Genomic DNA, 56,658 nt, shown 5'->3' with positions numbered 1-56,658 from the left:
ACCCGCCGGCTGTCGCGCGACACCCGGATGCCGCAGCGGGAGCCGTCCACCCCGCGTTTCCGGCGGGGCGTGCTGACCTCGGCGGCGGCGGACACCGCGACCAGGATGCTCGCCGTACGGCATCGGACGACCACCTCGACGGTGCTGCTCGCGGCGGCGGCGCTGGTGGTCGGCGAATACTCCGGCAACGACCTGGTCGGCATGCACACGATGGTCAACAACCGGATGCTGGACGGCTACCCGGAGGCGATCGCCAAGCTGAACCAGCTGGCCCTGGTGCCGGTCGACCTGACCGGGGACCGCCGGATGGCGTACCTGCTGCCCCGGGTGTGGCGGGCGGCGCTCGACGGATACCGGCACGCCTACTACGACCCGCAGACGCTCAGCGACGCGTTCGGCGCGGCCGGCCTGCCGTACGCGACCGGGGTGAGCCCGCACTGCTATCTGAACGACATCCGGCTGTCGGCGGACAGCGACCTGTTCGGCCGCGACGTCGACGAGGCGGCGGTACGCGGCGCGACGGCCGGCACCACGTTCCGGCTCGCCGAGCGGATCGAGCGGTTCACCTGGCGTACCCGGATCGAGATCGTCGACCGGCCGGACGGGCTGGGGCTGGCGCTCACCGCCGACACCACCTACTTCTCGACCGACGACATCGAGCGGTTCCTGCGGGCGCTGGAGGCCCGCCTCATCGACGGGGCGTTCGCGGAGCCGTCCGCTGAAGCGGAGCCGCCCGTCGGCGGCCCGCGACTCGCGGAATAGTTGACGCAGCAACTATGTTTGGCCGGGTAGTCCGAGGGAATCCCAACCGGCCCCTCGCCGCGAGGAGGAGCAGACCATGCAGTTCGGCGTCTTCACCGTCGGTGACGTCACCGTCGACCCGACCAACGGTCGGGAGCCGACCGAGCGTGAGCGAATCAAGGCCATGGTCGCCATCGCGCTCAAGGCCGAAGAGGTCGGCCTGGACGTCTTCGCCACCGGCGAGCACCACAACCCGCCGTTCGTGCCGTCGTCGCCGACCACCATGCTCGGCTACATCGCGGCCCGGACCGAGCGGCTGCTGCTGTCCACCGCGACGACGCTGATCACCACCAACGATCCGGTGAAGATCGCCGAGGACTACGCGATGCTGCAGCACCTGGCCGACGGCCGGGTCGACCTGATGATGGGGCGCGGCAACACCGGCCCCGTCTACCCGTGGTTCGGCCAGGACATCCGCAACGGTATCCCGCTGACCATCGAGAACTACGACCTGCTGCGCCGGCTGTGGCGTGAGGACGTCGTCAACTGGCAGGGCAAGTTCCGTACCCCGCTGCAGAGTTTCACCTCGACGCCCCGCCCGCTCGACGGCGTACCGCCGTTTGTCTGGCACGGCTCGATCCGCAGCCCGGAGGTCGCCGAGCAGGCCGCCTACTACGGCGACGGCTTCTTCGCCAACCACATCTTCTGGCCGAAGGAGCACACCCAGCGGATGGTCGGCCTCTACCGGGAACGGTTCGCCCACTACGGGCACGGCTCCGCCGACCAGGCAATCGTCGGCCTCGGCGGGCAGGTGTTCATGCGGCGCAACTCGCAGGACGCGGTGCGCGAGTTCCGGCCGTACTTCGACAACGCCCCGGTGTACGGGCACGGTCCGTCGTTGGAGGACTTCAGCTCGCAGACGCCGCTCACCGTCGGCAGCCCGCAGCAGGTCATCGACCGTACGCTGACCTTCCGCGAGTACGTCGGCGACTACCAGCGGCAGCTGTTCCTGGTCGACCACGCCGGTCTGCCGTTGAAGACGGTGCTGGAGCAGTTGGACATGCTCGGTGAGGAGGTCGTGCCGGTGCTGCGGCGCGAGTTCGCGGTGGGCCGGCCGGCGCACGTGCCGGACGCCCCCACCCACGCGTCGCTGGTCGAGGCGGCCGCTGACGGCAGCACAGCAGACAGTACGGCTGACGCCGACGCCGCCGCGCCGGCAGCGGTGTGACGGCGATGACCACGGGCACCGGCGGCCGCCGTCGACTGGCGGTCGTCACCGCCGGAGTACGCCAGCCGTCGACCAGCCGGCTGCTCGCCGACCAGCTCGCCGCCGCGGTCCGCGACGAGCTGGCCGGCCTCGGCGGGCAGCTGGAGACGACAGTGATCGAGGTACGCGACCACGCCCACGAGGTGGTCGACAACACGCTGACCGGCTTCCCGGCCCCGGCGTTGAAGCAGGCGTTGGACGCGGTGGCGGCCGCCGATGGACTGGTCGCGGTCAGCCCGGTGTTCAACGCCGCGTACAGCGGGCTGTTCAAGGCCTTCTTCGACGTACTGCCGGAGGGTGCGCTGCTCGACAAGCCGGTCCTGGTCGGTGCCACCGGCGGCACCGCCCGGCATTCGCTCACCTTGGAGCATGCCCTGCGGCCGATGTTCGCCTACCTGCGTGCGGTGGTGCTGCCGACCGCCGTCTTCGCCGGCCCCGAGGACTGGGCCGGGGAAAAGGTCGGCGACCAGGCCACAGACAGCGGCGTCCAGGCCGGCGCGCTACGCGGGCGGATCTCCCGGGCCGGTCGGGAGCTGGCCGCCGAGATGCACCGCCGGGAGCCGGTACGGGTGGCCGACCCGTTCGCGTTGACCACCGACTTCGAGCAGCTGCGGATGAACTCGAAGCGCGGGTGAAATCTCGGACGCAATTGATCCCGGTGGTGTGATCGGGGTGGCGGACCTCGTGGACTGTCGATAGAGTCCGGCTCCTGTCCCGTCCACAGGAGAATCATGATGCTGAACGCAGCCGGCTGGCGCCGGCTCGGAGCCGGCACCCTGCTCGCCGGTGCCCTCGTCGTCGCGGCGGCCGCTCCGGCCGCCGCCCAGAACCCGGGGCCGGACCTGTTCGTCTCGTTCGACCAGGAGCCGGTCGCCGAGGTGGACAACTCCGGCGTCACCCTCGGCATGTACGTCTACAACTACGGCGATGCGCCGGCGAGCGACGTGACCATCGTCGTCGACGCCACCGGCGTCGACGACGCGGTGCAGTTGGCCGAGGGCTACCATCCCGGCTGCGAGATCACCGACCGGGTCGTCACCTGCGCGTACGGTGCCCTCGCCGCCGGACTGACCGACCACGTCTACCCGGTGCGGCTGGCCAGCCGGGCCGGTGCCACGCCGGGTGACGCCGGCACCATGACCGTCACCATCAGCTCGGCCGAGCAGGACGCCAACCCGGCCAACAACACCGAGACCTTCCCGGTGACCGTACTGGCCTCCGGCCCTGACCTGGTCGCCCTGGTCGACGACATCAACACCGAGCAGGACCGGGTCGGGCCGGGCGACACCGCCCCGCTGTACGCCGCCGTACTCAACGAGGGTGACAGCACCGCCGCCAGCTACACGATCGGGCTGGACCTGCCGACCGGAGTCGGCTTCGTCGACCAGTACACCGACTGTGACTACATCTCCTACTGGCCCAACGACCCGAAGACGGAGGGGTACGCGTACGGCCCGAGCCGGGTCACCTGTGCGCTGACCATCCCGCTGGCACCGGGGGAGACCCTGTTCCTCGTCGACGAGCAGGGCGAGTCGTTGTTCGACCTGTACTTCGGCAACAACCTGGCCGGTCCGGGTGAGACGAGCGGGTCGTTCGAGGCGCGGCTGGTCGCCGGCGACCCGGCGCAGGCGCAGGCACGGGCGTCGACGGCCGGCGGGAAGTCGATCAACGAGGCGCTGGCGAAGGCCCAGGCGTCGGCCGGCCGCTCGGCGGCGTCGCTGATCGAGGAGATCGACACCGAGGACAACGTCGACTACTTCGCCGTACACACCAAGCCGAACACGTTCGACATCGCGGTGACGGCCGAGCCGGTGACCGGTGAGCCGGGCGAGACCGTCGACCTGACCTTCACCGTGGTCAACAACGGGCCGTCCGACGGAAGCGGACCGGGCGTGACCGTCACCGCTCCGTCGGGTACCGTCCTGCTGCCGTCCGACTGGTGCTACACCGAGGGCGAGCCGGGCACCCGGCTGCCCGAGTCAGCGGCGCTGCGGTGCAACTTCGAGAGCATCTTCCCAGCCACCGCGTCCGGCGGCGGGCGGATCACCCACACCCTCCAACTGAAGATCAAATCAACGCCGGGTACGGACGGAACGATCGTCGCCGACAGTGGCGGGCCGTCGACCGAGTCCGACCCGTCGAACAACACCGTCGCCATCGTCTTCACCGGTGCGGGCGACGACCCGGACGATGAACCGGGTGGCGGCGGGGCCGGCAGCGGTGACCACCTGCCGATCACCGGCGTGCCGGTCGGCACGGTCGTCGGCGTCGGTGTGGTCGCGATGGCGCTCGGCGTCGCGCTGCTGCTGACCGTACGGCGGCGGACGGGCAGGAGGCCGGATCGTCCGCCAGCGGGAGCCGGCTCTCGCACCTGAGCACGATGCGTTACCGCCGTCGGACGCTCAACATGTAAATATGTCTAGCCTTTTCAGGACACTCCGGGTCGCCGCCACCAGCGTGACGTTGGTGGCGGCGATCGCCGTCGTGCCGGCTTCCGCCGCAGCACGACCCAGCCCGTCCGCCGGTCCGTCCGCCGGTCCGTCCGCCGGTCCGTCCACCGGTGGATCCACGTCGGGCGGCTCGTCCGGCGACGCTATCGACCGCGCCGAGCTGCAGGCCGTACTCGACAACGTGCCGGAATCCGGCGTGCCCGGCGTCCTGGCCGCCGTCCGCGACGGCCGGCACGAGTGGCAGGCCGCCGCCGGCCACGCGTACGCCACCAAACCTCGCCCGATGCAGCCGTGGATGCGGCATCGGATCGGCAGCATCACCAAGACGTTCGTCGCCACCACGGTGCTGCAACTCGTTGACGAAGGCCGGCTCGGGCTCGACGACCCGATCGGGCAGTGGCTGCCCGAGGCGGTCCCCGGTGAGGTGGGCGAGCAGGTCACGGTACGGATGCTGCTCAACCACACCAGCGGCATCGGCAACTACACCAACGCCATGATCACCTCGTACGCCGCGATCGACCAGATGCAGGTCACCACGTACCCGCCGGCGGACCTGGTCGCAACGGGCCTGGCGATGCCGCGCACCAACCCGCCCGGCGCGATGTTCAGCTACTCCAACACCAACTACATCCTCGCCGGCCTGCTGATCGAGGCGGTCACCGGCAACGGCCCCGTCACCGAGGTGCAGCGGCGCATCCTGCGACCGCTGCGGCTGACCGGCACCTCCTTCCCCGGCGTCGACCCGAAGATCCGCGGCCCGCACGGCGGTGCCTACTTCGCGCCGTACGGTGTGCGTGACCTCGGCGAGTTCAACATGAGCTGGGCGTGGACCGCCGGCGAGATGATCTCCACCACCGCCGACCTGAACACGTTCTACCGGGCGCTGCTCGACGGTGAACTGCTCGACGCGGACACCCTCGACGAGATGCTCACCACGGTGCCGTTCGACCCGTCCGCCCCGCAGTTCGGCGGCTACGGGCTCGGCATCTACTCGGCGCCGATGCCGTGCGGCGAGTTCTGGGGACACGACGGCGCGGTGCTCGGCCACCTGACGATCTCGCTGCACAGCCGGGACGGGGTACGCCAGCTCTCCACCGGCATCAACCTCAGTCACTACAATATCGGGTTCCCGGACGCGCATCCGGTCGACATCGCCTGGCAGACGCTGCTGCTGACCGCGCTCTGCCCGGCCGACGCGTCGGCCAGTCGGTCCGCCGGTGCGGCCCAACTGCCGCCCAGCGTGACCCGGCTGCCCGGCAACGCGGGGCCGGTATCGGTCGGATAGCCGTACGGCGACCGTTCGGCCGTGGTCCCGGTTGCGCCGTCCGGCGCGCCGGGACCATCCGGCGGCCCTGCACCTATTCAGTGGAGGTCGTGCTCGGCCGGGTCGGTGTTGAGCACCCAGGCGAGCGGCATGGTGGCCCGGGGCAGATAGTGGTCACCCTCGTGCCGGTACATCGTGACGGTCTGCGCCGAATCTTGGCCGATCGTCCAGTACTGCGGGATGCCGGCACCCGCGTACTCGGTCGGTTTCGCGACGGTGTCGGTGGCCTCGGATCCCGGCGAGATGATCTCCACTACCAGCAGGACATCGGTGACAGGTAGCCACACCCCATCGGCCTGCGCCTTGCCCCAGACGACAAGGTCAGGAATGCGCCCACCGGTGCTCCCGGCTGCCCCAGGGATACGCAGGCCGACCGTCTGGGCGATACGGTCGGCGGGAATCCCGGCGGCGAGCAGCCATCCGGTGAGCCGGGTGGCGATGATCGCGTGCATGTACCCGGCCGGTGGCATGACCGACAGCACTCCCTCGGGGCTGATTTCGTACCGATGGTGCTCGTCCTCGGCCATCATCGCGGTGAGGTCGTCGAGCGTGATCACCGTAGGCATGTGCCGGCCGACGGCTTCCGCGCTCATACGCTGACTCTAGCTCAGCGACGCGGCAGGAGGGTCAGTACCTGGGTGCAGTCGAGCAACGAGTCCTCGGCGGCACCCGCGTTCAGCTGGTGGTAGCTGACGACCGGGTCGAGCCGGTCAAAGGCGCAGTGGCCCCTACCCGGATCACCCACCAGCACCTGCACGCCCCGGTCGGCGAGCCGGCCGAGGAACGGCAGCACCCGGGTGGCGAGTTCGGCGTTGTACAACGCGTCGCCGGCCAGCACCAGGTCCACCTCGGTCACGGTGCCGTCGAGCAGGTCATCGACGGTGGTGGTGAGCCGGGCATCGTTGACCACGGCGTTGAGCGCTATCGCTGTCGCGGCGTACGGATCGATGTCGTTGGCGGTGACCGTCGCGGCGCCGGCCATCGCCGCCGCGATGGCGACCAGCCCGGAGCCGGAGGCGAGATCGAGCACCCGCCGCCCGGCGACCACATCGGGGTTGTCGAGCAGGTAGCGGGCCAGTGCCTGACCGCCGGCCCACGCCGAGGCCCAGTACGGCGGCGGTAGTCGCCGGCCGGCGGCGGCTTCCAGCCGCGCCCAGAGCAGCGTCGGATCGTCGGCGAGGAACAGCTTGATCTCCGCCGCGAGTGGCACCCTGGTCAGCCGGAGCTGGTCCGCTCCGCCGGTGTCGGTGCCTGCGGCGTCGTCGAAGAGCTGCCGTTGCAGGGGATCCGGTGCCAGCCCGCCCTGGGACGACGCCGTCGACGGTCGCGTCCCAAGGGACGGGGACAACCTCAGATCACCCGGATGTTGGCCGCCTGCAGGCCCTTCTGCCCCTGCTCGACGTCGAACTCCACCCGCTGGTTCTCTTCCAGGGTACGGAAACCGCTGGACGCGATCGCGGTGAAGTGGGCGAAGACGTCAGCTTCTCCGCTGTCCTGGGTGATGAAGCCGAAACCCTTGTCAGCGTTGAACCACTTCACGGTGCCGATTGCCATGTCTGCTCCTAGCCGGTGACGGGTCCGCGACGTGCGGACCTCTGCTGCCGCACTCATCAATCTCCGTCCGGAGAGACCGGCAGAATCTGCCAATGCCCGGCTGCTGCCGACTGCGATCAGGCAGGCGGCATGAAGAAATCAACTGCAACGCGGCAAACCTAGCATGTCGAGGGGTACGAGTGCCCCGGCCTCGCCGGTGCCGGCAGCGTACCGCCGGCACCGGCGCCCCCCGGGCCACTGTCAGCCGGCGGCGGGGACCAGTCCGACGTGCGCGGCGACCCCGGCCGCGCTGGCCGGGAACCGCTCCAGCAGGTCGGCCACCGCCGGATCCCCGCCGGCATTGCCGGACCCTCCGTCGGCCGGACCCAGCCCTACCGCCTGCCCGTCGGCCGTGACACCGACCGGATCGGCGGCGCAGTCCAGCAGATCCGCCACCGCCACAGCGGTCAGCGGATACTCGGCCAGCAGCTCCGGCGCCGGCCCGGACATCGCGTACCGGGCAGCCTCCGCCGCTGGTCCCGCGTCGTCGCCCGGCGTGGCGGTATGGGCGACCGCGGCCCATGGCGGGGTCCAGGAGTCCAACGCGGGCAGCGACGCCGGGAAGGTGCGGCCGGCCTCCCGGACCAGGATCGGCACCAACTCGCCGGCCTGCTCCCGCAGCGTGGTGATCAGCGTCGGCAGCCAGGGCAGCAGCACCGGGTCGGGCAGCTGGCCGAACGCCGCCGACAGCACCTCCACCACGAACGGTGCCAACGTCGGCACCGGCTCCAACGCCTGCACGAACCCGCTCAGGTAGTGCGGGAACGCCCCGACGGTGAGCGGGCTGGCCAGCAGATCCGCGCACCGGTCGCGCAGCTCGGCCAGCGGCAGCTGACCGAGCTGGGACTGCGCCGCCCAGTGCAACGCGATCTTCGCCGGTGCCTCCGGATGCGACTGGCGTACCGCCAGCTCCAGCTGGGTCCGGTCGCAGCCCAACGCCATGGCGACGCTCTCCATGGTCATCAGGAAGCCCAGCATCGCCGCCACCTGCCGCAGCCCGGTCTCGTCGTCGACGAACGCGGTCGGCAGCAGGGTGCAGTAGTGGGCGTACCCGGTGCTGACGAAGTCCTGGCACCAGGCCGGCAGCTCCGGTTCACCGCTGGTGCGGTAGTACGCCAGCAACTGCCGGATCCGCTGCAGCACCTCCGGTGCCCCGTCGGCGGTGCGCTCGGCGGCGAGCAACTGCACGGCTCGGGCACCGAGCTCGTCGGTGAGCCGCCGATTCTGCAGGAACAGCAGCGAGTCCTCGACCGCCGCGAGGGCGTGCGCCGCCGTGGCCTGCGGATCCCAGGCCGCCCGGCGTAGCCGCTGTTCGAGCACCTGCTCGATGGTCACACCCTCGTAGCCGAGCTCGATGATCGACCGCTGGTGGCGACCGATCGCGACGTCCCAGCTCTCCTGGACGGACTGCTCGCCGAGCCGCCGCTCGCCCATGATCGGCCGGACCACCTCGGGTGGCAGCAGCCGCCGCAGCATCCACAACAGGTCGGAGCAGGGCCGCAGCTCCGGCTGCCCGTGCAGGTCCAGCAGTGCCCGCTGCACGGTACGCCGCTTCGGGTCCAGCCCGAGGGGCGCCAGCCGGTCGTAGACGTCGCGGGCCAGCGGTGGCAGCGCGTCGTAGCCGACCCGACCGATCCGGTCACCGCCGAACATGATCTCGCACAGCCGGCGTACGTCGCGCCGGCCCGGCACCACGTCCTTCTCGATGCAGGTGACCGCGGCGTCGGCGAAGTCGTACGGGGTGGGCCGGCGTCGGTTGCGCATCCCGGCCAGCAGCACCGCCGTCTCGAAGATGGCGATCGCGTCGGCGGTGCTGGCCAGGTAGCCGTTGCGCCGGGCCAGCCGGACGATGTCGACCGACCAGCCGCGCAACTCGGCCTCGTCGAGCTCACCGGGCCGGCTCGGGGCGGCCAGGAAGCCGCTGAGCCGGTCGTCACTGACCGTTCCCGCCGTACCACCGCCACCGGTCGCCGGTCGCGCCGCCGCTTTCGGCTTGCGGGCCGAACTCTTGCGGCCGCCCTGCTGCCCGGCCAGCCGGTACGGGGTGACCTTGCTGCCGGTCAGCGCCTTCTGCCAGGTGCTGGCGGCGATCGACACCGTGCCACCGGCCAACCCGAACTGTGCCTCGATCGCCGAGTGGCTGGACGGGATCAGCCCGTACCGCCACTTGGTGCCGGTCCGTGCGGTGATCTCGAACGGTGCGGTCGACCGTACGCCGAACTGCTCGACCCGGCTGGCCGCGTGGAACGCGCCGCAGACGTACAGGCAGTCGGCCGGGTCGGCACCGGAGGCGGCGAGGTGTTCGCGCATTCGGGTCCACATGTAGCGTTCCCGGTCCTCGTCGCGGTCGCGCCGTGCCGCGTCGCTCGGCCGCAGCCGCCGGAACAGGCTGCCGATCATGACCATAACCTGCCGGTACGTGTCGTGGTCGGCGCCGATCAGCGGCTGCTCGACGTACTGGTCCCACCATTCCGACCAGTGCCGCACCTTGCCGTGGTGCAGCAGGTACGCCTCCAGCTCGGCGAACCCGGGGCGCAGGTCGCCGATGCCGACACCGACGGCGTCGCCGTGCAGCGCCTTCTCGTCGTCCTCGCCGCCGGCCTGGTCCTGCTGGTCCTGCCGCGCCGCCTCGTCGTCGCCGTCCGCCGGGGCGGCCGGCTCCGTCCGGTCATCGGACTGCCACTGGAAGACGTGGTCGGTGGAGCGGTCCACCAGCAGCAGCTCGACGCCCGGCGTCTCCAACGCGTACGCGATCGCCTGGTACTCGGCGGACGCCTCGGTGATCGGCGCGATCACGCTCAGCGGACCGGACCCGGCGGGGAAACCGTCCAGATCGCTGGCGAAGGCCTGCAACGCCACCGGCAGCTCGCAGTTGCGCAGCTCGGTCAGCAGCGGCTGCATGTCTTCGCACAGCTCCAGGTAGATCACCTTGGGCTGCTTGTCGCGCAGCCGGCGGGCCATCGCCAACGCCGACGACGGGGAGTGGTGGCAGACCGGGAAGATTTCCAACTCCTCGCCGAGCGCGTGGTCGACGTCGTCGACCAGGCCGGCGAGGATGCCGGTCAACGCGTCAGGCGAGTCGGCGAACGCCGTCGCGGCGTCCGCCAACTGCTCCCGCAACGCCCCGAACCGGCTGTCCGACGACGCACCCGCGACCGGCGTACCCGTGACGGGCTCGCTCATGACGGGCTCGCTCATGAGAGGGTCGCGATGCTCTGCCGGCCGCCTTCGAGGAAGGCCGGCCACTCGCCGCCGTCGGCCTTGCTGCGCGGCTCGATCACCCCGTGCCAGAACTTGTTCAGGATCGCCAGGTCCTCCGGGCTGCGCCGGGCCAGCGAACCGACCATCGAGCTGGCCAGGGTTTCGGCGCGCAGCGTCCGGTCGCCGAAGAACTGGCTGTGCAGGATGGCGTCCTCCAGCACACCGATCTGCTCGGCGGTGGACAGCGCCGACTCCAGCTTCTCGTCGTCGCTGGTCGCCGACGCGGCGGCCTTGCGCAGGTCGGCGAAGCTCTGCAGCAGTACGTCCAGCAGGGTGGGCGGCACCTCCAGCTCGATCTGGTGGCGACGCAGCAGCTCGGTGGTGCGGAACCGGACGATCTCCGCCTCGCTGCGCTTGTTGGTGATCACCGGGATCCGGACGAAGTTGAACCGCCGCTTGAGCGCCGACGACAGGTCGTTGACGCCCCGGTCGCGGCTGTTCGCGGTGGCGATGATGGAGAAACCGGGCTGGGCGAAGACGATGTTGTCCGAGTCCAGCTCGGGAATGGAGACGTACTTCTCGGACAGGATCGAGATCAGCGCGTCCTGCACATCGCTGGTGGAGCGGGTCAGCTCCTCGAACCGGCCGATCACGCCCTGCTCCATCGCGGTCATGATCGGCGACGGGATCATCGACTGCCGGGACTGGCCCTTGGCGATCACCATCGACACGTTCCACGAGTACTTGATGTGGTCCTCGGTGGTGCCGGCGGTGCCCTGCACCACCAGGGTCGAGTTGCGGCAGATAGCGGCGGCGAGCAGCTCGGCCAGCCAGCTCTTGCCGGTGCCCGGGTCGCCGATCAGCAGCAGCCCTCGGTCGGAGGCGAGGGTGACGATGCTGCGTTCGACGAAGCTGCGGTCACCGAACCACTTCTGTGGGATCTCCCGGTCGAGGCCGTCGGCGCGCTCGGACCCGAGGATGAACAGGCGCACCATCTTCGGGCTCAACCGCCACGAGTACGGCTTCGGGCTGTCGTCGATCGATTCGAGCCAGTCGAGCTCCTCGGCGTACTTGATCTCGGCGGGGGCGCGCAGCATCTCTGCGGTCATGGTGCGGTTTCTCCTAGTCGAAGGGTGCTCGTACGGCGAGTGGAAAGGGGGATCAGGTGAGGAAGTTCTTGAGCTCGACGACGAGCTTGCGGACGTGCCCGGACAGCACCGGGGTGCCCTGGTCCTTGAGTCTTTGCCGGAACCACGGGTTGACGCTCTGCTGGCCGCCGCTGGAGACCGAGCCGACCGGGATCAGCCGGGCGCCGCTGCGGTGCACCGCCTGCAGCCCGTCGAAGACCTCCTGCGACTTCCACTCGTAGAAGTCGGAGATCCACACCAGGACGGTGTTGCGCGGGTCGGCGATCTTCGGCCGGGCCAGCTCCAACGCGGCCATGCCGTCGGTGCCGCCGCCCAGCTGGGTGCGCAGCAGCACCTCGAACGGGTCGTGCACCCACGGTGTCAGGTCCAGCGCCCGGGTGTCGTACGCGACCAGATGCACGTCCACCTTGGGCAGCCCGGCGAAGATCGAGGCCAGGATGGTGCAGTTGACCATCGCGTCGACCATCGAGCCGGACTGGTCGACGACGACGATCATGCGGGCCGGGGTGGTCCGCTTCGCGGTCTGCTTGTAGTACAGCCGGTCGACGTAGAGCCGCTCGTCCTGCGGACTCCAGTTCGGCAGGTTCTTCCAGATGGTGCGGTTCAGGTCGAGGTTGCGGAACACCCGTTTCGGCGGGACCGACCGGTCGATGGTGCCGACGCTGGTCTGCTGCACCTGGGTCTTGAGCACCTCGGCGACCTCGTCGACGAACCGGCGGATCAGCGCCTTGGCGTTGGCCAGCGCCACCCCGGACAGGTTCGACTTGTCCCGCAGCAGCTGCTCGATCAGCGACATGCTCGGGGTGAGCTGGCGGGCCAGCGCCGGATCGGCCAGCACCTCGCGCAGCCGCATCCGGCGTACCAGGTCGGCTTCGATGGTGCCGAGCACCCCGTCGCGGCGCCCCGGGGTCGCGCCGCAGGCCTGCTGGTACCAGCCGGCGTCGGACTGCCAGCCGGCCAGCTGACCGGCGGAGACGTCACCGCTGCCGGTGGCGAAGACGTTGAGCAGCAGCTTCGACGCCAGCGCCGCCCGGCGTACCTCGTCGGCCCCGACCTGCACCGACGACTCGCCGGCGGCCTTGTCGCCTGCCGAGCCGCCCTCAGCCGGCTGCTCGCCGGTGCTCTCGCCCTCAGCCGGCGGCACGAGCAGGCCGGGCAGCTCGTCGGCCAGCTCCGGGAAACGCTGCACGACGGTGTCGATGGAGACCGCCGGGTCGAGCAGCGCGGCCGGCAGCCCCAGCTCGTCGACCACCGCCATGCTGGTGCGTTCCAGCGCGGCCTGCTCCTGCCCGTCGAACAGCCGGGCCAGCAGCCGCCAGTAGAGCACCTGGCGCCGGTTCTCGTGATAGTTGATCATCGAATCGGTCATTTGCGCAGCAACCGTCCCGCCCGTTCCCGGAGCATCGCGACGCTGTCGCCGGAGCGGGCCACCGCCTTGGCGACCTTGGGGTCGGTCGGCCCCTGCGCCCAGTCGCCGGTGTGCAGGTCGACCTGCTTGCGCTTCACTGTCGCCTGCATGCCGATCGGCTGCACCGACCAGCCGGGGCCGGCCGCCGCGTCACCGTCCCAGCGCAGCAGCCCGATGCAGGCCGACGACTTGGCCAGCAGTTCGGCGGTGATCGGCCCGCAGCCGGGCAGCCGATCGACGTCGACGGTCACCCGGGTGCCGTCGACCTCGAAGCCGAGCCCGTCCTCGTCGGTGACCACCGTGTAGCCCTCCAGCAGCACCGGTTCGGCGATGGCGACCGGGTGCCGGTCCAGCGGCGGAACGGCCGGGGCGAGCGCCTTGCCGAGCTGCACCCGGGCGACGGCGAAAGGGTCGGTCGGCTCGCCGGGGCGGGCCTGGTCGTCGCGCCAGAGCAGGTCGCCGCCGGGCAGCAGCGGCAGGTCGGTGACGTCGAGGCTGAGCCGGCCGGCCAGGGCGGCGAGCAGCACCGGATGGTCGGCGAGCAGCTGCCACACCACCGGACCGACGATCGTGTCGACCTTCGCGGCGGAGACGCTGACCCGGACCAGCCGGGAGCGGTCGGCGTCGGCGGCCCCGCCGCTGGCCTCCAGCACCGCGTGCACCTGCAGCTGTACGGCGGTCGCGTGCTCCTGCACGTCGGCGCCGACGATCAGCAGCCGGCCGGAGACGGTTTCCGGCGCTGCCGGCCCGCTCTGCGGGCTGGTCAACAGCATGCTGCGGGTCCACAGGTCGGCCCAGCGGCGCGCCGGAATCCGCTCCATGGTGGCCACCGGGCTGGTGTAGCGCAGTTCGTTGGCGAGCCCGTCGAGCAGCACCGCGATCCGGCGTCGGGTCGGGTCGGCGAGCAGCGCGGTCAGTGCCTGCTGGCTGGCCGACACCAGGTCGTGGTCGACGTTGCGCCAGCCGGCCAGGGCCAGCTCGGCCAGCCAGGAACGGGCCGCCAGCAGCCGTCCGTCGGCCGGGGCGGCGGCCGTGGTCGGCGCCGTCCACTGCGCCCGGTCGCGGCCGAGCGTGCCGTCGAGCCGGTCCCGCAGCGCGTCGTGCACCGCGCCCACCACGGCCGTACGGGCGGCGGCCAGCAGCAGCAACTGCTCCTCGCCGACTGAGCCGGCGGTCACCTTGTCGACGGCTTCGGCCGCCGCCGCGCCGAGCGGGGTGGCCGAGACCGCGCCGGCCAGCTCGGCCAGGGCCGCCGTACCCTGCGGGTCGAGCCGGCCGAAGCCGCCGGTCATCGCCTGGTCGAACCGGTCGACCACGGCGAGCGCCTCGGCGACCCCGGCCGGTACGCCGTCGCGCAGGTCGTCCAGCTGTGCCCCGCGCATCAGCGGGCCCCCGCCCCGGCCGGGAACCAGCTCAGCTCGGGCAGCGGCTCGACCGCGCCCGGCAGGTCCAGGTAGGACAGATGGTGCAGGAACCGGCTGAACACGGCCGCCGCCGGCGACGTGCCGGCGAGGGTGGTCCGACCGATCGCCCAGAAGATCTCGTTGCCGATGGTCACCTCGTCGTTGGTCTCCAGGCGCAGGAAGCGGGCGACCCGGTCGCCGCCGTACTGCACGATGGCCTCGTCGGCGAGCGCGGTCAGGTGGTTGCACGCGTAGTCGCCGCCGCGCAGCCCGCCGCACGGCCGGTTGTTGTTGGTGCTGCAGCTGACCTCGTAGCTGCCGGCGGCGACCGACGACACGTACACCCGCCCGATGTCCGAGCCGCTCGAAACGACGCCCTGCAGGCGTCCGTCCGCCATCTCGACGAAGGGGACCTTCGCCAGCTTGCGGGGTCGTGCGGTGGGCACCACCCGTACCATGCTTCGCCGCTGCCAGGCGGCGTCGTCCGCGTCCACTGGGTTGCCCTCCAGGCGTGTCGACCGCAGCCGTCGTCAGCCGTCATCTCGAACGGCGGGGCTGCGGACCGGTGATCCGTACCCGAGAAGTTGTATCGCCCCGGTGCGACAAACCGGGGTGGCGGGCGGTGACCGGCCCGGATCGTGGTCGGTGGCCGACCGATGCGCTAAACTTCCCTGACATACACCAAAAAGATGCTGATGGGGAAGAATGGCGAAGTCTTGGCTGTCGGTGGAGGAAGTCGCAGAGCAGCTTGACCTGCACGTGCGTACGGTGCGTAGTTACATCCGGGACGGACGGCTGCCAGCCGTACGGATCGGCAAGCAGTACCGGATCGCACCGGCCGACCTCGACGCGTTCACCGGCCGCCCGGCCGGGGCCGCCGAGCCGGCCGACCCGGTGGTCGAGGTCTCCGCGGTGGTCGACATCGACGGCTTGACGTCCGCCGACGCCGACCGGTTGAGCACCCTGCTGGTCGCCGGGGCGCAGGGCGGCAGCCGGGCGTCGGCCGCGCCGCCGCTGCGGCTGCAGACCGGGTACGACCCGGCGCGAGACCGGCTGAAGATCGTCGCCTTCGGTGGCCCGGACACGGTCGCGGAGATCCTGTCCACCATCGACGCTGTGACGCGTCCGGGCAGCGGATTGTTCCGGACGGACAACAGAGACGGGGTACGCGGTGATGGCTGACGAGATCGTCGAACTGGCTGGCGTGCCGGTGCTGGTCTGCGCCGCCGATGGGCCGACAATCGCTGGCGAGCAGGACGCGCTGGACGTGATCGGCCAGACGTTCGCCGGTGCCGAGATCGTCGCGATCCCGGTCGCGCGGCTGGACGAACGCTTCTTCGCGCTGCGCAGCGGGCTGGCCGGCAGCATCATGCAGAAGTTCGTCAACTACCGGCTGCGGCTGGTCGTGGTCGGCGACATCACCGGCCACACCGCCGGCAGTACGGCGCTGCGTGACCTGGTCGTCGAATCGAACCGGGGCAACCAGGTCTGGTTCGTCGACGACCTCGATACCCTCGCCGCCCGCCTCAGCTGAGCCGGGCGCTTCAGCTGAGCCGGGCGATCGGATGCGCTTGGTCTGACACATCCTCAGCGTGTCAAGTCGAACAGCCGCTGTGGATCATCAGCAGGCGAGTGTGGCGACTACATGTACTGAGCGGCGGTCTGCTCGACTTCGCGGATGAACTCCTCCAGCTCGACCTCGGTCCACTGTCGGTCTTGCAGCAGTGTGCCGAGTCCTGTGGATCGCGATACGCGCTACGAGGCCGGCAAAGACCAGGTTGCCGGTTGTCGATAGACCGGTTCGCCGAGGTGGGTACGGGCAAGCGCACCTGCCGGGTTCGGGCCACGTCCGGAGTCCGGCCGTCCACCTGCTGGAGGTGCAGGTCGGTGGCGTTGCGTGACGGGTGCTGCTGAGCCAACTGTTGCCCCGGCTTCCCCTCATGCCGATGTGCGGAACCTCTGTCCGTCAAGTCTCGGTATGCCGTCGAGTGGAGGGCTCAGGCACGTTATTCGCGCGAATAACGTGCCTGAGCCCTCCACTCGACGCAACGGCAGCAGCGGCTCGGCGTCCGCACGTGCCGATCAACACACCGATCACCCAGAGTCACCAGCCCACAGTCAGGTTCCGATAGAGCCGTATCCCCGGTGCGCGGGGTGTTTGGGGGTACGGCCGGGCGGCGCAGGATCTGGCAGGGCTCCTGGTTGTGCGCCGGATGGACAGCCGTGATGTCGACCAAGCCGTGGCCGAGATGGTCCGGGTGCTGACACCGCACGAGTCGGCGGACTGGGGACGCCCGGCCGGCGCGCTCGACTGGAGCTGTTGGGAAACAGCTGCCCATGTCGCGCATGACCTTCTCGCGTACGCCGGGCAACTCGCCGCCCGGCCCGACTCCGCGTACCTCCCGTTCGACCTGGTGGTACGCGACGACGCGTCTCCCCGCGATCTGCTGCGAACAGTCACCGGCGCAGGACGATTGTTGAGCACCATGCTGGCCGCATCCGACCCGTCGGTACGGGCCTGGCACTGGGGACCGACCGACCCAAGCGGCTTCGCGGCACTGGGCGTGAACGAGACGCTGGTGCACACCTACGACATCGCCGAAGGGCTCGGCATCCACTGGCATCCGCCGAGATCACTCTGTAGCGCCGTACTGACCCGGCTCTTTCCCCACGCCCCGGCCGGCGATCCGGTCCAGGTGCTCCTGTGGTCCACCGGGCGCACTGACCTCCCCGGCCGTCCTCGACCCACCTCCTGGGTCTTGGAAGCGGCGATCGAGTAGTCCACTTGTCGCACTCGTCACTCATGCCGCAATCCTGGAGCCGGGTCACCTCCACCGTTACTCATCGTGAGTAGCGGATGTCGCGGGCTTCGACGTACACCGTCCAGTCACAGGCGGCCTGGCGTGCCCATGCGTTCGCGTCGTTCTTGCAGCGACCGCCCCTGGTCGTCGCCTCCATCAGGGTCCTCGATGAACAGATCAGGCCAGGCTGACGAGACCTCGGACGCCGACCGGCCAGGATGCGATGGGGACCGGTGAGTGGGGTCTGAGAGTATGTTCGCCTCGTGGAAGTCTCTGGGGACTTTGCGAGGCTCGTCGAGGACCAAGCTTCGTTCGCCCATGTTCAGGCGGCGCGCCGCTACCCGGAATTGAGACATCTCATGCCGGACCGGCCGCTCTCCGCTTCGACCTGCCAGCTGTGTGCAGGATCCGGCGAGGCTGTCTTCGGAGATGGGCGAAACCGGATCTGTTGCCCTGACTGCAACACCCGTGGATGGATTCCTGGGCTACCGGGAACCTGCTGGGTTGCTGAGGACTCGTAGCTCGTCCAGGAAGGCTAGCGCCCCAGGGTGTTTTGGGTACTGCTCCTGCAACAGTTGCCCTAGTTCTCGGGAGCACATGAGGAGTGACGGTAGGGACCTGCGGTCGCCCGACAGCGCATGTCGGCCGTAGGCCACTGCCTCCTCAATCTCCCCTCTGCGCGCCGATACCACACCTAGTGTCAAACGAGCCTCGGCGTTCCTCATTGGCTTTCGTTCGGTGCCGTCCGGATCCGTGGAAGACCGTATGACTTCATGGGCGTAAATCCCGGCAAGCTGGTCTTCTCGGGCCAGCCGGTAGCAGTCCATCGCGTAGAAGTCGAACTTCGACGGATCAACGACGAAATGATGGTCGGTATCCTCTGGGTAGGGCAGTGATTCCAGGAGTGACCGGCCCCGATCAAGTGCCGTCTCCACTTGTCTGCGGTCTCCGATACGTGCCCATGCCTTGGCCTGCTGCGCTGCTAGCTGCACAGCAACGCTTTGACCGGGGGCCTTCGCTACCCCTATCTCAGCGGCGGCTATAGCTCCCCGGTAGTCACTTTGTGTCAGCGCGTACCATGCGCGCATCTCGTGCGCCCACCCGACAACTGCAGCGTCGCCCGCCTCTTCGCCGAGGGCCAGCGCCGCCTTACGGGTGCTTTCCGCTTCCCGCCGCAGCCCTAAGTCGTATTCGACACACCCGACGAGCAAGGCAACCAGACCAGCAAGCGATAGGACCTCTTTATGCTGCGCGAGCGTCAAACGGCGGTCCATGAGACTAATGAGGCGTCGAAGCCATGCCTTCCCCTCAACATAGAGCTGATACGGGGGAGCGTAGGGGTACTCACAGCAAAGCCGGTCGGCCGTAATGCGGAGTGCGTCAAGCATAGCTGCTGAGACATCCGAGGCGCGAATGCGGGAGAGGATCTCAAGGGTCTCCAGGCCACTGTCCGCCAGCAAGTCCGCTTCGACATGTGCCCCACCCTGGCGAGGGAAAAACGCCGCCGTGACGGTGCCGTATGTCTTGGCGATCAGTGTCTTGTAAAAGACATCGGGCTCGGAGCTACCGGCTTCCCATCGCTTCCAGTTGCGCAACAGGGTGTTGTCGGAGGGCAGCGGTTCGGCTGCGTGTGCCCTGAGTGCCCGTACCGCGTCACTCTGGGACCACCCCCGGGCAGTTCGCTCCGAGCGAAGCCGCTGCGCCCACGCCGGCCGGGAGTCTTCCTCAAGCTCATCCCTCATGGCTTCGAGTATCCACCACCCAGGGGTGATATGGCAGGGGACTCTGCCCTGTCACCGCCGTGACACCTGCCGCCTATCAAGATCGAGTGGGATCGTTGCTCTATGGACATCTGATTGTCAACCAGAAGGCGCGGAAGATCTGGCTTGGTACCAGGTGAGTTGGTGCTAAACACGGCGGCGGCCCATTGGCCGCCCCAGCCAATGGGAAGGGGTTGATCATGGTGGCGCTTGGTGCCCTGGTTTCCGGCATGCTGCTCGGCTTCTTCGTGGGGTTGTTCGGTTTCAAGGTCAAGTCGCGGTGGTGTCCCGACTGTGGTCGGCTGACGGTGCCGGCGGCTGATCGGTAGGGTGCCGGCCGACCGGTCCCCGGCGGATCCCCGGCCTGGTGACGAGTTGATCGTCGATGGTGGGGCGAGTGTGCAGTTCGCGGCCGGGCGGGGTTTCCGGTTCCGAGTGACGACTGTGGACACGAAGCTGACGTACGAGGGCTGGGTGTGGTTGGCCGGGTATGTGTTGGCGGCCGACGGTGAGGCTCGTGAGCGTCGGGAGATTTTCGTCGAGCGTGATGGTCTCCGCTGGGCGCCGCGTCCGCGCCGGCCCCACCGCTGACCCGGGCGGCGGCACAACTGCGACGCGAAACGCGTGCTCTTCATCCGTACCCCTTGAAGGTTTTCGATTGTGTGAAAGGTGGTTCCTACTGTGCGTGGATTCCTTGACCTGTTCCGGCGGGCTCCGGTGCGGAGTCGGCGTAACCGGCGGTTGCTCGCTGAGATCGCCCGCCACAACCGGCGGCCGACCGACGTGGCTGCCGGTCAGCGTTCGCCGGTGCGGCCCGCCCCGAACAGCGTCGGTCACTTGTACGGCAGGCCGGTGCGGCCGTCGGTCAGCCCTGGTCTGGTCCGCGACCGCGCGTTCGGCGGCCGGGTTCGGCGTGGTTGCGACCCGGTTGAGGTGCGGGCGTTTCTGCATCTGGTGGCCGACGAGTTGACCGCGTTGCGCGCCGAGTTGCACTCGACCCGGGAGGAGAACGTGCGGGTCAAGCAGGCGTTGCGGGACTGGCAGTCGCAGCAGTTCGAGCAGACCCATCGGTCGCAGCGGTTCGGGGCGGGGGTGGTGGCGTGACCGGGACCAACAAGGTGCCGGCCGGCTCACTGCACGTGGTCGGGGTCGGCGTGGAGCGGCGGCGGGCGCAACGGGTGTTCACCGTCGCGAACCTCGACACCGGGCAGGTCGCCTCCACCAGCCTCGTGCCCGGCTCGTTCACGCCGTTGCCGACTCCGGGTGGGACGTGGTGGTTGCCGTACGCGCCGATCGTCACCGACCTCGCCCAGCGTGCCGGGGTGGCCGCCGCGACGTTGCGTGACCCGGACTTCCCCGACGAACCGGGCCGGCTGCCGTCGTCCGGGTTGACGCTGCCCCGGCAGTGGCAGCCCGGCATACCCGAGCGGGACCGGCTGCGGTGGGAAGCCGTCGCGCTCACCAACCGGTTGGTGACGCCGTGGCTGGTCCTGATCGGCCGCAGTAGCGAGCCGCCGCCACCCGGTGACCCGGGCCGGCTGCTCGGCCGGCTGTGCGCGCTCGCCGACCAGATGCACGTCGACCTGGTCCTCGAAGTCCGGCCCAGCTCCATCGGACGCGGGCTCAGCTGGGACGTCCGGTTCGAACACGCCGGCGGTGCGGTGCCCGACTACCAGCACCGGTGGATCGGCGACCTGCCGGCCGCGCTTGCCACCATCCCCGCCGAACGGGCGGTGACCGGCCTGACCGTCGCCAACCCGCTGCTGCCCGCCCACTACCTCACCGACGAGGCGTTGGCCGCCCACCCGGTGCCGGTCGGGTTGGACGGGCACCCCGGCGGCCACAACCTCGACCAGGTCGAACGCCGCATGACCAGTGATGCCGGGCAGCACGGTGGTGCGCAGGCCATCTGGCGTAACCGGCACTGGTGGCACACCAGCCTGCGACCCGACGACACCCCCGGGAAGTTCGTGCGCGGCTGGGAGCCGCCGGCACCGAAACACCGGGGCGAGCCGATCCCCGCCCACCCCTGCACCCGGTGCGCCGACCGGGCCGATCCGCCGTTCTGCCTGGACTGTTACGGCACCAGGCGGGTCCGACGCGGCGCGGTGCTCACCGTCACCGACCTGCGTGGCCGGACCGTGCACCGCAACTGGCGACCCGACGACACCGACCAGCCGCCACCCACCCTCGCACCCGCCGACCGGCCGTCCGGCAGCACGGTGTGGCAGCTGCCCGAGCACTACCAGATCGGGGCGCTCGCCGCCGGTTTCGGCGTACAGCCGACCGACCTGACCGACATCGACGGCGAACACGTCATCGACCAGCACCTGCGCAACGGTGTCAGCGAGATACCCCACGGCGGCGGGGACCCGGTCGCCGCGTACCTCGCCGAAGTCGGCGCCACCCACGACGGCGCCCGCGTCATGGTCCTCGCCAACGGTTGGCCCGGCCCCACCCTCGACGAACTCGCCGCCCTCGTACGCGGCCTCGGCCTCGCCCTCGACATCACCACCATCGACCACCGCAACACCATCGGCCGACCCGAACTCTCCCAAGGCCACTCCTGGTCCGTCCGGGTCGTCAACCCCACCACACCCCTGGCCGTCGACCCCGTCCCCACCAGCGCCGCCCTGCCCGAAGCCGTCGCACTCTGCCACCGCTACCTACACGGCGCACTCCGCGCCACCATCCCCACCGACCCGGCCACGCCGATCCCCGTCCCACAACACACCGCAGCAGCCGGCACCCCCACCGACACCACAACCTGCATCACGCAGATACGCCGCCAAGCCGCCACCCAACCCGGCCAGCCCGTCACCGTCCGACTCCACCCCGACGGCACCCACACCCGCACCACGGAACACCCAAGGAAAAGTTGATCGCAGCAATAGTTCGTCGGCGGCGTGGTCGAAGGTCGGCTCAGAGCACCGTCGCGCCGACGAGCTGCCCGATGGCGAAGGTGACGGTCATGGCCAGGGCACCACCGGCCACGAGTCTCACGACCGCCCGACCCACGCGGGCGGAGCCCAGTCGCGCGCTCACCGCACCCGTCATCGCGAGGGTGAGCAGCACGACAGCGAAGGTCACGGGGACCCGTGCGTCGGGTGGTGGCAGCAGGATCGCGATCAGCGGCAGCAGTGACCCCAGGGTGAAGGCGATCGCCGAGGCGCCGGCCGCGTGCCAGGGGTTGGTCAACGAATCCGGGTCGATCCGCAACTCGATGTCCGCGTGTGCGGCGAAGGCGTCCTTCGCGGTCAGCTCCTCCGCCACCAGCCGGGCGGTCCCGGCGGTCAGCCCTTTCGCGACGTAGAGCGCGGTCAGCTCGTCCAACTCCTGCTCGGGGAACCGTTCGAGCTCGGTGCGCTCCTTTGCCAGCAGCGCCCGTTCGGAGTCACGTTGGCTGCTCACCGAAACGTACTCACCCAGGGCCATGGAAACAGCGCCCGCCGCCACCCCTGCGACCCCCGCCGTCAGGACGGGGCCGGTGGCGATGGTCGCGCCGGCCACCCCCACGACGAGACCCGCCGTCGACACGATGCCGTCGTTGGCGCCGAGGACTCCGGCCCGTAACCAGTTCAACCGAGTGGCGATCCCGCCGCCGTGCGGTTCACCCACGTGAATCGTGCCGGGCCAGCCGGCTCCCGTACCTTCGGCACTCATCCAGATCACCTGCCTCCGCCACCGTACGGCGGGGCGTCCTGCCACGGCAACGAAGCCAAGGCTGCGCTCAGATCGACGCTCACCACCCGTTGTTCTCGGGCGGGACACGGCTGGGGCGGTGCCGGGTTAGCCTGCCCGAACACCGGGTACCCGGACCGGCATGCGGCGAATCTGGACTGGGCTGCTGGCCGGTGCCGCCGGCACCAGCGCACTCAACATGGTCACCTACCTCGACATGGCCGGCCGGGCGCGGCCGGCGAGCAGCACCCCGCAGCGTAGCGTCGGCCGGCTCGCCGAGACGCTGCACGTCGACCTGGGAGACGAGGAGACGGCCAGCAACCGGCGGGCCGGGCTCGGGCCGCTGCTCGGCTACGCGACCGGCCTCGGCGCCAGCGCGCTGTACGCCGTGGCCGGCCCCCGCCGGGCACCGGTCTGGGCGGCAACCGGGCTGCTCGCCATGCTGGCGATGGCCGGCTCGGACGCGCCGATGACCCTGCTCAAGGTGACCGACCCGCGGCAGTGGAGCGCTGCCGACTGGGCGTCGGACATCGTGCCGCACCTGGCGTACGGGCTGGTCGCCGCCGCCGTGCTGCACCGCCTCCGGGCCCGGGACTGACCCGCCCGGCCACCCCTGAACTTCCCGGTCAGAACGTCAGCCCGTGGCCGTACCGGAACAACGGTGCCGGGTCGTCGAACGGGGCGTCCGGCTGCCCGGCGAGCACGGCCCGCTGGCTGGCCGGCAGGTCGACCGGCAGCCGGCCGGTCGGTGCCGGCTCCCCGGCGAGTACGTCGACCAGCGCGGTGTCCTCGACGCCGAAACTGACCAGCAGGGTGCCGACCCGGTCGGCGAGCGGGGTGAGCACCGCCGGCCGGTCCAGGTAGACGTCCGCGACGGTCGGCACCACCGCAGCGACCGCCAGCACCCGGTCCAGCGTGCCCGGCGGGAACTCCAACGGTCCGGCGTGGAAGTACGCCTCCACCGGGCCGGTCCGCCGCTCGTACGGCGCGGCCAGCCGCAGCACCGCCACGTCCGCCTGGCGCGGATCCGACACCACCGTCCACCTGCCCCGCAGCGCGGCACGCAGCGGGCCTTCGGCGTACACCCGCAGACCGGGGGCGAGCGGCAACCGGGCCGGGTTGTCCGGCGGGGCCTGACGCAGCAGCGTCACGCAGGCCCGTTGGGCGGCCAACCCGGCAGCGCGGGCCGGCGGTCCACCGACCACCTGCGCGGCGTGCTCCGGGTCGACGTAGCGGTGCTCGAACAGGCCGAGCCGCAGCTTGTCGTGCAGGACGCGGCGGGCGGACTCGTCGATCCGGTCCTCGGTGACCTGGCCGCTGCGGACCAGGTCGACCACCAGGTCCGGGCGGGCCTCGCCGCCGAACTGGTCGACCCCGGCGTGCAGCGCGGTACGCAGCCGCTGCGCCGGTTCGAGATGTTCGACGCCCCAGGCGCGGGCCGGTCGGCGTTCGCCCCGGAAACAGGCGTCGGTCAGTACGCCCCAGTCGGCGCAGATCACCCCGGTGAAGCCGAGCTGCCGGCGCAGCAGCCCGGTCACCACCTCGTGGTTGAAGGCGAACGCCACCGGCGGCAGTTCGGTGCCGACCGGCAGCCCGTAGCCGAGCATCACCTGCGCGGCACCGGCCCGGACGGCCGCCACGAACGGCGCCAGGTGGGCGGCGAGACGACCACCCGGGTAGGCCTGCTCGGCGCCGTACCGGAAATGGGGGTCCTCGCCGGTGCGGACCGGGCCGCCGCCGGGGAAGTGCTTGACCAGCGCGGCGACGCTGTCCGGTCCGAGCGTCGGACCCTGCAAACCGGACAGGTACGCGACCGTCAGCCGGCTGACCAGCTCCGGGTCCTCGCCGAAGGTGCCCAGCACCCGTGGCCAGCGCGGGTCCGTGGCGACGTCGGCCTGCGGGTGCAGCGCGGCCCGGATGCCGACCGCCAGGTACTCCCGCCGGACGGTGTCGGCGTGCCGCCGGACCAGCTCCGGGTCGCCGGTCGCGGCCAGCCCCAGCGGTTCCGGCCAGACGGAGAAGGCACCGGCCAGCGCCGCCGTGTTGGGGTTGGCGGACCGGGCGTGCCGGGGATCGGTGGCGACCGTCACCGGTACGCCGAGTCGGGTCGACGCGGCCAGGTCCTGCAGCTGGTTGTGCCAGCGGGCAAGGTCGGCCGGTGCCGCGACGCCGACCAGGTTGACGTGGCTGATCCGGCGGTGCAGGACGATCTCCTCGGCGGCGAGCAGCCCGGCGTCCGGGTCGGCCGGTGCGAGGGTGCCACCCGGACCGATGCCGATCATCGGGTGGAACAGCAGGCCGGCCTTTTCCGCCAGGTTCATCCGGCCCAACAGCTCGTCCGCCTGCTGCTGCGATGGCCGTGGCTGAGTGACGGTCGGCTGCTGGGTGGTCACTGGGCCGACGGTAACGGGGTGCGCGCCGCCGGGTAGGCGGTTCTGCCGGTATCCGGGTGGTTTGTCGGGTCGGCCGGCGGGAAAGGTGCGGGATGCCGCGACGACGGGTGCTCGTATTCAGCATCCCCAACGAGGGACACCTCAACATCCTGAAACGGCTGATCCGCCGGCACCGGGCCGAGGACAGCTTCCGTCTGGTGCTCGTCGACCGGCAGACCACCGTGCCCCGGTTGGGTGACCTGGCCGGGTCGACCGTCGCGTTGCTAGGTTGCCGCGAGTTCCGCAACACCCCGGCGGACCGGGTGTTCGACCGGGCGTACCGGTTGTTCGGCGAATGCCTGGCGGTGGCCCGCGCCTACCGCCCCGACCTGGTGCTGTACGACTTCTGCGCGATCGAGGGCGCACTGGTCGCCCGCTGGCTGGGCGTGCCGGCGTGGTGCTCGGTGCCGGGACTGGTCGGACCGATGACGGACGCCGGATATCTGCGGCACTGCCTGACGGCGTCGGCGAACACGGCGGCACTGGACGCTCTGGACCGGCGGTACGGCGTCAGGCTCGACCCGGCCACGGTGGAACTCGTCTCGAACTGTCTGCACCTGCCGGCCGAGCAGAACATCCTCTGGTCGTACCGTGCGGTCACGCCGCCCGACTTCCGCGACAACCGCGCGGCGGTCGGCTACCGCTTCGCCGGGTACCTCTCCGACGGCTGGCCGTCCCGGAACCGGCCGGCCAGCCAGGACGGCCGGGGCGCAGACCGGCAGCGCCGGGGCACCGGCCCGGCCCGGTCGGTCGTCTACCTGTCCTTCGGCACCGAGGTGCTGGACAACCTCTGGTACGCCGAGCCGGAGCTGGTCGGCGCGCTGCGCCGGTGCGTCGCCGGCCTGGCCCGGCACTGGTCCTCGGCCGACCTGACGGTGGTCTTCCCGACCCGGGGCCGCCGGATCCTGGACCGGTACCCGGCGAACTGGGTGATCCGGCACGCCGTCGACCAGCAGCGGGTGCTCAGCCGGGCCGACGTGTTCGTCACCCACGGCGGCAGCAACAGCTTCCACGAGGCGATCCTCGCCGGGGTGCCGATGGTCGTCGTGCCGTTCTTCGGCGATCAGCCGCTGGTCGCCCGGCAGGCGGCCCGGCTCGGCATCGGGATCAACCTCGACGCGGGTGCCCGCACCGGGCGGGACGCCGCGTACCGGCTGCTGGACATCGGCTGCGCCGACCGGATCGCCGCCGCGGTGCGGCGGATCCGCGACGACCAGCGGTACCGGGAGAGCCTCGCCGGCCTGGACCTGAGGGCGGTGGCCGCGTTGCCGCCGACGGACGACGACCGCCCGGTCACCCGCCGGGTGGGCCCGGTGGTCGCGACGCCTCCCCGGTCTGGGACAGCGTCCACGCCGCGTTGATCAGGCCGATGTGCGACAGCCCCTGCGGGAAGTTGCCGATCAGGCCGCCGTCGCGGCGGTCCACCTCCTCGGCGAGCAGACCGAGATCGTTCGCACACGCGGTGGCCACCTCGAAGACCTGGCGGGCCCGGTCGTGCCGGCCGGCCAGCGCGAGGGCCTCGGCCAGCCAGTAGGAGCAGATCAGGAAGGCTCCTTCGTCCTCGCCGCCGGTCCATCGCTGGACCAGGCCGTGGTGGGTCAGGTCCGCCTCGATGGCGTCGATCGTGGCGACCACCCTGTGGTCGGTGCCGGGCAGGAAACCCATGATCGGCATGATCAGGACGCCGGCGTCGAGATGGTCGGAGCCGAACGCACCGGTGAACGCCTGGCGCCGGTCGCTCCACCCCTGGTCGAGGATCGCCGCGCGGATCTGTTCCCGGGTCCGGTGCCAACGGTCGACGTCACGCTCGGCGTGCAGCGCGGGCGCCAGCCCGATGGCCCGGTCCAGCGCCACCCAGCACATCAGCTTCGAGGTGAGGTAGTGGCGTTCGCCCTCCCGACCCTCCCAGATCCCGGAATCCGGCTGGGACCAGGTGCGGCAGGCCCGTTCGGCAAGGCCACGGAGCAGGTGTACGGTGCCCGCCGCCAGATCGCCGAGCCGGTCGCGCAGGATCCATGCGCCGTGCATCACCTCGCCGAGTACGTCGAGCTGCCGCTGCCGCCAGGCGTCGTTGCCGACCCGGACCGGCGTCGAGGCCCGGTAGCCACGTAGGTGCTCCAGATCGTGCTCGGTCAGGTCCCGCTCGCCGCCGACCCCGAACATGATCGGTACTGGCTGGTCGGACGGTAGCTCGCCGACCGAGTCGGCGATCCAGTCGAAGAACCGGTGCGCCTCGTCGGGGCAGGCGGCCACCCACAGCGCCTGCATGGTGAACGCCCCGTCGCGCAGCCAGGCGTACCGGTAGTCCCAGTTCGCGCCGCCGCCGACCTCCTCGGGCAGCGAGGTGGTCGGCGCGGCCACCACCGCACCGGTCGGCTGATAGGTCAGCGCCTGCAGCACCAGCGCGCTGCGCCGTACCTGCTCCTGGTAGAGCCCCTGGTAGCTGTGGTGCTCGTCGGCCCAGGACCGCCAGCCGGCGACCGTGTCGTCAACGCCGCACCGCCGGTCGTCGGCCGGTGGTGCGGTGTCGTCGGCGCGCAGGTGCCGCAGCGCGAACCGTACGGTCTGCCCGGCGGTGCGGGTGAGCCGGCCGCCGATCCGGTCCACCCCAATGGACAACTCGGCCGGCAGCGGGTCGCCGGTCAGGATCAGCCGGTCACTGCCGCCGACCAGCTCGATCCGCCCGTCGTCGCCGGTCACCACCGGGACGACCCGGCCGTACTCGGGCCGTACCACCAGGTCGACATCGACCTCTACCGTGCCGGAGAGGACGTCGACCCGGCGCAGCAGCACGTGCGGCGAGGCACCGCCGATGTGGTGGCCGCGTTCGCCGGGGCCGAGGGCCAGCGCGTCGGTGAGCCGCAGCTCGCCGTTGGCGGTCCGGAAGTCGGTCTGCAGCACCATGGTGTCCGCCAGGTAGCGGCGGGCGGTGCGGTGCCCGTCGACCGGGGTGATGGACCAGTGTCCGGCGTCGGGGTCGAGCAGCCGGGCGAAGACGCTCGGCGCGTCGAACCGGGCCGGGCACCACCAGTCGACGGAGCCGTCCGCGGACAGCAACGCCGCTCCCTGGCAGTCACTGAGGAGCCCGTAGCTGGCGATGTCGGGCATCGTCACCGGGTACCCGCCCGCCGCAGGTTCATGCCGGCCGTCCGGGGCGGGTACCGGGTGGCGGTTCAGTCGGCCGGTTCGGCGCCGAGTCGACCGACCCGGCCGGAGCGCAGGAATACCAGGTAGTGGGTGACCGTGCCGGCCGCCGCGCGGTCGTCGGCGGGTAGGGCCACCCGCTCGTAGCTGAGCAGCCGGCCGGTGGCGGTGTCGATCACGGCGGTGTCCCGCACCGGTCGGCCGTCCATCTCGCCGGTCGCGCTGACCGCGACCCCGGACCGGCCGGCGCGGTCCAGCACCGGACCGTGGGTGACCAGCTCGGCGTCGGCGAGGACAGCCAGGGCGGCGGCCCGCTGGGCCGGGGACAGGTCGTGGAACCGGTAGAGGCCGACCACCGCCCGGAGCGCGGCCTGCGGGCCTTCGTGCATCGGCTGCTCCTCGGCGAGCTGGCCGGCCAGCACCGTCCGGTCGGCAGCGGGATCGGGTACGGCGACACCGAGCGCGCCGGGCGGGTACTCGACCACCTCGGCGGGCCGGTCCGGTTCCGCCGGGTCGACCCGGGTCTCCTGCCCGGACCGGTCGGCGGCCCACCACAGTCGCCGGTCGTACGCTCCGCCGTCCTGCCCGGTGGCGGGATCGTCGCGCCACCAGGCCCGCAGGTGGACGTAGGTGTAGCGGCCGGCGGTGGCCGGCTGGTCCGGCACCGGTTGATCCAGCGCTGGTTGGTCGAGTGCTGGTTGATCCAGCGCTGGTTGGTCGAGTGAGTGGACGTGCCGGGCGATCGCCGCCAGCTGGTGGCGGGCCGGGGCGGTGCCCGGGCCGGCGGTCAGCGGCAGCGGCTGTTCCGGGTCGGCGACGACCGGGTCGGTGGTGTCCGACCCGGCCGGGTCCGGTCCGGCCAGCCCAGGCAAGCCGTACGGGCGGACGGCCTCGATCCCGACGATCAGCAGCACCACCAGAACGACGGCGGGGACCACGACCCGCCACAGCTGCGGCCGCCACAGCCGCCACCGCCAGCGGGTCGATTCCTGCGCCGACCGGCGCTGATGCGCAAGGGCTATCAGGTTCGTGACGTCGATCTCGGGTGGCGGCGGGATCCGTCCCTGTCTGGGCAGCAGCGCCCGGACGGCCAGCTGCACCAGCTCGTCGCGGCGGAACTCGTCCTCGGCCGGCTCCTGGGCCATGGTCAGTCCTTCCCACGTCTGGCCGGGATGCGCCAGGTACGCCGGGTACGCCGGCCCTGCACCTCGTCCCGTAGCTTGTGCAACGCGCGGCGGGTCCGGTGCAGCGATCGCCGTACCGCTGCCGGGCTCGTCCGCAACATTGCGGCGATGTCGGCCGTGCTGACGCCGTAGCTGGTCAGCAGCAGGCACTCCCGGTCCTTGACGCTGAGCCGTCGACCGAGCCGGGCCACGTTTTGGCGAAGGACGCTGGCGCCGGGTTCGCCGTCGTTGCTGACCACCAGGGTCAGTGCGGTGGTAGGCCGGGCCTGCTGGCCGCGAGGGTCCTTGTCCAGACGTTCCTCGGCCAGCCGTCGGGCCACCCGGTAGAGCCACGCCTGCGGATGCCGGATCTGGTGACCGTCCCGACGGTGCAGCCAGGCCCTGACGAATGTCTCCTGCAGAAGTGCTTCGGCGACTCCGGTGTCCTCGAGGCGCTGAAACAATACCGTCCACAGCAGCGCATGATGCTGACTCACCTGTTCCCCGAGCCACGCATCGAGCTCTGCCGCATCCTCTGCATCCACAATGCTCCTCGGTGCTCGTTCCGGTGACGTCGTCGCAATCGGAGCTGCCGGGTCCGGCATCCGTCTTATAAGAGGCGTCAGCGTGCCAGATCGTGCCCGATGATCTTTGTTGATCATGGTCAATTGTTCCAGGATGTGGAACATGAGAACGTCGCGCTTTGCGTGGTGGTGGTTGCTGGCTGAAAGTTGCAGCTCACCCCAGGTCGGAGAAATGTGACTGCAATTCATTTATTTACCGACGCGGATATGGCGATCTCGTTGGTCGATTGGCTATCGTCGGCGGTGTCGTGTCGCAACGTTCCTGACTGAGCACTGAGGGTGACGGCGATATTGCCGGTACGCCCAACCCACTTCTGGACCGCCACCCGGACCGACTGGAGCCCGCCATGACGCCACGCACCCGGATAAGTCGCCGGACCCCTCACCTGAGCCGGCGGTTGGCGCCCGCCGTACTGGCCGTCGCCGTGCTGGCCACCGGACTGCAGCCCGGCGTCGCCGCCGCCGGCCCCACCAATGTCCAGTCACGGGTGGACACCTACCTGGCGGCCCACCCCGGCGGCACCCAGATCAACCAGACCGACATCGCCTACTCCGGCGGGGTGTTCATCGTCAGCGTGGTTCGCCCCGCCGAAGCGGGGCCGCTCGCCGGACCGGACTGCCCCGGCGGCTGGTTCTGCTTCTACGACGGCACGAACTACACCTATCCTCGGGGCCGGCTCAGCGACTGCGGATGGCAGGACCTCGGCCGCTGGGGGTGGCGCAACCGGACCGAGTCCGTGCACTACAACCTCAACTACGGCAGCACCACCTTCCTCGACGAGACTGGCCCGACCGACACCAAACTCTTCGTGGTCGACACGGCCCGCCGGACCATGCCCGACGTCTCACCGCACCGCAACCGGGCCGACTACGTCTACCGCGCGTGCACCTGACGAGACCATTCCGTCACGACCGGACAGTGAATCGGTATCGCCGCCGCGGCGTGCCGGACAGATGTAGGGAAATGTCCATGTCCGATGGTCAGGGGCCGACCTAGCGTCGAGACGTCCAACGTCCGCTGCCCGCCGGCTCCGGTACCGCCCAGCCTGCGACCCGGTCGTCCGGTGCGGCCATCCGACAAGGAACCACTGTGTCCCGTACCCTCGCCTCCCGCCTGGCCACGGCGGCGCTCGCGCTGGCCGTGACGGCCGGCCTCGGCCTCGTCACCGCCGGGCCGGCCGGTGCCGTCGCCAACGGCACGATCGTCCCCGACGGCAAGTACCGGTTCTCGGTGAAGTTGACGATGACCGGAATCCCGACGGCCGACGGCGGCCGCCGTAACAGCGCCTGCTCCGGAGCCCTGATCCATCCGCAGTGGGTGGTCACCGCCGGGCACTGCTTCCGGACCTTCGACGGCGTACGGGTCGACCGTCCGGTCGCCGACCTGACCACCGCGACGGTCGGCCGGGCGGACCTCACCGGCGACGGCGGCCAGGTCGCCACGGTGATCGCGGTACGCCAGTCGCCCACCAACGACCTGGCGCTGGCAAAGCTGGACCAGCCGGTACGCGGCATCAAGCCGATCGCCCTGGCCCACCGGCCGCCGCGGGTCGGCGCCATCGTCCGGCTCACCGGATACGGTGCCGACAACTCGGTCGACCCGGTGCCGTCGACCGTGCTGCGCACCGGGCTGTTCGCCGTCACCGAGGTCGCCGACTCGACCGTCGGCGTGACCGGCCGGTACCCGCACCCGGACACCAGCGCCTGCCCGTACGACTCCGGTGCCCCGTACTTCGTCGAGCGGGGTCGCCACGGCCCGGCGCTGGTGTCGGTGGAGAGCTTCGGCCCAGACTGCCCGCACTCCGACGTCGAAACGACGTCGCGGGTCGACAACATCACCGACTGGATCCGCCAGGCGATCCGGGGCTGACCACCGTCCCGGTTGGTCGACCACCCGCCCCGGTGGTCGACCACCGGGACGGCACCGGCTACCGGCCGGGCAGGGTGATCGTCACCCGGGTGCCGGCACCGGAGAGGTCGAGCACCAGCCGGCGGGCCATCCGGTTGATCAGATCGAGCCCGCGCCCCCGGTCGGACCCGTCGTGCGAGTGTCCCCGCCAGTGTCCCCGGTCGGTGACCTCGATCCGGACCTGCTGCCGGTCAAGCAGCATCACCTGCAGCGCGACCGGGCCGCCCGGACGCCCGTGGTAGGCGTGCTCCAACGAGTTGATCAGGGCTTCGTTGCAGGTGGCCAGCAGTGCGTCAGCCTGATCCGGGGTGAGGTCGTTGCCGGCGGACCAGTCCCGCAGCGCCCGGCGTGCGGCGGACAGGTCGGCGGGGGAGGTCAGGGTCAGCCGCAGCACCGGGGATCCGTCCGTGCCGGTGGGCAGCCCGTCCAGATGCACGCAGGCCACCACAGTGTCGTCGGTGATCACCTGGCCGTCGGTCATCGCGTCCAGTAGCCGGTCGCACCAGACCTGCGGCTCGGTGCCGGACAACCCGGCAGCGGCCCGGCCCAGCCGGTCCAACCCGGCGTCGATCACCTGGCCGCGCCGCTCGACCAGGCCGTCGGAGTACCAGACCAGCATCGCCGAGTCGGGGACCGCGATCTGGGCCTGGGTCCGGGGCTGCGCGGTCAGCCGCAGCGGCAGCGACCGGGCGTCGGTCAGGTAGCGGCTGGTCCCGCCGGCCACCAGCAGCGGCGGCAGATGACCCGCGCAGGCGTAGGTGAGCACCCGGTCGGTGGGGCTGTACTCGGCGTACCCGACGGTCGCGAAGTCGGCCCCGTCGATCGTCTGGCAGGCGGTGTCCAGCGCCTCCAGCACCTCGACCGGCGCGGCACCGGTCTGCGCCACCGAGCGCAGCGACTGCTGCAGCCGGCCCATGGTGATCGCCGACGACAACCCGTGGCCGACGACGTCCCCGACGGCGATACCCACCCGGTTGCCGGGCAGTTCGAAGACGTCGTACCAGTCGCCGCCGACGTCGCGGCCGTGCTCCGCCGGCCGGTAGCAGACCGCAGCGGTGACGCCGGGCAGGTCCGGCGAGATCTGCGGCAGCAACGCCCGCTGCAACTGGTGCGCGGCGGCGTGCTCGGACTCGTACATGGCTGCCCGGTCGACGGCCTGACCCGCGAGTTCGGCGAGGGTACGGGCGATCGAAACCACCTCCGGGGTGATCGCGTCGTCGCGGCGGAACGCGAACGCCAGCGCACCGAGGCACCGGTCGCCGACCGTGACCGGCACCGCCAGCAGACTGCGGGTGCCGGTCCGGGCGTGGGCGTCGGCGAGTACGGGGTAGCGCGCGTCCAGCGCCGCCAGGGTCGGCAGTTGGACCGGCCGGCCGGTCCGGATCACATCGACGACCGGCAACCGGGCCGGCCCGTCGAGCGGGAACGTGGCGAAGCCTCCGGTGACCTGCTCGGCGAGGGCCGCCGTCAGCCAGCAGCGGACCGAGCCGCCGGCCTGATCGGTGAGCGCCACCGCGCCGTGGTCGGCGACCAGGCCGACGCCCCGGTCGACCAGCACCCGGATCACCTGGTCGGACGTGGCGGCGGTGGCCAGCCCGGCAGTGACGTCCTGCAGCGCCTGCAACCGCCGGCGGGCGGCCACCTCACGACGTGACTCGGCTTGCGCCCGGTCCCGCTCCGCCACCGCGATCGCCAGCGCCCAGGCACCGAGTACCACCACCGCCAGGTAGACCTGCAGCGATGCCGCCTCCAGCCGGGGCTGTCCGGCCAGCACCGACCACGGCCCGTGCCCGGCGGCGCTGAGCAGGTTCGCGGCGAACGCCATCACGAACCCGGCGGCCCCGATGGTGGCCACCCGGCCCCGGAAGCCGACCGCGAGCAGCACCGGCACCGGCAGGTAGGCCAGCGGCAGCTCGCGGGGCCAGAAACCGATGACGGTGAGCGCTCCGGTGCCGGCCAACGCCGTACCGCCCCGGATCAGCTGCCACGGTCGGAACCGGCCGCGGACCGCGTCGAGACCGACCAGGGCGGCACCGAGGGTGAGCACCGCGAGCCCGTCGCCGGCCCAGAACCGGCCCAACGCCGGCCACCAGGCGCCGCCGGTGCTGACCGCGCTGGTCGTGGCCCCGATCACCGCGCCGACCAACGGGCCGATGCCCACCGGGTAGAGCAGGAACGCCGCCGCGTCGCGGTACCGGGTCAGGTCGACCCGGCCCGGCCGCAGCCACCGCAGCCCGGCGGCACCGACCAGCGGTTCGACGACGTTGGTCAGCGCGAAGCCGAGCGCGCTCGGCGGGCCGAGGCCCTGCCACAGGTCGATGCCGAACTCGGTGAGACCGACGGCACCGAGGATCCACGGCCAGTGTCGGCGGCGGGTCAGCACCAACGCCCCGAGGGTCACCCCGGCCGGCGGGAAGAACACCGCGCCGACGGCCGAAGCGTGGAACAGCAGCCAGGCGCAGCCGGAGCCGAGCGCGTACGCGGCGGCGACGCAGAGCGCGATCAGCGCCGACCGGCCCAGCTGCCCGGCCCGGCCCCGCCGCGGTGCCGGCTCGCCGGCGACCTGTGTCAAGGCTGTCATCCTCCCCGGTAGCACCAGGAAATCCGCCCGGTACGCACGAGAAGATAATGGCAGCGTCGATAGCCGTACGGCTCACAGGTGCCGGCGACGCCAATCGGCTCTCTCGCCGGTCACCGTCTGCGGCCTAGGACCGTTCCCCTTTTGGGCCGAGACCCCGTTCGGTACGCAGCACGCCTCGGCGGTCGGCCTGTTCCTGCAGGATCTCGTTGGCGAGCTCGTCGGCACCCGCGTCGTTCGCCGTACCCGAATTTTCCAGGTCCTTGCGCAGCCGGGCGCGCTGGTTGTCGTACCCCTTGCTGCCTGGTCGTTTCCCCGACATCGTGCCTCCTCGTGGTGACCTGTCCGACTCGGTGTGACCGTTCGACCGGGCGGGTACCCGCTGCGGCACCGGGTACCCGCCGCAGGACCGGGGATCCGCTACGGGACCGGGTACTCGACCAGGTAGACGGGCGCACCGACCCGGGTCGTGTCGGCTGCCTCACCGATCCCGTTGACCACGTGGTCGATGGCGCCCTCGCTGAGGTTGACGGTCATGATGTGCCGCAGCCGTACGCCCGGACGGTGCGGCACCTCGAAGCCGTTGCGGGTGCGGATCGACGGGTCGTTCTGGTTGAACACGTACACCCCGCCGCCGGACAGCTGGTGGTGCCGCACGTGGTCGGCGACCTTGTAGCCGGCCCAGCCGGGGGTGTCGCCGTTCATCCAGTCGGCCTGGGTCGGCGGGTCGTACGGCAGCTCGTTCTGGTAGAGGACGGTGGTGCCGTGTTCGCCGTTCCAGACCGTGTTGTACCGCTGGAAGTGCTCGACGAACAGTCCGGTCGCGGTCACGTGGTCACCGTTGACCACGACGCCGTACCGTCCGGTGTTGGTGTGCCAGCGGTCGGTGTCGCCGTTGACGCCCTCGGTGAACCCTTCGACTCCATGATCGGCCCGCCACACCCAGGTGTGGTCGATCAGCACATGGTCGCTGTTGATCTGCAGCGCGGTGTCGGTCCGGCCGATGTGCGGGCCGCCGACCCGGAAGTACACGTCCGACAGGGTGACCGGGTTGCGCGGCGTACTCAGGTTGCGGCCGTGTTCGCGGCCGACCCGCAGCAGGACCGGCGACTCGGTTTCCCCGGCGTCGATCGTCACCCCGGCGACCACCACGCCGGGTACGCCGGCTACCTCGAGCGGGACGGCTCCGTCGCGGGCGGTCAGGGTGGCGTGTCCGATGCCCAGCACGACGGTGTCCGGTCGGCGGATCTTGATGCTGCGGGCGACGTCGTAGACGCCGGGGGTGAGCAGCAGGTGGCGGCCCCGGGCGAGCTGGCTGTTTATCACGTGCACCGGGTCGGCGGGGGTGGCGACGAAGAAGTCGCGGATCGGCAGCGTACGGCCCGGCGTCAGGCCGGCGCCCCAGGAGATGCCGGTGCTGTCGCGCTGCGCGGCCGGCACCCGGACCTGGTACGCCCCGCGCCGGTCGACGAACAGGTACGGCTTCTCCCGGCGCAACGGCGTCGTGTCCAGCGTGGTGTACGGCGGGTCGGGGAACGCCGCGTCGTCCGGGGCGCCGACGACGCCGGCGAAGACCTGGTTCCACACGCCGTTCGACCAGCTGCCGATCTCGCTGTTGCGGGTCAGCCACTGCTGCTGGGAGCCGTTGGTGACGTCCGGCAGCCGGGAGTCGGCGATGAAGCCGCCGCTGGCGTACTGCGGCCCGGCGGTGCAGTAGTCCATCAACGACAGGCCGTCGCCGCTGACGTCCACCCGGCGCATCGAGACCGCCTGGGACACCGCCCAGAAGTTCGCCGTCGACCGGCACTCGTCCTGCCCGGTCGGGTCGATGCGCAGCGACAGGTTGGACAACGTCCGCCAAAAGTTGACCAGGGCGATGCAGTTGCCGGTGCCGCCGTCGGTCAGGCAGCGGTTGTACGCCTCGATCTTGCCGTTGATCACCACGTCGGTGGGGCTGGCGCCGAGGCCGGAGATCTCGGTGTAGTACCCGGCCCGGATGTGCAGTGGTTGGTCGGCGGTGCCGTAGCTGCCGGGTCGGAAGAGGAACGCGTACCGCTGCCGGCCCATCTCGTTGTCGACCTGCCGGGTGTACGCGGCGTCCAGCCGGGCCTGGATCTCGTCGACCGGCATGCCCGGGTGGAAGACCGTGACGTGTGGGCCGAGGTCGGTCCGGTCGGGCCGGTGCGGTGGGCCGGCGGCGGCCGTGGCGGTGGTCAGGCCGGCGGCCGCGGTCGTCACGACCAGGCCGAGTGCGAGGCTGCCGGCGGTCCGCCGGAGCCGGCCGGGGTGTCGTCGGATCATCGGATTCCTTCCGGTCACGCCGGTGGCGGATGCCTCCGGGCGCGGCGTGGGGTGGGTCGGTCAGAGGTGCGTGAGAGCGCTCTCTCGGCATCGCCCGACGGCACCCACCGGTGCCGTCGGGGAATGATCTGTTTCTACCCGCTGGATCGGTCTTTGGCTATGGGGCGCTGGCCGGTCGCCGGCCGACGGTGGTGCCGGATCCGCCAACATACGCATTCCCGGTAGGGGTAAGCTCAGCGGTCGAGTCGGATCGGAACGAGTCGCGAGGGAGAGACAGATGGCGGTCAGCACCTACACCGTGCAGGGGATGACCTGCAGCCACTGCGTCGGGTCGGTGTCCACCGAGATCGGCGGGATCGCCGGGGTCACCGGAGTCGACGTCGACCTGGCCACCGGCCGGGTCACCGTCACCAGCGAACAGCCGGTCAGCGACCAGGCGGTGGCCGCCGCCGTCGAGGAGGCCGGCTACGAGCTGGTCAGCGGCTGAGCACAACCGGCCGGAACCGGCGCAGCCGCAGACTGTTGGCGACCACGAACGCCGACGACATCGCCATCGCCGCACCCGCGATCATCGGGTTGAGCAGGCCTGCCGCCGCCAATGGCAGCGCCGCGACGTTGTAGGCGAACGCCCAGAACAGGTTGCCCTGGATCGTCCGCAGGGTGCGGCGGGACAGCCGGACGGCGTCGACGGCGGCGGTCAGGTCGCCCCGTACCAGGGTGAGATCGGCGGCCTCGATGGCGGCGTCGGTGCCGGTCCCCATCGCCAGGCCGAGATCGGCCTGGGCCAGGGCGGCGGCGTCGTTCACCCCGTCACCGACCATCGCGACCACCCGACCGTCGGCCTGCAGCCGCTTGACCGCGTCCACCTTCTCGGCGGGCAACACCCCGGCGATCACCTCGTCGACCCCGACCTCGGCGGCGACCGCCCGGGCGACGGTGGCGTTGTCCCCGGTGAGCAGGACCGGGGTGAGTCCGAGCCGACGCAGCGCGTCGATCGCCGGCCGGCTGGTCGGCTTGACCCGGTCGGCGACGGCCAGCACGCCCCGGGCCCGGCCGTCCCAGCCGACCATGACCGCGGTCCGGCCGGCGGCCTCGGCGGCGGTCATTCTGCCGGCCAGCGCCGCGTCCACGGTCAGGCCCTCGTCGGTCAGCAGCGCCGGCCGACCGACCAGCACGGTACGCCCGCCGACGGTGCCGCGTACGCCCAGTCCGTGCCGGCCGGTGAAGTCGGTCACCGGCGGTAGCGGCCCGACCCGCTCGGCGGCGGCCCCGGCGACCGCCCGGCCGATCGGGTGCTCCGATCCGGCCTCGACCGCACCGGCCAGCCGGAGCAGTTCGTCGGGATCCGGGTCGGCGCCGTCGACCAGCACGTCGACCAGCGTCATGGTGCCGGTGGTGACCGTGCCGGTCTTGTCCAGCAGCACGGTGTCCACCCGGCGGGTGGACTCCAGCACCTCCGGGCCTCTGATCAGCACGCCGAGCTGGGCGCCGCGTCCGGTGCCGACCAGCAGCGCCGTCGGGGTGGCCAGGCCGAGCGCGCACGGGCAGGCGATGATCAGTACGGCGACCGCGGCGGTGAACGCCACGGTGGCCCCGCCCCCGGTGGCGAGCCAGTAGCCGAGGGTGCCGACGGCGAGCGCGATGACGATCGGCACGAAGACGCCGGAGATTCGGTCGGCCAGCCGCTGCGCCGCCGCCTTGCCGGCCTGCGCCTGCTCCACCAGCCGGGCCATCTGGGCGAGCTGGGTCTCGGTGCCGACCCGGGTGGCCGTCACCACCAGCCGGCCGCCGGCGTTGACGGTGGCGCCGACCACCGGGTCGCCGGGAGCGACCTCGACCGGCACGGACTCGCCGGTGACCATGCTGGCGTCGACCGCCGAGGAGCCCTCGGTCACCACACCGTCGGTGGCGATCTTCTCGCCGGGCCGGACGACGAACCGGTCACCCACCGCGAGCTGGTCGACCGGAATCCGGCTCTCCGCGCCGTCGCGCAGCACGGCGACGTCCCGGGCACCCAGCTCGAGCAGGGCCCGCAGCGCCGCGCCGGCCCGGCGCTTGGCCCGGCTCTCGAAGTAGCGGCCGAGCAGGATGAAAACGGTCACCCCGGCGGCGACCTCAAGGTAGATGTTGGCGGCGGCCATGCCCCGGTCGACGGACAGGCTGAACGGGTGGGTCATGCCGGGGGTGCCGGCGGTGCCGAAGAACAGCGCCCACAGCGACCAGCCGAGGGCGGCGAGGGTTCCCATCGACACCAGGGTGTCCATGGTCGCCGCGCCGTGCCGCAGATTCGTCCAGGCGGCCCGGTGGAACGGCAGGCCGCCGTAGAGCACCACCGGGACGGTCAGCGCCAGACTGACCCACTGCCAGTAGGTGAACTGCCAGGCGGGCACCATCGCCAGGGCCACCACCGGCACGCTGAGCGCCAGTGCGACCCAGAGCCGGGTACGCAGCGAACGGAGGTCGTCGGAGACGCCCGGCCGGGCGTTTTCCGCCGAACTGTCGGAATCCGCTGCGCCGTCGGGGTCCGGTGGTGGTGGCGGGGGAGCGGGCAGCTGGGCGGTGTAGCCGGTACGGCGTACGACGTCGACCAGCTCGTCGGCGGTCACGGTCGGACTCTCGACGGTGACGCTGGCCTTCTCGGTGGCGAAGTTCACCGTCGCGGTCACCCCGTCGATCCGGTTGAGCTTCTTCTCGATCCTTGCCGCACAGGACGAGCAGGTCATCCCACTGATGCTCAGCTCGATCCGGGTCGCCGTCGTGGCCCGGCCCGCTCTGGTGCCGCTCATGCCGTCCTCCTCGCCTGCGGTGATGGCGGGACCTACCATACCCCTAGGGGGTAGATCGTCACGGGTCGGGCAGCGGGTGTGACGAGGTCAACCTCGCTTCATCAGCCGGCCGACCGCCGCCATCATCTCGGCGGCCATCTCGTCCGCCCGGCCCTCGGCGGAACCCTCCTGCATACAGTGCCGGGCGTGCCCGTCCAACAGGCCGAGGGCGACCTTGTCCAGTGCTGCCTGGATGGCGGAGATCTGGGTCAGCACGTCGATGCAGTACCGGTCGTCGTCGACCATCCGCTCGATGCCGCGTACCTGTCCCTCGATGCGGCGCAGCCGGGCCTGGAGCTGTTCCTTGGAGGCGGTGTAGCCGCGGGTGGTCTGGCTGGTCATCTCCGTAGGCTAGCAACCCCCAGGGGGTATCTGCGAGAAACGAGCCGGCGGGCAGGTACGGTTACCGGAACATCGTCGGATGTCGGGACGGGGCGGACATTATGCGGGTGCGGTCGATGATCATCAGCCTCGTCGCCGCCAGCTCGGTGGCGTTGGCCGGCTGCGCCACTTCGGCTGACGGGGACGGCACGCCACCGTCCGGCGGGACCGGGACCGGGACCGGTGCCAGTACGCCAGCCGGGGACACCGACCCCGAAACCGGTGCAGACACCGACGGTGTCAGCGCCAGCTATGCCTTCACCGCAGACACCCTGGCCGGTGACACCTTCGACGGGCGCAGCCTGGCCGGGAAACCGGCGGTGCTGTGGTTCTGGGCACCGTGGTGTCCCACCTGCCTCGGCCAGGCCGCCCGAGTCAACTCGTTGGCCGCCGACTACGCCGACACCGCCAGCGTGGTCGGCGTGGCCGGGCTCGACGGGGTGCCGGCTATGCACGACTTCGTCGAGCTGGCCGAGTTGTCCGGCTTTCCGCAACTGGCCGACGAGCAGGGCGCGGTGTGGCGGCACTTCGAGATCACCGCGCAGAGCACCTTCGTCGTCCTCGACGCCGATGGCGAAGTCGTCGACAAGGGACATGTCGACGTCGACGCGCTGCCCGGCATGCTCGACCGGCTGATCGCCGGCTAGCCGACCTCCGCCACCCAATCTGATGACCGACGCACCCCTCGCACTCGCCCTGGCGGCAGGCACCCTCGCCGCGGTCAACCCGTGCGGGTTCGCGCTGCTGCCCGCGTACCTGTCCTTCCTGGTGAGTGGCGACGACGCGGCCGCCACCGGTCGGGGGGCCGCCGTCGGTCGGGCACTGACCACGACGGCGGCGATGACCACCGGGTTCGTCGTCGTCTTCGGGGTGTTCGGCCTGGTCGTGGCGCCGGCAGCCGGGGCGGTGCAGCGCCACCTGCCGTGGCTGACCATCGGCATCGGGCTGCTGCTCATCGGGCTCGGCGGGGTGCTGCTGGCCGGCCGGCAGCTGCCCGGCATCGGCATGATGCCGTCCCGTGCCCCGGCCACCAGCCGGTCACTACTGTCCATGGTGGTGTTCGGGATGGCATACGCCGCCGCGTCGCTGTCCTGCACGATCGCTCCATTTCTGGCGATCGTGGCGGCCAGCTTCCGCGCCGGTTCGGTCGCGTCCGGAGTGGCCCTGTTCGTGGCGTACGCCGCCGGCATGGGGCTGACCGTCGCGGTCGCGGCCGTCACCGTCGCGCTGGCCCGCGACGGGCTGCTGCGGCGGGTACGCCGCGCGGCCCCGCTGCTGTCCCGCGTCGGCGGTGCGTTGCTGGTGGCCGCCGGCGGCTACGTCGCCTGGTACGGCTGGTACGAGATCCGGCTGCTGCGCGGCGGGTCGGGCGGGGATCCGCTGATCGACGGTGCCGGCATGGTCCAGCGGTGGCTGGCCGCCACGCTCGACCAGGCGGGGGCGGCCGTCCTGGCCACGGTCCTGGTCGTGCTACTGGCCGGTGCCGGCCTGCTCCGGCTGGCCCGGTCCCGTCGTCGGGGCCGCAGGTAAGAGAACACCACGGTCCGGGCGTTGGCCGGCAGCTGGCCCGGTTGCTGAAGCACCGTGACCGACGGCGGGTCGACTGTGGCCGGTTCCGGCGGCGACAGTCGATGGTCACGGGCAGCGGACGACCTGGCCTCCGTAGGACAGGCCGCCGCCGAAGCCGAACAGCAGGATCGGCGCGCCGGAAGGTATGTCGCCGCGCATCACCAGCTTCGACAACGCGATCGGAATGCTGCCGGCGGAGGTGTTGCCGGACTCAACGACGTCCTCGGCCACGATCGCGTTCGGCGCGCCGATCCGTTCGGCGAGCGACCTGATGATGCGCAGGTTTGCCTGGTGCGGCACGATCGCGGCGAGGTCTGCCGGGGCCACCCCGGCCCGTTCGCAGACCTGCCGGGCGATGGTCGGTAGCACTGTGGTCGCCCACCGGTAGACCGCCTGGCCGGCCTGCTGGAAGGTGCCGGCACGACCCTCGATGCGGACCGCGTCGGACATGTCGGGGACCGAGCCCCAGACGACCGGACCGATCCCGGGCTGGTCGGCGGCGGTCAGCACGACGGCTCCCGCGCCGTCGCCGACCAGCACACACGTCGTACGGTCGGTCCAGTCGGCGAAGTCGGACAGCTTCTCCACCCCGACGACGATGGCGTTACGCGCCGCGCCGGCGCGTACTGCGTGGTCGGTCGCGGCCAGCGCGTAGGTGAACCCGGTGCAGGCGACGTTGACGTCGATGACCGCCGGGTGGCTGAGCCCGAGGCGGGCGGCGACCCGGGCGGCCATGTTCGGCGACCGGTCGATGGCGGTGCAGGTGGCGACCGAGACGTAGTCGATGTCGGCGGGGGACAGGCCGCTCTGGGCGAGCGCCTTGCGGGCGGCGTGCGCCGCCATCTCGTCGACGGTCTCGTCCGGCTCGGCGATGTGCCGGGTCTGGATCCCGACCCGGGACTGGATCCATTCGTCGCTGGTGTCGACCATTTTCGACAGGTCGGCGTTGGTGAGGATCCGGCTGGGCTGGTAGTGCCCAACGGAGAGAATGCGTGAGCCAGTCATTGATCTGATCTCCCTTGGGCTGCCACGAGTGATGCCAGCGACTGAGCTCGACTATAGTGCCTTTTCGCAGTCCAGCCGGGGTACCGTCAAGAGCTGACTGCTCGCATTGGTCGAGGTGGCCGCTGCTGCGATCTCGATCGAGCTGGCCTGCTCGTCTGGTCCGGACGGAGCTCGGCTACCGGCGCGGCGGCGCGGCGTGGACTCCATTGTGGTCAAGGACGGTCGGCTGGTCGCGCAGACGATCCACCCCACCCCACCCCACCCCACCCCGCTCCGCTCGGGGAGCACCCGCAGTCCTGACCGTTCCCAGGGGCGCTCCCCGACGTCGCGGCAGCTCCACCGTCGCGATCGCGGGCCGCCGGTGCCTAGCGAGGATCTGCCGGACCTACCCCTCCGGGTCCTTGCGGACGATCAGCATCGGGTAGCGGGCGAGTCGTGCGCTCCAGCGGGGCAGCCGGTCTTCGACCGCCGCGACTCCGGCCACCATCGCTCGGCCGACCCGCCCGCCGGGCACCACCGTACGGGTGATCTCCGGCGCGAGAACCGACCAGCTCCGAACCTCGATGCGCGCCCGATCCCGCAGCCCGGCCTGCAGCCGGCGATGGTCGACCGGGTGGTAGGGCAACGGCGGGAGGTCCGCCACCGGCCGGGAGTCCAGCCGTAGCCGGCGGGCCAGGTTCTGGAGGCGGGCGAACGTCTGGATGTACACGAGCACGGCGACGCCGCCCGGCCGCAGGACCCGGCAGATCTCCGTGAGCGCCAGCGTCTGTCGTTCCGGCGTGAGGTGGTAGAGCACGTGGGCGCACAGCACCCGGCCGAAGGTGTCCGCCGGAAAGGGCAGCTGGCAGATGTCGGCCTGTAGATAGCTGGCGGTGTCGCCGAGGGTCTGCCGTGCGCCGCGCAACGCCGCGGCTGCGAAGTCGAGATTGACCCGTAGTCCGCCACCGTCGACCGGCACCGGCGCTCCGCCGCACCCCAGGTCCAGCAGCGGACCGTCGCCTGCCAGCAGCCGGGCGACCCGCTGGTCACGGCGTCGATGATAGCCGTCCATCACCGGCCTGAGGTCGACGAACGCCTCCGCGTCCTGATACTGACCGGATGAGCCGCGCTGCCAGCCGTAGGTTTCGTAGAACTGCCGTACCGCCACGTCGTCTTCACGGGTTTGCTCCATCGATCGATATTGGCGTACCTCCACAGCAGAATCAATCCGCTGTCGGTGTGCCGGTGGGGCCCGACACCGAGGCGGTGTCGGGCCCCACCGATCGGGACGCCGGGTGAGCGCCGGCGTTTCTCCGGTCAGGTCGCGGTGCAGGTCAGGCTCGGAGTGGCGTTGCTGCCGTTCCAGGTGCCGATGAATCCGAAGGTGGTGCTGGCCCCAGCGCCGAGCGAGCCGTTGAAGGAGACGTTGGTCGCCGTCACCGCCGAGCCACTGGCGTTGATGGTCGCGTTCCAGGACTGGCTGATCGTCTGGCCGTTGGCGAAGGTCCAGGTCACCCGCCAACCCCTGATCGCGGACGAGCCGGCGGTGACCCGTACGTCGCCCTGGAAACCGCCTTGCCACTGGCCGACGACCGAGTAGGTCGCCGTACAGCCACCGGCGCCCGGCGGTGGCGTGGTCGGGTTCGGCGGTGGCGTGGTCGGGTTCGGCGGCGGGGTGGTCGGGTTCGGCGGCGGGGTGGTCGGGTTCGGCGGCGGCGGCCAGCCGGGGCCGCCGGGTGGCCAGCCGACAAGACCACCGCGGTACTGCCCGGCGGTGACGGTCATCAGCCGGTTGGCTCCCGCGATGCTGCCGCCGGTGGTGGCCATGCCGCCGGTCGTCGGGCCGGACAGGCTGCCGCCCAGGTAGACGTCGTAGTTCTGCCCGTTCTGGATCCGGTTGGAGGAGAAGACCACCTCCCGGAACGTTTTGGGGGCGCGGTAGGAGACAAGCACCTGGCCGCCGGAGACCAGGTGCAGCAGGGTGCCGGCCGGCTGGCTGCTGGACAGTTGGGGAGCGGCCCAGCCCTGGCCGGAGGTCGGCGGCAGGCTCAGCACCGCCAGCGCGGTCGACCCTGCCCCGAGCATCGTGCCGCCGGTGAAGTGGACCGCGCCGTTGGCGTCGATCGCGCCCTCGCCAGGGCTGCCGCTGCTCGGCCCGCTGACCACGACCGTGCCGCCGGCGAAGGTCACCGTGCCGTTGGAGTCGATGCCGTCGATGCTGGAGTTGACCAGGGTGGTCCCGCCGGTGAACCGGGCGAACGCGTTCGGCGCCACCTCGAAGTCGCCGTACCCGTCCTCGACGGCGTTGATCGCGTCGTCGCGGGCGGTGACGTTGACGGTGCCACCGGAGATGGTCACCTGCCGGCTCTCGATCGCCTCGTAGGAGTTGGTGACGGTGACCGTGCCGCCGGAGATGTCGACGGTGTTCTCGCCCTTGACGGCGTCGTCACCGGCGTTCACCCGTACGGTGCCGTTGGTGATGGTGAGCCGGCCCCGGTCCGCCTCGGTGTCGTCGGATCTGATGCCGTCACCGCCGGCGGTGACGTCGATGTTCCCTCCGGTGATGTCGAGGAAGTCCTTGCCCCGGATGCCGTCGTCGACCGCGTTCACCGTGATCGTGCCCGACTCGATGACCAGGCCGTCCTTGCTGGTGATGCCGTCGTACGCGTTGCCGCGTACGGTCAACGCCCCGGTGCCGGTGATCCGCAGGTCGGCGCGGCTGAACAGGGCGGCGTTCGGCTCGTCGGTGTCCGGGTCGGGATAGACGTAGTTGGTCGCGTCGGTGAGCCGGCTGGTGGTGCCGGCGGCGAGCGTGATCACGACCTGGTCGGCATCGGTGACCTGCAGCGGTGCGTTGCTGGAGTTGGTGATGGCGGCGCCGTTGAGGATCAGGTTGACGGTGCCTGAGGCGTCGACGTCGAGGTAGCCGTCGTTGAGGGTGCCGGTGACCTCGTAGGTGCCCGGTGCGGTGATCGTCACGGCCCGCCCGGCGATCGTGACGTCGGCACTGGGGCTGGTGGCGCTGGTGCCGGTCAGCGTGATCGGGACGGTCGCCTGCGCGGCAGCCGGTGCCGGTAGCGGGCCGGTGATCAGTGCGATGGCGAGCCCGGCGGGGACGATGGCTCTCAGGGGGATGCGTTTCATCGGTCTAGTCCTGACTCGGATGGATGGGACGGGACGCGCGCGTGAACACATCGACAACTATAGATGAATATCGACGGCTTCGGGCCCGCCGGGAGCGGCCAGGGTGCGCAGTGCCGCAGCGGCGACCACGGCTCGGGTGGCTGCGGCACCACGTAGAGGTGGTGACGATTGCCACCTCCGCGCCATCCCTACCCGTCCGCGACGGTAGATTCCCCCCCCTGCCGTCCGTGCTGTTCGACCTGCACGGCGGGGGATGGTTTCCGAGGCGACGACGCCAGGAAACAACCAGGTCATCTTCTCGGGCCACCGTGATCGTGACGGATCGTGCCGCCGCGACCACCGGGATCGGTGCTGGTCCGCGAATCCCGACACGAGACCCTGCGCGCTGCCGCGCGCCCTGATCGGAAAAGGCTGTATGTCTGCGTTCTCTCCTGCGGCGTTCCGGCCGCGTCTGTCCCGCCCGTCGTGGGTGTCCCCGAAGGTGTTCCGTACCGAGGTCCTCGCTGGCCTGGTGGTCGCGCTCGCGTTGATCCCGGAGGCGATCTCGTTCTCCATCCTCGCCGGGGTCGACCCACGGGTCGGGCTGTTCGCGTCGTTCACCATGGCGGTGACCATCGCGATCTGCGGCGGCCGGCCGGCGATGATCTCCGCAGCGACCGGCGCGATCGCGTTGATCGTCGCCCCGTTGGCCCGCGACCACGGGCTCGGCTATCTGCTGGCGGCGGTGATCCTCGGCGGGGTGCTGCAGGTGCTGCTCGCCGTGCTCGGCGTCGCCCGACTGATGCGGTTCGTTCCGCGCAGCGTGATGGTCGGCTTCGTCAACGCCCTGGCGATCCTGATCTTCGCAGCGCAGATGCCCTACCTGATCGGGGTGCCGTGGCTGGTCTATCCGATGGTCGCCGTCGCGCTGGTGATCATTGTCGGGCTGCCCCGGCTGACGAAGGCGGTGCCGGCGCCGCTGGTCGCGATCGTCGTGCTGACCGTCGTCACGGTTGTCGCCGGCTTCGCCGTGCCGACCGTCGGTGACCAGGGCGCCTTGCCGGACAGCCTGCCGATGCTCGTCCTGCCGCAGATCCCGTACACCTGGGCGACCCTGCAGGTGATCGCCCCGTACGCGGTCGGCGTCGCGCTGGTCGGGTTGATGGAGTCGTTGATGACCGCCAAGCTGGTCGACGACATCACCGACACCCACTCGAACAAGACCCGCGAGTCGTGGGGTCAGGGCGTGGCCAACATCGTCACCGGCTTCTTCGGCGGCATGGGTGGCTGCGCGATGATCGGCCAGACGATGATCAACGTCAAGGTGGCCGGTGCCCGGACCCGGCTGTCGACCTTCCTGGCCGGGGTGTTCCTGCTGATCCTGGTCGTCTCCCTGGGCGACATCGTCGCCCGGATCCCGATGGCCGCCCTGGTCGCCGTGATGATCATCGTCGCGGTGTCGACGTTCGACTGGCACAGCGTCGCCCCCGCCACCCTCAAACGAATGCCGTGGGGGGAACTCGCGGTGATGACCTCCACCGTCGCCGCGGTGCTGGTCACCCACAACCTCGCGATCGGGGTCATCATCGGTGTTCTCGTCGCGATGGTGATCTTCGCCCGCCGGGTGGCCCACATGGTCGAGGTCACCAGCGTGCTCGACCCCGACGGCAGCACCCGGATCTACTCGGTGCACGGCGAACTCTTCTTCGCCTCCAGCAACGACCTCGTCTACCAGTTCGACTACGCTGGCGACCCCGACCGCGTGATCATCGACATGACGCACGCGCACATCTGGGACGCCTCGTCGGTGGCCGCGCTCGACGCCATCACCACCAAGTACGCCAGTCGCGGCAAGACCGCCGAGATCATCGAGCTGAACCAGCCCAGCGCCCGGATCCACGGCACCCTCGCCGGGCAGCTCAGGGTCGGCCACTGACACCGGTCAGGCCGGCGGTGCGCCGCCGGCCGCACCGGTGGACGTCCGGTCCGCCGACCCTTGCGGGTCGGCGAGCCGGAGCAGGGCGACGAACCTGACGACGGCCGCCAAGACGTACGCTAGCGACCGCTCAGCGAGTTCGTCCTCGTCGCCTGGCGGTGCTGCGGTGCCCGCAACTGGGTGGCCGGTCGCGGCAACGGCGAACCCGGCCAGGAACATCAGATCGGGTACGGGAGGACCACCGATGCTCGCCCGCCTCGTCGAGGACGCCTCCGGCACCGTCCCGGCCAGCCTGACGCTGGAACTGTCGTGAACAGGCACAAGCCCGCTGCGGGTACGCCACCGTACCTTGGCGCCGACGGTGAATCTGCTGGATGGACATCAAGACCCGCGACATCGCTGACACCGCCCGGTTCTTCTCCGCCACGCTCGGCTGGCGCTTCGCGGTAGACGATGACGACTGGCGCCGCGCCACCACGATCACCGGCGGCAACCTCGCACCGCCCGTCCCGGGCTTGCCGCCACGTTCTACACGACAGTTGTCCGCCGACGGGATCACCATCCAGGTGATGGCTTTGTAGGATTGCCGACGACCTTCAGCCTCGACCAAGGCCGCCGGCTTCGCTTGCGTACGGTCGCTACGCTGCTGCGTCGTGGTCGACGAACCGAGCCGAATCAGCACGTGGGCGCTCCGAGTGGTGGTGTACGGCGGGGCGGTGACCGGGCTGGCGCTGTCGGCGGCGGCGTTCGTGGTCGACGACGCGCCGCTGTGGTGGGTGTTGGTGGGTGCGCCGCTGGCGGTCTGCTGCGGGCTGCTGGTGTTCGTCTGGCTGCGGTTCCGGCTGCGTCACCGCTCGCCTGAGGCCCGTAGGCGGGCGGTCGAGGCGATGGCGGCTCGGCGCGACACGGTGGGGCGGCCGTTGGAGCGTTCCCGGATCGCAAAGCGTGCCACCCGGCACAAGAAGCCGGTGCTCGCCGCTGGCGTGCCGACCACCGCGGTGGTGCAGTTCCTCGCGTCCGCGCACCGGGCCAGTCAGTTTCGCCACCTGGTCTACCTGGAGCTGGAGGTCGTTGGACCGGACGGCGCCCGATACCTGGTCAAGACCGGCGAGTACCTCGACGCCTCGTCTGCCGGGTCGGTGGCCCCCGGCCGGGTGCTGCAGGTCAAGGTGGATCCCGTCGACCCTGACCGGGTGGCGGTGGACTGGGAGCGGTCACTCCGGCTGACCTGAGCGGAACCGCTCGGCCTTGGTCGGCCAGTCGACCGGCAGCGCGAGCGGGCCGCGCACGATCGTACCGGCGCGCCACCGTACCGCGTCCGGGTCGGTCAGCCGCAGGCCCGGCGCCGCCGCGACCAGCGCGCCGACCACCTCCTGGATCTCCATCGTCGCCAGCCAGGCCCCGAGGCAGCGGTGCGGACCGTAGCCGAAGGTGACATGCCGGGCCGTCGGGCGCCGGTCCGGGTCGAAGGTGTCCGCGTCCGGGAACACCTTGTCGTCACGGTTGGCGGAGATGGTCGAGGCGAACACCGCCTCCCCGGCCCGGACCGTCAAGCCGCCCAGCTCGACGTCCTCGGTCGCCACCCGGGGCAGCCCGCTGCCGCCGTTGAGCGGCACGAACCGGAGCAGCTCGTCGACCACCGCCGGCACCCGATCCGGCTCCCGGCCCAGCAACTCCCAGAGGTGGCGGTCGCGCAGCAGCAGGTACGCCGAACTGGCCAGCTGGCTGGCCGTGGTCTCGAACCCGGCGGCGAGCAGGGTCACGCCGAACGACACCAGCTCCTGCTCGGTCATCCGGTCGCCGTCGTCGGTCGCCCGGACCAGCATGCTCAGCAGGTCGCCGGTGGCCGACTCACGGCGGTGCGCGATCAGCTCCCGCAGGTAGTCCTCCAGCGCGGCGGCGACCGACCGGAACTCGTCGGCCGGCATCGGCCCGGGCATCAGCAGCGCGTGCGTCCAGGCGCGGAACCGGTCGCGGTCGGCCAGCGGTACGCCGAGCACGTGGCACAGCACGGTCAGCGGCACCGGCAACGCGACCGCCGCGTACAGGTCGCCCGGTGCCGGGCCGGCAAGCAGCGCGTCGATCCGTTCGGCGGCGACCTGCCGGACGTACGGGCGTATTTGCTCGATGCGCCACTGGGCGAACGCGCTGGCCGCGATGCGTCTCAGCCGGCCATGTTCGGGTCGGTCCAGGTCCAGGATGGTGGTGGCCACCGGCGGGGCCTCGGTCTGCCGGGGCACGTCCGGGCCGCAGGCGGCGGCCCGGCTGAACCTGGGGTCAGCGAGCACCGTGGTCACGTCGGCGTAGCGGGTGGCCAGCCAGGCGTCGCCGCCGTACGGCAGCCGGATCCGGGACACCGGGCACTCGGCGCGCAGCCGGGCCAACCGTGGATCCAGCCCCAGCTCGTCGTAGTCACGGAACGGGTACAGCGGCGGCTCGTGCGGCTGCGGGTCGTGCGGCTGCGGCTCGTGCGGCGCGGATGCGGTCATCGCCGGCTGCCTCACACCGCTACGTGCGGTACCGGCCAGTGCCGCATCCGGTAGGGAAGGATCAGCACCGCGTCGCCGGCCGCGCAGGCCAGCCCGGCTTCGACGGCGACGGCCGCCGCGTCGACGTCGCCCGGCGCCGGCACCCCGGACGGGTCCTCGGCCAGCCGCAGGAACGCGTCCGCGCCGTCGGTGATCACCATCCGGCTGGCCTCGACCCCGGGCCGGACGTCCTTGACCACCACCATTCCCGGCCCGCGACGGTAGTAGCAGCTGCCGTACCGGTAGGCCAGGCCCCACTCGCCGGCATAGGCCCGGCTGGCCTGATCGGTGCCGGCCGACGGCGCGACCAGGTGCACGTGGGTGTCCAGCGGGAACAACGGCCGCCCGCGCAGGGTCCAGCGCAGCCGTACCGCGTGGCTGGTCACCGCGCGCAGGAACCGCAACTGGGCCAGGTCCTGTTCGGGAGAGTCGCCGAAGTCCAGCGGCTCCGGCAGGGTCACCGTCCGCAGCGACCAGGCGGCCAGATCGGTACGGTCGGTGAGCAGCGTCGCCGTACCCATCTCAAGCCACCTTGACCGGTTCGACGGTGGTCGCCAGGGTGATCCAGCGACCGTTCTCCTCGAAGACCAGCCCGGCGTCGTCGAGTTCGGCCAGCCACCGCGCCAGCCGGTCGGTCTCCACCGGCAGCCCGGCGGCGGCGAGCCGCCCGGCCAGGGCCCCGACGGTACGGCCGTGCTCCAGTTCGGCGTAGGCGCGGCGCAGCCGGGGGTCGGCGATACGGTGTTCGCGGTCCGGCCAGCCGACCCGCCGGTCGGCGATCACGATCTCGTCGGCGTCCAGGCCGGTGAGCAGCTGCAGCGCGCTGGCCGGATAGCCGTCGGTCCAGCGTTTGAGGAGCTCGTTCAACGGCTCGGCGTCCTGCTCGGACAGGCCGGCGGGTTCGGTGTCGAACAGGTAGACCAGATCGGCCAGCTCGTTCTCGGGCAGGTCGTAGACGTGCTGGTAGAGCCGGGCGGCCCGGCGGGTCGGGAAGCCGAGCACCGGGTTCTCGAAGTACGGGCTGAAGCGTTCGAGCAGGATTCGCGACGAACCGGCCGGCGGCTGCAGGTGCATCAGCCGGGGGAGCTGACGCAGCACCGAGTCGTAGTCGACGCGGCGTTCGCCGGGGAACCCGTACAGCCAGTTCCACGACACGGTGAGGCCGGCGGACTCGCAGTCGCGCAGGGTCCGTACGTTGTGGACGCCGGAGACGCCCTTGTCCATCAGCTTGAGCACCGGGCTGACCAGCGATTCGATACCGGGCTGTACGTGGGCCACGCCGGCCGCGCGCAGCGCGTCGATCTCGGTCGGCCGTAGGTTGGACTTGACCTCGTAGTGCAGCCGCAGGTCCCAGCCGAGCGCGGCGACGCGGGGCAGGAACTCGGCGTAGTAGTGGTTGTCGATGATGTTGTCGACCATGATCACGTCGAGGGTCTGGTGCCGGCCGACCAGCTCGGTCATCTCGGCGATCATGCGTTCGGCGGGCTTGGCCCGGAACGTCATCGCGGTGCCGTTGAGCCCGCAGAAGGTGCAGTGGTGCTTCTCGCCCCACCAGCAGCCCCGGGCGCCCTCCAGGACCAGCTTGGGTTCGATGTACTCGCCGATCGGCGATGCGGCGAGCTGGTCGAACCAGTCGTCGAAGTCCGGGGTGGGGATGCGTGCCGGGGGCAGCAGCGTGCCCTGCGGGTTGTGCCGTGCGGTGCCGTCGGCCCGGCGCCAGGACAGCCCGGGTATCCGGGCGAGCCGGGCGTCGAGGCTGTCGTCGCCAGCGTCGAGCGCGTCGAGCAGCATCGGGAACGCGACCTCGCCTTCGCCGCGTACCACGAAGTCGACGAACGGGAAGTTGCGGTGCAGGGCGATCCCCATCGCGCCGTCGCAGTTGCCACCTCCGAACGCGATCCGTACGCCCGGGTCGAGCTGGCGGATCCGCCGGGCGACCGCGAGGCTCGGCACGTTCTGCATGAACGTGGTGGTGAAGCCGACCAGCCGGGGATCGTTGGCGAGGATCTCGGCGGCGGCCAGCTCGACGAAGTCGGCGGCGTACTGGCGCATCGCGGTCGGGCCGGCGATGCCGGTGCCGTACTCGGCCGCGTAGCGGCGCAACGTCTCCACGCCGAACTCGAGGTCGTCGTGCAGCACCCCGGCGAAGACCCAGTCACCGAGGCCGTCGAACAGGCCCACCTCGGCGACCTCGGTGTAGTCGGCCGGGCCCAGCTCGCCGTCGCTGCGTTCCATCAGGAACTCGGCCCAGCGCAGGCTGCCGTGGTACGCCGTCGGGGCGGGCCGCCCACTGGCGACGGTCACCGCCTTGAGCAACCCGATCGGCAGTGATGGTGATTCGATGGCCTGCCAGGGCATGGCGACCAGACATACGGACATCGGCCGGGCCTTTCAGCTGGTGAGCGCGTCGTACCGAGGTGCGCCGGATGGGGCGGGACCGCCCCATCCGGCCGATCACGTCTTCGGCCCTCCACGCGGTCCTACCCGCGCTTCGCCGGCCGCGGTCACTTCTCGGCCTTCCGAGTCGGGACCAGGTACTTGCAGGTGCCGTGAGCCGGCGTCTTGATGGTGACCTTCTTGATGGTCAAGATCTTCACCTCCCTCCGTCCATGTCGACTCCACCGGCGCTCAGGCGGGCCCGGTGCCGGCGGAGAAACCAGTGCCGCAGCCGGTCGGGCTCGCGGCCGGTCAGATCGGCGAGGGACACCGAAATCTTGTCCAGGTAGGTCAGTCGCATGCCGATCTCATGCCACTGCGACCCGTACTCGCGCCACAGCTCGCGCCCCTCGCCCGTGGCGGACTCGCGGGCCAGGTAGTTCAGGCCGATCGCGACGTGCTGGATCTCGTCGCGGCGTACGTGGTGGTAGAGCAGGCCGAGCGGGTCACCGGCGAACACCTCGCGCAGCAGGATGAACTCGTCTGCGGCGAACCCCTCCAGCATGGTGTGCACCAGCGCCCGGCCCATGTACGGCAGCCGGGTCAGCGCCGTGTCCAGCGGCTCCATCAGCTCGGGCGCCTCCGGCTCCGGCTCACCGCCGCCGACCAGTTTCGCGTACTGGTAGAAGGCGTCCGCGTGTCGGGCCTCGTCGGCGGTGGCCAGGGCGAGGCTGAACCGCAGCGGCGCGTCCTCGGTCTGCGCGGCCAGCGTCGCGGCGGCGACCAGCCCGGCCTGCTCGGCGTAGTAGCCGCGCGAGGACATCCGCCAGGCCAGCTCGGCCCGCTCCCAGCTGGGGTCCGCCGGCCCGTCGGCGATGATGTCCGCGGCGCGCCACGGCGTCTTGTCGCGGGTCACTCCGAAGACGCGGTACGCCAACTCGTTGCGATCAAGATCATCGGCATCGATGAGTGCCATTGGCAACTCCCCAACAGGCTTGCCGCCCAGCGTCGGTCACGGGATTACGACAAGCAGGAGATTCTCGGTGCGCTGATTCGTGTGCGTCGGCGATGATGCGCGCCGTCTGCGGCGCACGATGTGATGAGCATAAATGACCTCGCGTCGGAACGGCAAGCATTACCGGGCCGGCCGGTGGTCGGTTCGCGACCCGGGAAACGGGCGAAGGGTATTTACCTTGATCACCGTGACTTCCGATGGCGACCGCGGCTGTGGGAAGGTGACTCGACCGACCGAGCCGAGGAGTGGTGCCCATGCCCGGCCGTCTCGCCACGTCGATCGCGGTGGATCGACCGCTGCGCCCGGCCGTCGCTGCTCAGGCCGCCAGCGTCGTCGGCACCCACGTCGCCGCGCTGGCCCTGCCGACCGTCGCGGTGGTGGCGCTGCACGCCTCGCCGGTGGCGGCGGCCACCCTGTTCGCCCTCGAGTACGGTGCCCAGGCGCTCGCCGCACCGCTGCTCGGGGTGGTCGTCGACCGGGTCGTCGACCGGCGCCGGCTGCTCATGGCCGCCAGCGCCGGAACCGCCGCCGTGGTGCTGGCCGTACCGGTCGCCGCGCTGGCCGGAGTGCTCTCGCTGCCGCTGCTGTACGCCGTGGCCGGCCTGTCCGGAATCCTCGGTGGGCTGGTCACCATCGGCCTGCAGGCCACCGTGCCGCAACTGGTCGAACCGGACCGGCTGGTGCCGGCGAACGCCGCGCTGGCCGGTGCCCAGTCGGCCGGCCAGATCGCCGGGCCGGCGCTGGCCGGCTGGCTGGTGCAGACCCTCGGCGGGGCGCTGGCGATGTCGGCGAACGCCGCGGCGCAGGCGCTGGCCGCCGCCGGTTTCGCCGCGCTGCGGCCCCGGCCGGGCGGGACGCCGCCGGTGCCGGAACATCCACTACGGGCGTTGCGCGACGGGGTAGCGGCGCTGCGCGGCCGTCCGGAGTTGGTCCGGATCGCGGTCACCGCCGCCGCGCTGAACCTCGGCGGGTCCGCGATCGGCGGTCTCTACGTGCTGTATGCCTACCGGGTTCTCGACCTGTCGCCGTGGGTGCTCGGGTTGACCTTCGCGGTGAACAGCGTCGCCGCCGTCGTCGGCGTGGCCACCGCGCGACGGGTGATCGCCCGGCTCGGCCATCCCCGGGTGGTCCCGGTGTTCGCCCCGCTCGCCGGGGCCGCTCTGATGCTGATCCCGCTGGCCGCCGTCACGCCGTCGGTGCTGACCCTGATCGTCTACGAGATGATCTTCGGGTACTGCGCCACGGTCTGGCTGATCGCCTCGGTGTCGCTGCAGCAGTCCGTGGTCCCCGGCCCGCTGCTGGGCCGGGTGCTCGCGTTGAGCCGGGCGCTCGCGGTGCTGGCGGTGCCGGTCGGATCGCTGCTCGCTGGCGTCGCGGCGCAACTCTGGGGGGTGCTGCCAACCCTGATCTGCTTCGCTGCCGTAGCTTTTCTCGGCACCGTCTCCGTCGTTTCCCGGCGGGTGGCCACCCACAACCTGACCACATCCTGACCGGACCCCGACCAATTCCAGTATTGCGACCAGCGTCGATCGGTCACCTATAATTGGCGACATTCAGCAGGTGATCATGATTGCTTCCGATGCGACCGGTGAATGGTTCTCCGCCGGCGCAGGGACGGGGAACGCCCAGACGATGGACCTGTCGGACGCGTACCGCGAGATGGTTCGGATCAGGGTCTTCGAGGAGCAGGTTCTGCGGTGCGCCGCCGCCGGCCAGGTGCCCGGATCGGTCCACCCGTACACCGGGCAGGAAGCTGTCGCGGTCGGGGTGCTGGCCGCCCGGCAGCCCGACGAGTGGGTGGTGAGCTTCTACCGGTGCCACGGGCACGCGCTGGCCGCCGGGGTGGCGGCCGCCGGGCTGGCCCGGGAGATCCTCGGCCGGGTCGGCGGGGTCTGCGGCGGCAAGGCCGGGTCGATGCACATCGCCGACCGGTCCCGCTACCTCCTCGGCGCCAGCTCCATTGTGGCTGCGCAGCTGCCGATCGCGGCCGGAGCAGCGCTGGCCGAGAAGACCGCCGGCAGCGGCCGGGCGGTCGTCGCGTTCTGCGGTGACGGCGCGTTCGGCGCCGGCGCCGCCTACGAGACGCTCACCGTCGCCGCCGTGCTCGGGTTGCCGCTGCTGCTGGTCTGCGAGGAGAACGGCTGGCAGGACCACACCCCGAGCGACCTGGTGCGGCACCGTACCCCCGGTGAGATCGCCCGCGGCCTGGGGCTGGACTGCGACGAGGTGGACGGCAACGACGTGGCCGCGGTGCACCGGGCTGCGGCGGCGGCCCTGGCCCACTGCCGGGCCGGCCGCCCGCAGGTCCTCGTCGCCCACACCTACCTGCGGCACTTCCATGCCCAGCTCGGCCCGCAGCCGCCGGGTGAGTACCGTCCGGCCGCCGAGCGGGAGCGCTGGCTGGCCCAGGATCCGCTGACCCGCGTTGAGGCGGCCCTCGCCAGCCCGTCCGCAGCCAGCCCGTCCGCAGCCAGCCCGTCCGCAGCCAGCCAGGAGCGGGCCGTCGAGATCCGCGAGCAGGTCACCGCGGAGCTGGCCGAGGTCTTCGCCGACGCGCTGGCCGCCGACCGACCGGATCCGGCGAGCGCGGTCACCGCGGTCACCGCCGCGGCCTGGCCGCCCGGTGCCACCTGGCCGGAGGCCGTCACGGTGCGGGAGCCGGTGGCATGACCCGCCGGCACCCGTCCGTCGGGGCGGTCCGCGGCGCCCTGGCCGACCAGCCCACGATGAGCATGTTCTGCACGTACCAGCAGCCCGACCTCATCGAACTGTTCGGTGCCGAGCGGATGGTCCGGCTGCCGATCGCCGAGAACACCATGCTCGGCATGGCGGTCGGGATGGCGCTGCTCGGCCGCCGGGTGCTGGTCAGCATCGCCCGCGCCGCCTTCCTGTTCACCGCCTTCGACCAGCTGGTCAACGAGGCCACCAAGTGGCGGTACATGTCCGACGGGCAGTTCACCGTACCGGTGGTGGTGCGCGGGCTGACCCAGGGCGGCGAGCAGCTCGGTGCCCAGCACGAACACGCCGCGCACG

General features: G+C 71.2%; 50 protein-coding genes (2 of these 50 cut by a window edge). 23 read left to right on the top strand and 27 right to left on the bottom strand.

From position 1 onward, the window contains the following. From ACN27J_RS19435 to ACN27J_RS19415, 5 genes are all read left to right on the top strand, one after another. On the top strand, positions 1–762 hold the 3' portion of the coding sequence (locus tag ACN27J_RS19435) for a condensation domain-containing protein (protein WP_421368235.1). The gene continues 645 nt to the left of window position 1, outside the view; only the last 762 of its 1,407 coding nucleotides appear in the window; its start codon lies beyond the left edge, outside the window; its stop codon occupies positions 760–762. Positions 763–838: 76 nt separating this feature from the next. Further along, positions 839–1,969, top strand: coding sequence for an LLM class flavin-dependent oxidoreductase (locus tag ACN27J_RS19430; RefSeq protein WP_421368233.1), 1,131 nt, complete (start codon positions 839–841; stop codon positions 1,967–1,969). A 5-nt stretch (positions 1,970–1,974) separates the two neighbouring features. Beyond that, complete coding sequence (locus ACN27J_RS19425; RefSeq protein WP_421368230.1) at positions 1,975–2,643, top strand: FMN reductase; 669 nt, start codon at positions 1,975–1,977, stop codon at positions 2,641–2,643. Positions 2,644–2,742: 99 nt separating this feature from the next. After that, entirely contained in the window at positions 2,743–4,383 is a 1,641-nt protein-coding gene (locus tag ACN27J_RS19420) for a peptidase (protein WP_421368228.1), read from the top strand. Between the two features lie 40 nt (positions 4,384–4,423). Further along, the gene (locus ACN27J_RS19415) at positions 4,424–5,743 is read left to right on the top strand and encodes a serine hydrolase domain-containing protein (protein WP_421368225.1); all 1,320 of its coding nucleotides are present in this window, start codon (positions 4,424–4,426) and stop codon (positions 5,741–5,743) included. Positions 5,744–5,820: 77 nt separating this feature from the next. Here the strand turns inward: ACN27J_RS19415 and ACN27J_RS19410 are convergent, their stop codons facing one another. From ACN27J_RS19410 to ACN27J_RS19375, 8 genes are all read right to left on the bottom strand, one after another. Further along, the gene (locus tag ACN27J_RS19410) at positions 5,821–6,375 is read right to left on the bottom strand and encodes a Uma2 family endonuclease (RefSeq protein WP_421368224.1); all 555 of its coding nucleotides are present in this window, start codon (positions 6,373–6,375) and stop codon (positions 5,821–5,823) included. Positions 6,376–6,389: 14 nt separating this feature from the next. After that, a complete protein-coding gene (locus ACN27J_RS19405) occupies positions 6,390–7,079 on the bottom strand; it encodes a class I SAM-dependent methyltransferase (RefSeq protein ID WP_421372343.1) in 690 nt (229 codons plus the stop codon). A 53-nt stretch (positions 7,080–7,132) separates the two neighbouring features. Next, positions 7,133–7,336 carry a cold-shock protein gene (locus ACN27J_RS19400; RefSeq protein WP_123604240.1) on the bottom strand — a complete coding sequence of 68 codons (204 nt, stop codon included), beginning with the start codon at positions 7,334–7,336 and terminating at the stop codon, positions 7,133–7,135. Positions 7,337–7,576: 240 nt separating this feature from the next. Further along, complete coding sequence (locus tag ACN27J_RS19395) at positions 7,577–10,558, bottom strand: DUF5682 family protein (RefSeq protein ID WP_421368221.1); 2,982 nt, start codon at positions 10,556–10,558, stop codon at positions 7,577–7,579. 11 nt (positions 10,559–10,569) lie between these two features. Then, the gene (locus tag ACN27J_RS19390) at positions 10,570–11,685 is read right to left on the bottom strand and encodes an ATP-binding protein (protein ID WP_123604239.1); all 1,116 of its coding nucleotides are present in this window, start codon (positions 11,683–11,685) and stop codon (positions 10,570–10,572) included. A 52-nt stretch (positions 11,686–11,737) separates the two neighbouring features. Beyond that, positions 11,738–13,093, bottom strand: a complete 1,356-nt coding sequence (locus ACN27J_RS19385; RefSeq protein WP_421368218.1) for a vWA domain-containing protein — start codon at positions 13,091–13,093, stop codon at positions 11,738–11,740. Further along, complete coding sequence (locus tag ACN27J_RS19380; RefSeq protein WP_421368217.1) at positions 13,090–14,514, bottom strand: hypothetical protein; 1,425 nt, start codon at positions 14,512–14,514, stop codon at positions 13,090–13,092. The genes ACN27J_RS19385 and ACN27J_RS19380 overlap by 4 nt, the downstream gene beginning before the upstream one ends. Next, complete coding sequence (locus ACN27J_RS19375) at positions 14,514–14,993, bottom strand: hypothetical protein (RefSeq protein WP_278174681.1); 480 nt, start codon at positions 14,991–14,993, stop codon at positions 14,514–14,516. The genes ACN27J_RS19380 and ACN27J_RS19375 overlap by 1 nt, the downstream gene beginning before the upstream one ends. 247 nt (positions 14,994–15,240) lie before the next feature. Here ACN27J_RS19375 and ACN27J_RS19370 point away from each other — a divergent pair, with 247 nt between their 5' ends. The 3 genes from ACN27J_RS19370 to ACN27J_RS19360 all read left to right on the top strand — a co-directional run bounded on the left by ACN27J_RS19370 (position 15,241) and on the right by ACN27J_RS19360 (position 17,315). Next, a complete protein-coding gene (locus ACN27J_RS19370; protein ID WP_421368216.1) occupies positions 15,241–15,717 on the top strand; it encodes a helix-turn-helix domain-containing protein in 477 nt (158 codons plus the stop codon). Then, positions 15,710–16,069, top strand: coding sequence for a DUF4180 domain-containing protein (locus ACN27J_RS19365; protein WP_278172350.1), 360 nt, complete (start codon positions 15,710–15,712; stop codon positions 16,067–16,069). The genes ACN27J_RS19370 and ACN27J_RS19365 overlap by 8 nt, the downstream gene beginning before the upstream one ends. 679 nt (positions 16,070–16,748) lie before the next feature. After that, positions 16,749–17,315, top strand: a complete 567-nt coding sequence (locus ACN27J_RS19360; RefSeq protein ID WP_421368214.1) for a maleylpyruvate isomerase N-terminal domain-containing protein — start codon at positions 16,749–16,751, stop codon at positions 17,313–17,315. Positions 17,316–17,821: 506 nt separating this feature from the next. On the opposite strand, the gene ACN27J_RS19355 is transcribed toward ACN27J_RS19360, so the two are convergent. Further along, on the bottom strand, positions 17,822–19,078 hold the full coding sequence (locus ACN27J_RS19355) for an XRE family transcriptional regulator (protein ID WP_421368212.1): 1,257 nt from the start codon (positions 19,076–19,078) through the stop codon (positions 17,822–17,824). Positions 19,079–19,777: 699 nt separating this feature from the next. Here ACN27J_RS19355 and ACN27J_RS19350 point away from each other — a divergent pair. Continuing rightward, on the top strand, positions 19,778–20,200 hold the full coding sequence (locus ACN27J_RS19350) for a DivIVA domain-containing protein (protein WP_421368210.1): 423 nt from the start codon (positions 19,778–19,780) through the stop codon (positions 20,198–20,200). After that, positions 20,197–21,978: a hypothetical protein gene (locus tag ACN27J_RS19345; RefSeq protein WP_421368209.1), complete on the top strand. Its 1,782-nt coding sequence runs from the start codon at positions 20,197–20,199 to the stop codon at positions 21,976–21,978. The genes ACN27J_RS19350 and ACN27J_RS19345 overlap by 4 nt, the downstream gene beginning before the upstream one ends. A 40-nt stretch (positions 21,979–22,018) precedes the next feature. Here the strand turns inward: ACN27J_RS19345 and ACN27J_RS19340 are convergent, their stop codons facing one another. After that, positions 22,019–22,759, bottom strand: coding sequence for a VIT1/CCC1 transporter family protein (locus tag ACN27J_RS19340; RefSeq protein WP_421368207.1), 741 nt, complete (start codon positions 22,757–22,759; stop codon positions 22,019–22,021). Between the two features lie 160 nt (positions 22,760–22,919). Here ACN27J_RS19340 and ACN27J_RS19335 point away from each other — a divergent pair, with 160 nt between their 5' ends. Continuing rightward, positions 22,920–23,375: a hypothetical protein gene (locus tag ACN27J_RS19335; protein ID WP_421368206.1), complete on the top strand. Its 456-nt coding sequence runs from the start codon at positions 22,920–22,922 to the stop codon at positions 23,373–23,375. A 28-nt stretch (positions 23,376–23,403) separates the two neighbouring features. Here the strand turns inward: ACN27J_RS19335 and ACN27J_RS19330 are convergent, their stop codons facing one another. Further along, positions 23,404–25,170, bottom strand: a complete 1,767-nt coding sequence (locus tag ACN27J_RS19330; protein ID WP_421368205.1) for a glycoside hydrolase family 3 N-terminal domain-containing protein — start codon at positions 25,168–25,170, stop codon at positions 23,404–23,406. Positions 25,171–25,262: 92 nt separating this feature from the next. Here ACN27J_RS19330 and ACN27J_RS19325 point away from each other — a divergent pair, with 92 nt between their 5' ends. Then, positions 25,263–26,570, top strand: a complete 1,308-nt coding sequence (locus ACN27J_RS19325; protein WP_421368204.1) for a glycosyltransferase — start codon at positions 25,263–25,265, stop codon at positions 26,568–26,570. Here the strand turns inward: ACN27J_RS19325 and ACN27J_RS19320 are convergent. The 3 genes from ACN27J_RS19320 to ACN27J_RS19310 all read right to left on the bottom strand — a co-directional run bounded on the left by ACN27J_RS19320 (position 26,503) and on the right by ACN27J_RS19310 (position 30,013). Beyond that, positions 26,503–28,317, bottom strand: coding sequence for a glycoside hydrolase family 15 protein (locus ACN27J_RS19320; protein ID WP_421372339.1), 1,815 nt, complete (start codon positions 28,315–28,317; stop codon positions 26,503–26,505). The genes ACN27J_RS19325 and ACN27J_RS19320 overlap by 68 nt on opposite strands. Before the next feature lie 65 nt (positions 28,318–28,382). After that, positions 28,383–29,498 carry a hypothetical protein gene (locus ACN27J_RS19315; protein WP_421368201.1) on the bottom strand — a complete coding sequence of 372 codons (1,116 nt, stop codon included), beginning with the start codon at positions 29,496–29,498 and terminating at the stop codon, positions 28,383–28,385. A gap of 2 nt (positions 29,499–29,500) precedes the next feature. Beyond that, positions 29,501–30,013, bottom strand: coding sequence for an RNA polymerase sigma factor (locus ACN27J_RS19310; RefSeq protein WP_421368200.1), 513 nt, complete (start codon positions 30,011–30,013; stop codon positions 29,501–29,503). A gap of 434 nt (positions 30,014–30,447) precedes the next feature. On the opposite strand from ACN27J_RS19310, the gene ACN27J_RS19305 reads away from it, so the two are divergent. Both ACN27J_RS19305 and ACN27J_RS19300 read left to right on the top strand, forming a co-directional pair. Beyond that, on the top strand, positions 30,448–30,993 hold the full coding sequence (locus tag ACN27J_RS19305) for a peptidase inhibitor family I36 protein (protein ID WP_421368197.1): 546 nt from the start codon (positions 30,448–30,450) through the stop codon (positions 30,991–30,993). A gap of 197 nt (positions 30,994–31,190) precedes the next feature. Then, positions 31,191–31,970: a S1 family peptidase gene (locus ACN27J_RS19300; RefSeq protein ID WP_421368195.1), complete on the top strand. Its 780-nt coding sequence runs from the start codon at positions 31,191–31,193 to the stop codon at positions 31,968–31,970. A 58-nt stretch (positions 31,971–32,028) separates the two neighbouring features. Here the strand turns inward: ACN27J_RS19300 and ACN27J_RS19295 are convergent, their stop codons facing one another. From ACN27J_RS19295 to ACN27J_RS19285, 3 genes are all read right to left on the bottom strand, one after another. Continuing rightward, entirely contained in the window at positions 32,029–34,581 is a 2,553-nt protein-coding gene (locus ACN27J_RS19295; RefSeq protein ID WP_421368192.1) for a SpoIIE family protein phosphatase, read from the bottom strand. Positions 34,582–34,714: 133 nt separating this feature from the next. Next, a complete protein-coding gene (locus ACN27J_RS19290) occupies positions 34,715–34,909 on the bottom strand; it encodes a phosphatidylethanolamine-binding protein (RefSeq protein WP_278172307.1) in 195 nt (64 codons plus the stop codon). Between the two features lie 98 nt (positions 34,910–35,007). Continuing rightward, a complete protein-coding gene (locus ACN27J_RS19285) occupies positions 35,008–36,888 on the bottom strand; it encodes an adenylyl cyclase (protein ID WP_421368190.1) in 1,881 nt (626 codons plus the stop codon). Between the two features lie 277 nt (positions 36,889–37,165). Here ACN27J_RS19285 and ACN27J_RS19280 point away from each other — a divergent pair, with 277 nt between their 5' ends. Then, positions 37,166–37,375 carry a heavy-metal-associated domain-containing protein gene (locus ACN27J_RS19280; RefSeq protein ID WP_421368187.1) on the top strand — a complete coding sequence of 70 codons (210 nt, stop codon included), beginning with the start codon at positions 37,166–37,168 and terminating at the stop codon, positions 37,373–37,375. Here ACN27J_RS19280 and ACN27J_RS19275 read toward each other — a convergent pair. Together ACN27J_RS19275 and ACN27J_RS19270 are read right to left on the bottom strand one after the other, a co-directional pair. Next, complete coding sequence (locus tag ACN27J_RS19275; protein ID WP_421368184.1) at positions 37,365–39,674, bottom strand: heavy metal translocating P-type ATPase; 2,310 nt, start codon at positions 39,672–39,674, stop codon at positions 37,365–37,367. The genes ACN27J_RS19280 and ACN27J_RS19275 overlap by 11 nt on opposite strands. An 87-nt stretch (positions 39,675–39,761) precedes the next feature. Continuing rightward, positions 39,762–40,055, bottom strand: coding sequence for a metal-sensitive transcriptional regulator (locus ACN27J_RS19270; RefSeq protein ID WP_421368181.1), 294 nt, complete (start codon positions 40,053–40,055; stop codon positions 39,762–39,764). A 116-nt stretch (positions 40,056–40,171) separates the two neighbouring features. On the opposite strand from ACN27J_RS19270, the gene ACN27J_RS19265 reads away from it, so the two are divergent. Together ACN27J_RS19265 and ACN27J_RS19260 are read left to right on the top strand one after the other, a co-directional pair. Then, the gene (locus ACN27J_RS19265) at positions 40,172–40,741 is read left to right on the top strand and encodes a redoxin domain-containing protein (protein ID WP_421368178.1); all 570 of its coding nucleotides are present in this window, start codon (positions 40,172–40,174) and stop codon (positions 40,739–40,741) included. Positions 40,742–40,763: 22 nt separating this feature from the next. Continuing rightward, positions 40,764–41,624 (top strand): cytochrome c biogenesis protein CcdA, encoded by an 861-nt coding sequence (locus ACN27J_RS19260; protein ID WP_278172302.1) that lies wholly within the window; start codon positions 40,764–40,766, stop codon positions 41,622–41,624. Positions 41,625–41,729: 105 nt separating this feature from the next. Here ACN27J_RS19260 and ACN27J_RS19255 read toward each other — a convergent pair whose 3' ends face one another. The 3 genes from ACN27J_RS19255 to ACN27J_RS19245 form a co-directional block, all read right to left on the bottom strand. Beyond that, positions 41,730–42,668 carry a beta-ketoacyl-ACP synthase III gene (locus tag ACN27J_RS19255; protein ID WP_421368173.1) on the bottom strand — a complete coding sequence of 313 codons (939 nt, stop codon included), beginning with the start codon at positions 42,666–42,668 and terminating at the stop codon, positions 41,730–41,732. A 385-nt stretch (positions 42,669–43,053) separates the two neighbouring features. Continuing rightward, complete coding sequence (locus ACN27J_RS19250; protein ID WP_421368171.1) at positions 43,054–43,839, bottom strand: class I SAM-dependent methyltransferase; 786 nt, start codon at positions 43,837–43,839, stop codon at positions 43,054–43,056. A 125-nt stretch (positions 43,840–43,964) separates the two neighbouring features. Then, positions 43,965–45,791, bottom strand: a complete 1,827-nt coding sequence (locus ACN27J_RS19245) for a carbohydrate-binding domain-containing protein (protein ID WP_421368168.1) — start codon at positions 45,789–45,791, stop codon at positions 43,965–43,967. Between the two features lie 415 nt (positions 45,792–46,206). On the opposite strand from ACN27J_RS19245, the gene ACN27J_RS19240 reads away from it, so the two are divergent. Further along, a complete protein-coding gene (locus ACN27J_RS19240) occupies positions 46,207–47,706 on the top strand; it encodes a SulP family inorganic anion transporter (RefSeq protein WP_421368165.1) in 1,500 nt (499 codons plus the stop codon). Positions 47,707–47,712: 6 nt separating this feature from the next. On the opposite strand, the gene ACN27J_RS19235 is transcribed toward ACN27J_RS19240, so the two are convergent. After that, entirely contained in the window at positions 47,713–47,985 is a 273-nt protein-coding gene (locus tag ACN27J_RS19235) for a hypothetical protein (RefSeq protein WP_421368163.1), read from the bottom strand. A 95-nt stretch (positions 47,986–48,080) separates the two neighbouring features. On the opposite strand from ACN27J_RS19235, the gene ACN27J_RS19230 reads away from it, so the two are divergent. Together ACN27J_RS19230 and ACN27J_RS19225 are read left to right on the top strand one after the other, a co-directional pair. Then, positions 48,081–48,287, top strand: a complete 207-nt coding sequence (locus ACN27J_RS19230; protein ID WP_421368160.1) for a VOC family protein — start codon at positions 48,081–48,083, stop codon at positions 48,285–48,287. Positions 48,288–48,359: 72 nt separating this feature from the next. Beyond that, positions 48,360–48,938, top strand: coding sequence for a hypothetical protein (locus ACN27J_RS19225; RefSeq protein WP_421368158.1), 579 nt, complete (start codon positions 48,360–48,362; stop codon positions 48,936–48,938). On the opposite strand, the gene ACN27J_RS19220 is transcribed toward ACN27J_RS19225, so the two are convergent. The 4 genes from ACN27J_RS19220 to ACN27J_RS19205 form a co-directional block, all read right to left on the bottom strand. Next, positions 48,921–50,195: a cytochrome P450 gene (locus tag ACN27J_RS19220; protein WP_421368155.1), complete on the bottom strand. Its 1,275-nt coding sequence runs from the start codon at positions 50,193–50,195 to the stop codon at positions 48,921–48,923. The two genes, ACN27J_RS19225 and ACN27J_RS19220, sit on opposite strands and share 18 nt — an antisense overlap. Before the next feature lie 11 nt (positions 50,196–50,206). Further along, positions 50,207–50,755, bottom strand: a complete 549-nt coding sequence (locus ACN27J_RS19215; protein ID WP_421368152.1) for a DUF5825 family protein — start codon at positions 50,753–50,755, stop codon at positions 50,207–50,209. A gap of 1 nt (position 50,756) precedes the next feature. After that, a complete protein-coding gene (locus tag ACN27J_RS19210) occupies positions 50,757–52,613 on the bottom strand; it encodes a RiPP maturation radical SAM C-methyltransferase (RefSeq protein WP_421368149.1) in 1,857 nt (618 codons plus the stop codon). A 214-nt stretch (positions 52,614–52,827) separates the two neighbouring features. Then, entirely contained in the window at positions 52,828–53,586 is a 759-nt protein-coding gene (locus tag ACN27J_RS19205) for a ferritin-like domain-containing protein (protein ID WP_278172288.1), read from the bottom strand. Between the two features lie 293 nt (positions 53,587–53,879). Between ACN27J_RS19205 and ACN27J_RS19200 the strand changes: the two genes are divergently transcribed. The 3 genes from ACN27J_RS19200 to ACN27J_RS19190 all read left to right on the top strand — a co-directional run. Beyond that, positions 53,880–55,115 carry an MFS transporter gene (locus ACN27J_RS19200; RefSeq protein ID WP_421368146.1) on the top strand — a complete coding sequence of 412 codons (1,236 nt, stop codon included), beginning with the start codon at positions 53,880–53,882 and terminating at the stop codon, positions 55,113–55,115. A 76-nt stretch (positions 55,116–55,191) separates the two neighbouring features. Beyond that, positions 55,192–56,295: a thiamine pyrophosphate-dependent enzyme gene (locus ACN27J_RS19195; protein WP_421368143.1), complete on the top strand. Its 1,104-nt coding sequence runs from the start codon at positions 55,192–55,194 to the stop codon at positions 56,293–56,295. Next, positions 56,292–56,658 carry the 5' portion of an alpha-ketoacid dehydrogenase subunit beta gene (locus ACN27J_RS19190; RefSeq protein ID WP_421368140.1) on the top strand. It continues 587 nt past the right edge of the window, so the window shows 367 of its 954 coding nt (coding positions 1–367); the start codon lies at positions 56,292–56,294; its stop codon lies off the right edge, out of view. The genes ACN27J_RS19195 and ACN27J_RS19190 overlap by 4 nt, the downstream gene beginning before the upstream one ends.

This window comes from Solwaraspora sp. WMMB762, assembly GCF_049179115.1.
In the GTDB taxonomy this organism is placed as follows: domain Bacteria; phylum Actinomycetota; class Actinomycetes; order Mycobacteriales; family Micromonosporaceae; genus Micromonospora_E.
The sequence above is the reverse complement of the archived record's forward strand: the minus strand, read 5'-3'. Positions and strand labels throughout refer to the sequence as shown.

Coding starts and splice junctions, on each gene's coding strand:
- ACN27J_RS19430 (WP_421368233.1), top strand. CDS start 839: ATGCAGTTCGGCGTCTTCACCGTCGGTGACGTCACCGTCGACCCGACC.
- ACN27J_RS19425 (WP_421368230.1), top strand. CDS start 1,975: ATGACCACGGGCACCGGCGGCCGCCGTCGACTGGCGGTCGTCACCGCC.
- ACN27J_RS19420 (WP_421368228.1), top strand. CDS start 2,743: ATGCTGAACGCAGCCGGCTGGCGCCGGCTCGGAGCCGGCACCCTGCTC.
- ACN27J_RS19415 (WP_421368225.1), top strand. CDS start 4,424: ATGTCTAGCCTTTTCAGGACACTCCGGGTCGCCGCCACCAGCGTGACG.
- ACN27J_RS19410 (WP_421368224.1), bottom strand. CDS start 6,375: ATGAGCGCGGAAGCCGTCGGCCGGCACATGCCTACGGTGATCACGCTC.
- ACN27J_RS19400 (WP_123604240.1), bottom strand. CDS start 7,336: ATGGCAATCGGCACCGTGAAGTGGTTCAACGCTGACAAGGGTTTCGGC.
- ACN27J_RS19395 (WP_421368221.1), bottom strand. CDS start 10,558: ATGAGCGAGCCCGTCACGGGTACGCCGGTCGCGGGTGCGTCGTCGGAC.
- ACN27J_RS19390 (WP_123604239.1), bottom strand. CDS start 11,685: ATGACCGCAGAGATGCTGCGCGCCCCCGCCGAGATCAAGTACGCCGAG.
- ACN27J_RS19385 (WP_421368218.1), bottom strand. CDS start 13,093: ATGACCGATTCGATGATCAACTATCACGAGAACCGGCGCCAGGTGCTC.
- ACN27J_RS19380 (WP_421368217.1), bottom strand. CDS start 14,514: ATGCGCGGGGCACAGCTGGACGACCTGCGCGACGGCGTACCGGCCGGG.
- ACN27J_RS19375 (WP_278174681.1), bottom strand. CDS start 14,993: ATGGTACGGGTGGTGCCCACCGCACGACCCCGCAAGCTGGCGAAGGTC.
- ACN27J_RS19370 (WP_421368216.1), top strand. CDS start 15,241: ATGGCGAAGTCTTGGCTGTCGGTGGAGGAAGTCGCAGAGCAGCTTGAC.
- ACN27J_RS19365 (WP_278172350.1), top strand. CDS start 15,710: ATGGCTGACGAGATCGTCGAACTGGCTGGCGTGCCGGTGCTGGTCTGC.
- ACN27J_RS19360 (WP_421368214.1), top strand. CDS start 16,749: ATGGACAGCCGTGATGTCGACCAAGCCGTGGCCGAGATGGTCCGGGTG.
- ACN27J_RS19355 (WP_421368212.1), bottom strand. CDS start 19,078: ATGAGGGATGAGCTTGAGGAAGACTCCCGGCCGGCGTGGGCGCAGCGG.
- ACN27J_RS19340 (WP_421368207.1), bottom strand. CDS start 22,759: ATGAGTGCCGAAGGTACGGGAGCCGGCTGGCCCGGCACGATTCACGTG.
- ACN27J_RS19335 (WP_421368206.1), top strand. CDS start 22,920: ATGCGGCGAATCTGGACTGGGCTGCTGGCCGGTGCCGCCGGCACCAGC.
- ACN27J_RS19325 (WP_421368204.1), top strand. CDS start 25,263: ATGCCGCGACGACGGGTGCTCGTATTCAGCATCCCCAACGAGGGACAC.
- ACN27J_RS19320 (WP_421372339.1), bottom strand. CDS start 28,317: ATGCCCGACATCGCCAGCTACGGGCTCCTCAGTGACTGCCAGGGAGCG.
- ACN27J_RS19315 (WP_421368201.1), bottom strand. CDS start 29,498: ATGGCCCAGGAGCCGGCCGAGGACGAGTTCCGCCGCGACGAGCTGGTG.
- ACN27J_RS19305 (WP_421368197.1), top strand. CDS start 30,448: ATGACGCCACGCACCCGGATAAGTCGCCGGACCCCTCACCTGAGCCGG.
- ACN27J_RS19290 (WP_278172307.1), bottom strand. CDS start 34,909: ATGTCGGGGAAACGACCAGGCAGCAAGGGGTACGACAACCAGCGCGCC.
- ACN27J_RS19285 (WP_421368190.1), bottom strand. CDS start 36,888: ATGATCCGACGACACCCCGGCCGGCTCCGGCGGACCGCCGGCAGCCTC.
- ACN27J_RS19280 (WP_421368187.1), top strand. CDS start 37,166: ATGGCGGTCAGCACCTACACCGTGCAGGGGATGACCTGCAGCCACTGC.
- ACN27J_RS19275 (WP_421368184.1), bottom strand. CDS start 39,674: ATGAGCGGCACCAGAGCGGGCCGGGCCACGACGGCGACCCGGATCGAG.
- ACN27J_RS19270 (WP_421368181.1), bottom strand. CDS start 40,055: ATGACCAGCCAGACCACCCGCGGCTACACCGCCTCCAAGGAACAGCTC.
- ACN27J_RS19265 (WP_421368178.1), top strand. CDS start 40,172: ATGATCATCAGCCTCGTCGCCGCCAGCTCGGTGGCGTTGGCCGGCTGC.
- ACN27J_RS19260 (WP_278172302.1), top strand. CDS start 40,764: ATGACCGACGCACCCCTCGCACTCGCCCTGGCGGCAGGCACCCTCGCC.
- ACN27J_RS19255 (WP_421368173.1), bottom strand. CDS start 42,668: ATGACTGGCTCACGCATTCTCTCCGTTGGGCACTACCAGCCCAGCCGG.
- ACN27J_RS19250 (WP_421368171.1), bottom strand. CDS start 43,839: ATGGAGCAAACCCGTGAAGACGACGTGGCGGTACGGCAGTTCTACGAA.
- ACN27J_RS19245 (WP_421368168.1), bottom strand. CDS start 45,791: ATGAAACGCATCCCCCTGAGAGCCATCGTCCCCGCCGGGCTCGCCATC.
- ACN27J_RS19240 (WP_421368165.1), top strand. CDS start 46,207: ATGTCTGCGTTCTCTCCTGCGGCGTTCCGGCCGCGTCTGTCCCGCCCG.
- ACN27J_RS19230 (WP_421368160.1), top strand. CDS start 48,081: ATGGACATCAAGACCCGCGACATCGCTGACACCGCCCGGTTCTTCTCC.
- ACN27J_RS19220 (WP_421368155.1), bottom strand. CDS start 50,195: ATGACCGCATCCGCGCCGCACGAGCCGCAGCCGCACGACCCGCAGCCG.
- ACN27J_RS19215 (WP_421368152.1), bottom strand. CDS start 50,755: ATGGGTACGGCGACGCTGCTCACCGACCGTACCGATCTGGCCGCCTGG.
- ACN27J_RS19210 (WP_421368149.1), bottom strand. CDS start 52,613: ATGTCCGTATGTCTGGTCGCCATGCCCTGGCAGGCCATCGAATCACCA.
- ACN27J_RS19205 (WP_278172288.1), bottom strand. CDS start 53,586: ATGGCACTCATCGATGCCGATGATCTTGATCGCAACGAGTTGGCGTAC.
- ACN27J_RS19200 (WP_421368146.1), top strand. CDS start 53,880: ATGCCCGGCCGTCTCGCCACGTCGATCGCGGTGGATCGACCGCTGCGC.
- ACN27J_RS19195 (WP_421368143.1), top strand. CDS start 55,192: ATGATTGCTTCCGATGCGACCGGTGAATGGTTCTCCGCCGGCGCAGGG.